This window comes from Streptosporangium sp. NPDC002607 (genome assembly GCF_053592655.1).
The window spans coordinates 1-53,760 of the sequence record NZ_JBSFWD010000029.1 but is presented as its reverse complement, the minus strand read 5'-3'; the positions used below and the strand labels follow the sequence as shown (position 1 = coordinate 53,760).

Annotated in this window: 63 protein-coding genes and 1 pseudogene (2 of these 64 cut by a window edge); 35 read left to right on the top strand and 29 right to left on the bottom strand. The window is 68.4% G+C overall.

The genetic code is table 11. The features are described from left to right. Nucleotides 1-100 carry the start of a hypothetical protein gene (locus ACWD3H_RS28975; protein WP_451957275.1) on the bottom strand. It extends 284 nt beyond the left edge of the window, so only the first 100 of its 384 coding nucleotides appear in the window; it begins with the start codon at nucleotides 98-100; its stop codon lies beyond the left edge, outside the window. Next, a pseudogene (locus ACWD3H_RS28970) lies at nucleotides 1-302 on the bottom strand (ATP-binding cassette domain-containing protein); its annotated part reaches 10 nt to the left of the window's first position; the annotation flags it as partial. The gene ACWD3H_RS28975 and the pseudogene ACWD3H_RS28970, both read right to left, overlap by 110 nt. Nucleotides 303-325: 23 nt before the next feature. Next, entirely contained in the window at nucleotides 326-1,477 is a 1,152-nt protein-coding gene (locus tag ACWD3H_RS28965) for a leucine-rich repeat domain-containing protein (RefSeq protein ID WP_451957233.1), read from the bottom strand. Nucleotides 1,478-1,891: 414 nt separating this feature from the next. Next, nucleotides 1,892-2,131: a hypothetical protein gene (locus ACWD3H_RS28960; protein WP_451957232.1), complete on the bottom strand. Its 240-nt coding sequence runs from the start codon at nucleotides 2,129-2,131 to the stop codon at nucleotides 1,892-1,894. Nucleotides 2,132-2,253: 122 nt separating this feature from the next. Between ACWD3H_RS28960 and ACWD3H_RS28955 the strand changes: the two genes are divergently transcribed. After that, nucleotides 2,254-2,403 carry a hypothetical protein gene (locus ACWD3H_RS28955; protein WP_451957231.1) on the top strand — a complete coding sequence of 50 codons (150 nt, stop codon included), beginning with the start codon at nucleotides 2,254-2,256 and terminating at the stop codon, nucleotides 2,401-2,403. Between the two features lie 280 nt (nucleotides 2,404-2,683). On the opposite strand, the gene ACWD3H_RS28950 is transcribed toward ACWD3H_RS28955, so the two are convergent. From ACWD3H_RS28950 to ACWD3H_RS28940, 3 genes are all read right to left on the bottom strand, one after another. Then, complete coding sequence (locus ACWD3H_RS28950) at nucleotides 2,684-3,280, bottom strand: dihydrofolate reductase family protein (protein WP_451957230.1); 597 nt, start codon at nucleotides 3,278-3,280, stop codon at nucleotides 2,684-2,686. 105 nt (nucleotides 3,281-3,385) lie between these two features. Next, a complete protein-coding gene (locus ACWD3H_RS28945; protein WP_451957229.1) occupies nucleotides 3,386-4,117 on the bottom strand; it encodes an SRPBCC family protein in 732 nt (243 codons plus the stop codon). After that, a complete protein-coding gene (locus ACWD3H_RS28940) occupies nucleotides 4,114-4,701 on the bottom strand; it encodes an ArsR/SmtB family transcription factor (protein ID WP_355547985.1) in 588 nt (195 codons plus the stop codon). The genes ACWD3H_RS28945 and ACWD3H_RS28940 overlap by 4 nt, the downstream gene beginning before the upstream one ends. A gap of 293 nt (nucleotides 4,702-4,994) precedes the next feature. Between ACWD3H_RS28940 and ACWD3H_RS28935 the strand changes: the two genes are divergently transcribed. The 5 genes from ACWD3H_RS28935 to ACWD3H_RS28915 all read left to right on the top strand — a co-directional run bounded on the left by ACWD3H_RS28935 (nucleotide 4,995) and on the right by ACWD3H_RS28915 (nucleotide 10,490). Then, nucleotides 4,995-5,549 (top strand): YceI family protein, encoded by a 555-nt coding sequence (locus ACWD3H_RS28935; protein ID WP_451957228.1) that lies wholly within the window; start codon nucleotides 4,995-4,997, stop codon nucleotides 5,547-5,549. A gap of 413 nt (nucleotides 5,550-5,962) precedes the next feature. Then, nucleotides 5,963-7,078, top strand: a complete 1,116-nt coding sequence (locus tag ACWD3H_RS28930; RefSeq protein WP_451957227.1) for a hypothetical protein — start codon at nucleotides 5,963-5,965, stop codon at nucleotides 7,076-7,078. A 34-nt stretch (nucleotides 7,079-7,112) separates the two neighbouring features. Then, nucleotides 7,113-8,279 carry a toxic anion resistance protein gene (locus ACWD3H_RS28925; protein ID WP_350923240.1) on the top strand — a complete coding sequence of 389 codons (1,167 nt, stop codon included), beginning with the start codon at nucleotides 7,113-7,115 and terminating at the stop codon, nucleotides 8,277-8,279. Further along, nucleotides 8,276-9,874: an extracellular solute-binding protein gene (locus ACWD3H_RS28920; protein ID WP_451957226.1), complete on the top strand. Its 1,599-nt coding sequence runs from the start codon at nucleotides 8,276-8,278 to the stop codon at nucleotides 9,872-9,874. The genes ACWD3H_RS28925 and ACWD3H_RS28920 overlap by 4 nt, the downstream gene beginning before the upstream one ends. Further along, nucleotides 9,861-10,490 (top strand): hypothetical protein, encoded by a 630-nt coding sequence (locus ACWD3H_RS28915; protein ID WP_451957225.1) that lies wholly within the window; start codon nucleotides 9,861-9,863, stop codon nucleotides 10,488-10,490. The genes ACWD3H_RS28920 and ACWD3H_RS28915 overlap by 14 nt, the downstream gene beginning before the upstream one ends. 58 nt (nucleotides 10,491-10,548) lie before the next feature. Here ACWD3H_RS28915 and ACWD3H_RS28910 read toward each other — a convergent pair whose 3' ends face one another. Next, on the bottom strand, nucleotides 10,549-11,136 hold the full coding sequence (locus ACWD3H_RS28910; protein WP_451957224.1) for a TetR/AcrR family transcriptional regulator: 588 nt from the start codon (nucleotides 11,134-11,136) through the stop codon (nucleotides 10,549-10,551). An 81-nt stretch (nucleotides 11,137-11,217) separates the two neighbouring features. On the opposite strand from ACWD3H_RS28910, the gene ACWD3H_RS28905 reads away from it, so the two are divergent. Beyond that, on the top strand, nucleotides 11,218-12,267 hold the full coding sequence (locus ACWD3H_RS28905; protein WP_451957223.1) for an FAD-dependent monooxygenase: 1,050 nt from the start codon (nucleotides 11,218-11,220) through the stop codon (nucleotides 12,265-12,267). A 79-nt stretch (nucleotides 12,268-12,346) separates the two neighbouring features. Then, a complete protein-coding gene (locus tag ACWD3H_RS28900) occupies nucleotides 12,347-12,646 on the top strand; it encodes a winged helix-turn-helix transcriptional regulator (protein ID WP_451957222.1) in 300 nt (99 codons plus the stop codon). 169 nt (nucleotides 12,647-12,815) lie between these two features. On the opposite strand, the gene ACWD3H_RS28895 is transcribed toward ACWD3H_RS28900, so the two are convergent. The 3 genes from ACWD3H_RS28895 to ACWD3H_RS28885 form a co-directional block, all read right to left on the bottom strand. Next, nucleotides 12,816-13,256, bottom strand: coding sequence for a carboxymuconolactone decarboxylase family protein (locus tag ACWD3H_RS28895; protein ID WP_451957221.1), 441 nt, complete (start codon nucleotides 13,254-13,256; stop codon nucleotides 12,816-12,818). Nucleotides 13,257-13,355: 99 nt separating this feature from the next. After that, nucleotides 13,356-14,216, bottom strand: coding sequence for an RNA polymerase sigma factor SigJ (gene sigJ / locus ACWD3H_RS28890; protein ID WP_451957220.1), 861 nt, complete (start codon nucleotides 14,214-14,216; stop codon nucleotides 13,356-13,358). A 74-nt stretch (nucleotides 14,217-14,290) separates the two neighbouring features. Further along, complete coding sequence (locus tag ACWD3H_RS28885) at nucleotides 14,291-14,530, bottom strand: hypothetical protein (protein ID WP_355547952.1); 240 nt, start codon at nucleotides 14,528-14,530, stop codon at nucleotides 14,291-14,293. 285 nt (nucleotides 14,531-14,815) lie between these two features. Here ACWD3H_RS28885 and ACWD3H_RS28880 point away from each other — a divergent pair, with 285 nt between their 5' ends. Beyond that, on the top strand, nucleotides 14,816-15,973 hold the full coding sequence (locus ACWD3H_RS28880) for a methyltransferase (protein ID WP_451957219.1): 1,158 nt from the start codon (nucleotides 14,816-14,818) through the stop codon (nucleotides 15,971-15,973). A gap of 74 nt (nucleotides 15,974-16,047) precedes the next feature. On the opposite strand, the gene ACWD3H_RS28875 is transcribed toward ACWD3H_RS28880, so the two are convergent. From ACWD3H_RS28875 to ACWD3H_RS28865, 3 genes are read right to left on the bottom strand one after another with little or no spacing between them, the layout of a single operon-like run. Further along, nucleotides 16,048-16,914: a haloalkane dehalogenase gene (locus tag ACWD3H_RS28875; protein ID WP_451957218.1), complete on the bottom strand. Its 867-nt coding sequence runs from the start codon at nucleotides 16,912-16,914 to the stop codon at nucleotides 16,048-16,050. Nucleotides 16,915-16,925: 11 nt separating this feature from the next. Then, complete coding sequence (locus ACWD3H_RS28870) at nucleotides 16,926-17,309, bottom strand: pyridoxamine 5'-phosphate oxidase family protein (RefSeq protein ID WP_451957217.1); 384 nt, start codon at nucleotides 17,307-17,309, stop codon at nucleotides 16,926-16,928. After that, nucleotides 17,306-18,127 carry an SDR family oxidoreductase gene (locus ACWD3H_RS28865; RefSeq protein WP_451957216.1) on the bottom strand — a complete coding sequence of 274 codons (822 nt, stop codon included), beginning with the start codon at nucleotides 18,125-18,127 and terminating at the stop codon, nucleotides 17,306-17,308. Before ACWD3H_RS28865 ends, ACWD3H_RS28870 begins: the two co-directional genes overlap by 4 nt. 98 nt (nucleotides 18,128-18,225) lie before the next feature. Here ACWD3H_RS28865 and ACWD3H_RS28860 point away from each other — a divergent pair, with 98 nt between their 5' ends. After that, entirely contained in the window at nucleotides 18,226-18,819 is a 594-nt protein-coding gene (locus tag ACWD3H_RS28860; protein ID WP_451957215.1) for a TetR/AcrR family transcriptional regulator, read from the top strand. Between the two features lie 29 nt (nucleotides 18,820-18,848). Here ACWD3H_RS28860 and ACWD3H_RS28855 read toward each other — a convergent pair whose 3' ends face one another. Next, nucleotides 18,849-19,799 carry a helix-turn-helix transcriptional regulator gene (locus tag ACWD3H_RS28855; RefSeq protein ID WP_451957214.1) on the bottom strand — a complete coding sequence of 317 codons (951 nt, stop codon included), beginning with the start codon at nucleotides 19,797-19,799 and terminating at the stop codon, nucleotides 18,849-18,851. 89 nt (nucleotides 19,800-19,888) lie between these two features. Here ACWD3H_RS28855 and ACWD3H_RS28850 point away from each other — a divergent pair, with 89 nt between their 5' ends. The 4 genes from ACWD3H_RS28850 to ACWD3H_RS28835 all read left to right on the top strand — a co-directional run bounded on the left by ACWD3H_RS28850 (nucleotide 19,889) and on the right by ACWD3H_RS28835 (nucleotide 21,544). After that, on the top strand, nucleotides 19,889-20,305 hold the full coding sequence (locus ACWD3H_RS28850; RefSeq protein ID WP_451957213.1) for a VOC family protein: 417 nt from the start codon (nucleotides 19,889-19,891) through the stop codon (nucleotides 20,303-20,305). Next, a complete protein-coding gene (locus ACWD3H_RS28845; RefSeq protein WP_451957212.1) occupies nucleotides 20,302-20,841 on the top strand; it encodes a YdeI/OmpD-associated family protein in 540 nt (179 codons plus the stop codon). Before ACWD3H_RS28850 ends, ACWD3H_RS28845 begins: the two co-directional genes overlap by 4 nt. 134 nt (nucleotides 20,842-20,975) lie before the next feature. Next, entirely contained in the window at nucleotides 20,976-21,254 is a 279-nt protein-coding gene (locus ACWD3H_RS28840; protein WP_451957211.1) for a GntR family transcriptional regulator, read from the top strand. Between the two features lie 68 nt (nucleotides 21,255-21,322). Then, complete coding sequence (locus tag ACWD3H_RS28835) at nucleotides 21,323-21,544, top strand: DUF397 domain-containing protein (protein ID WP_451957210.1); 222 nt, start codon at nucleotides 21,323-21,325, stop codon at nucleotides 21,542-21,544. A gap of 62 nt (nucleotides 21,545-21,606) precedes the next feature. Here ACWD3H_RS28835 and ACWD3H_RS28830 read toward each other — a convergent pair whose 3' ends face one another. The 4 genes from ACWD3H_RS28830 to ACWD3H_RS28815 all read right to left on the bottom strand — a co-directional run bounded on the left by ACWD3H_RS28830 (nucleotide 21,607) and on the right by ACWD3H_RS28815 (nucleotide 25,484). Continuing rightward, nucleotides 21,607-22,749, bottom strand: a complete 1,143-nt coding sequence (locus tag ACWD3H_RS28830) for a baeRF10 domain-containing protein (protein ID WP_451957209.1) — start codon at nucleotides 22,747-22,749, stop codon at nucleotides 21,607-21,609. 456 nt (nucleotides 22,750-23,205) lie between these two features. Then, complete coding sequence (locus ACWD3H_RS28825) at nucleotides 23,206-24,003, bottom strand: hypothetical protein (RefSeq protein ID WP_451957208.1); 798 nt, start codon at nucleotides 24,001-24,003, stop codon at nucleotides 23,206-23,208. Nucleotides 24,004-24,432: 429 nt separating this feature from the next. Beyond that, on the bottom strand, nucleotides 24,433-24,963 hold the full coding sequence (locus ACWD3H_RS28820) for a hypothetical protein (RefSeq protein ID WP_451957207.1): 531 nt from the start codon (nucleotides 24,961-24,963) through the stop codon (nucleotides 24,433-24,435). 44 nt (nucleotides 24,964-25,007) lie between these two features. After that, on the bottom strand, nucleotides 25,008-25,484 hold the full coding sequence (locus tag ACWD3H_RS28815; RefSeq protein ID WP_451957206.1) for a hypothetical protein: 477 nt from the start codon (nucleotides 25,482-25,484) through the stop codon (nucleotides 25,008-25,010). A gap of 145 nt (nucleotides 25,485-25,629) precedes the next feature. Here ACWD3H_RS28815 and ACWD3H_RS28810 point away from each other — a divergent pair, with 145 nt between their 5' ends. Further along, on the top strand, nucleotides 25,630-27,048 hold the full coding sequence (locus ACWD3H_RS28810) for a hypothetical protein (RefSeq protein ID WP_451957205.1): 1,419 nt from the start codon (nucleotides 25,630-25,632) through the stop codon (nucleotides 27,046-27,048). A gap of 25 nt (nucleotides 27,049-27,073) precedes the next feature. Here the strand turns inward: ACWD3H_RS28810 and ACWD3H_RS28805 are convergent, their stop codons facing one another. Genes ACWD3H_RS28805 through ACWD3H_RS28795 form a run of 3 tightly spaced genes read right to left on the bottom strand, consistent with a single transcriptional unit; the run spans nucleotide 27,074 to nucleotide 29,182 of the window. Continuing rightward, on the bottom strand, nucleotides 27,074-28,363 hold the full coding sequence (locus ACWD3H_RS28805; RefSeq protein WP_451957204.1) for a cytochrome P450: 1,290 nt from the start codon (nucleotides 28,361-28,363) through the stop codon (nucleotides 27,074-27,076). A gap of 1 nt (nucleotide 28,364) precedes the next feature. Continuing rightward, complete coding sequence (locus ACWD3H_RS28800) at nucleotides 28,365-28,553, bottom strand: ferredoxin (RefSeq protein ID WP_355547909.1); 189 nt, start codon at nucleotides 28,551-28,553, stop codon at nucleotides 28,365-28,367. Between the two features lie 11 nt (nucleotides 28,554-28,564). Continuing rightward, the gene (locus tag ACWD3H_RS28795; RefSeq protein WP_355547906.1) at nucleotides 28,565-29,182 is read right to left on the bottom strand and encodes a TetR/AcrR family transcriptional regulator; all 618 of its coding nucleotides are present in this window, start codon (nucleotides 29,180-29,182) and stop codon (nucleotides 28,565-28,567) included. 79 nt (nucleotides 29,183-29,261) lie between these two features. Here ACWD3H_RS28795 and ACWD3H_RS28790 point away from each other — a divergent pair, with 79 nt between their 5' ends. The 10 genes from ACWD3H_RS28790 (at nucleotide 29,262) to ACWD3H_RS28745 (ending at nucleotide 39,282) form a co-directional block, all read left to right on the top strand. After that, nucleotides 29,262-29,657, top strand: a complete 396-nt coding sequence (locus tag ACWD3H_RS28790) for an SseB family protein (protein WP_451957203.1) — start codon at nucleotides 29,262-29,264, stop codon at nucleotides 29,655-29,657. Nucleotides 29,658-29,774: 117 nt separating this feature from the next. Next, nucleotides 29,775-30,161 carry a YciI family protein gene (locus tag ACWD3H_RS28785; RefSeq protein WP_451957202.1) on the top strand — a complete coding sequence of 129 codons (387 nt, stop codon included), beginning with the start codon at nucleotides 29,775-29,777 and terminating at the stop codon, nucleotides 30,159-30,161. Further along, complete coding sequence (locus tag ACWD3H_RS28780; RefSeq protein ID WP_451957201.1) at nucleotides 30,161-31,375, top strand: RNA polymerase sigma factor; 1,215 nt, start codon at nucleotides 30,161-30,163, stop codon at nucleotides 31,373-31,375. The genes ACWD3H_RS28785 and ACWD3H_RS28780 overlap by 1 nt, the downstream gene beginning before the upstream one ends. Before the next feature lie 418 nt (nucleotides 31,376-31,793). Next, entirely contained in the window at nucleotides 31,794-32,579 is a 786-nt protein-coding gene (locus tag ACWD3H_RS28775) for a hypothetical protein (protein ID WP_451957200.1), read from the top strand. Next, nucleotides 32,579-34,300, top strand: a complete 1,722-nt coding sequence (locus ACWD3H_RS28770; protein WP_451957199.1) for a peptidoglycan-binding protein — start codon at nucleotides 32,579-32,581, stop codon at nucleotides 34,298-34,300. The genes ACWD3H_RS28775 and ACWD3H_RS28770 overlap by 1 nt, the downstream gene beginning before the upstream one ends. Continuing rightward, on the top strand, nucleotides 34,293-34,967 hold the full coding sequence (locus ACWD3H_RS28765; RefSeq protein WP_451957198.1) for an ABC transporter ATP-binding protein: 675 nt from the start codon (nucleotides 34,293-34,295) through the stop codon (nucleotides 34,965-34,967). The genes ACWD3H_RS28770 and ACWD3H_RS28765 overlap by 8 nt, the downstream gene beginning before the upstream one ends. Before the next feature lie 2 nt (nucleotides 34,968-34,969). Then, entirely contained in the window at nucleotides 34,970-36,145 is a 1,176-nt protein-coding gene (locus tag ACWD3H_RS28760) for an ABC transporter permease (protein ID WP_451957197.1), read from the top strand. 15 nt (nucleotides 36,146-36,160) lie between these two features. Beyond that, nucleotides 36,161-36,850, top strand: a complete 690-nt coding sequence (gene cseB, locus ACWD3H_RS28755; protein ID WP_355611366.1) for a two-component system response regulator CseB — start codon at nucleotides 36,161-36,163, stop codon at nucleotides 36,848-36,850. Continuing rightward, entirely contained in the window at nucleotides 36,847-38,079 is a 1,233-nt protein-coding gene (locus ACWD3H_RS28750; protein WP_451957196.1) for a sensor histidine kinase, read from the top strand. The genes cseB and ACWD3H_RS28750 overlap by 4 nt, the downstream gene beginning before the upstream one ends. 261 nt (nucleotides 38,080-38,340) lie before the next feature. Beyond that, nucleotides 38,341-39,282, top strand: coding sequence for a D-alanyl-D-alanine carboxypeptidase family protein (locus tag ACWD3H_RS28745; RefSeq protein WP_451957195.1), 942 nt, complete (start codon nucleotides 38,341-38,343; stop codon nucleotides 39,280-39,282). A gap of 325 nt (nucleotides 39,283-39,607) precedes the next feature. Here ACWD3H_RS28745 and ACWD3H_RS28740 read toward each other — a convergent pair whose 3' ends face one another. Then, nucleotides 39,608-40,261: a class I SAM-dependent methyltransferase gene (locus tag ACWD3H_RS28740; RefSeq protein ID WP_451957194.1), complete on the bottom strand. Its 654-nt coding sequence runs from the start codon at nucleotides 40,259-40,261 to the stop codon at nucleotides 39,608-39,610. 174 nt (nucleotides 40,262-40,435) lie between these two features. Between ACWD3H_RS28740 and ACWD3H_RS28735 the strand changes: the two genes are divergently transcribed. Next, nucleotides 40,436-41,260: a DUF6461 domain-containing protein gene (locus tag ACWD3H_RS28735; RefSeq protein ID WP_451957193.1), complete on the top strand. Its 825-nt coding sequence runs from the start codon at nucleotides 40,436-40,438 to the stop codon at nucleotides 41,258-41,260. Nucleotides 41,261-41,498: 238 nt separating this feature from the next. Here the strand turns inward: ACWD3H_RS28735 and map are convergent, their stop codons facing one another. Further along, nucleotides 41,499-42,323 (bottom strand): type I methionyl aminopeptidase, encoded by an 825-nt coding sequence (map, locus tag ACWD3H_RS28730; RefSeq protein ID WP_451957192.1) that lies wholly within the window; start codon nucleotides 42,321-42,323, stop codon nucleotides 41,499-41,501. Between the two features lie 87 nt (nucleotides 42,324-42,410). On the opposite strand from map, the gene ACWD3H_RS28725 reads away from it, so the two are divergent. Further along, the gene (locus tag ACWD3H_RS28725; RefSeq protein ID WP_355547870.1) at nucleotides 42,411-42,680 is read left to right on the top strand and encodes a helix-turn-helix domain-containing protein; all 270 of its coding nucleotides are present in this window, start codon (nucleotides 42,411-42,413) and stop codon (nucleotides 42,678-42,680) included. A 463-nt stretch (nucleotides 42,681-43,143) separates the two neighbouring features. On the opposite strand, the gene ACWD3H_RS28720 is transcribed toward ACWD3H_RS28725, so the two are convergent. Continuing rightward, nucleotides 43,144-44,169 carry an aldo/keto reductase gene (locus tag ACWD3H_RS28720; protein WP_451957191.1) on the bottom strand — a complete coding sequence of 342 codons (1,026 nt, stop codon included), beginning with the start codon at nucleotides 44,167-44,169 and terminating at the stop codon, nucleotides 43,144-43,146. Nucleotides 44,170-44,413: 244 nt separating this feature from the next. Here ACWD3H_RS28720 and ACWD3H_RS28715 point away from each other — a divergent pair, with 244 nt between their 5' ends. The 3 genes from ACWD3H_RS28715 (at nucleotide 44,414) to ACWD3H_RS28705 (ending at nucleotide 46,730) form a co-directional block, all read left to right on the top strand. Further along, nucleotides 44,414-45,007, top strand: coding sequence for an alpha/beta fold hydrolase (locus ACWD3H_RS28715; RefSeq protein WP_451957190.1), 594 nt, complete (start codon nucleotides 44,414-44,416; stop codon nucleotides 45,005-45,007). A gap of 89 nt (nucleotides 45,008-45,096) precedes the next feature. After that, nucleotides 45,097-46,074 (top strand): phosphotriesterase family protein, encoded by a 978-nt coding sequence (locus tag ACWD3H_RS28710; RefSeq protein ID WP_355547861.1) that lies wholly within the window; start codon nucleotides 45,097-45,099, stop codon nucleotides 46,072-46,074. 347 nt (nucleotides 46,075-46,421) lie between these two features. Further along, a complete protein-coding gene (locus ACWD3H_RS28705; RefSeq protein ID WP_343970830.1) occupies nucleotides 46,422-46,730 on the top strand; it encodes a MiAMP1 family antimicrobial peptide in 309 nt (102 codons plus the stop codon). Between the two features lie 115 nt (nucleotides 46,731-46,845). Here ACWD3H_RS28705 and ACWD3H_RS28700 read toward each other — a convergent pair whose 3' ends face one another. The 4 genes from ACWD3H_RS28700 to ACWD3H_RS28685 all read right to left on the bottom strand — a co-directional run bounded on the left by ACWD3H_RS28700 (nucleotide 46,846) and on the right by ACWD3H_RS28685 (nucleotide 51,234). Next, entirely contained in the window at nucleotides 46,846-48,315 is a 1,470-nt protein-coding gene (locus ACWD3H_RS28700) for an MDR family MFS transporter (protein ID WP_451957189.1), read from the bottom strand. A gap of 282 nt (nucleotides 48,316-48,597) precedes the next feature. After that, the gene (locus ACWD3H_RS28695) at nucleotides 48,598-48,894 is read right to left on the bottom strand and encodes a hypothetical protein (protein ID WP_451957188.1); all 297 of its coding nucleotides are present in this window, start codon (nucleotides 48,892-48,894) and stop codon (nucleotides 48,598-48,600) included. Between the two features lie 200 nt (nucleotides 48,895-49,094). After that, nucleotides 49,095-49,946, bottom strand: a complete 852-nt coding sequence (locus tag ACWD3H_RS28690) for a hypothetical protein (RefSeq protein ID WP_451957187.1) — start codon at nucleotides 49,944-49,946, stop codon at nucleotides 49,095-49,097. Between the two features lie 985 nt (nucleotides 49,947-50,931). Further along, nucleotides 50,932-51,234 (bottom strand): hypothetical protein, encoded by a 303-nt coding sequence (locus tag ACWD3H_RS28685; RefSeq protein WP_451957186.1) that lies wholly within the window; start codon nucleotides 51,232-51,234, stop codon nucleotides 50,932-50,934. Nucleotides 51,235-51,248: 14 nt separating this feature from the next. Between ACWD3H_RS28685 and ACWD3H_RS28680 the strand changes: the two genes are divergently transcribed. The 5 genes from ACWD3H_RS28680 to ACWD3H_RS28660 all read left to right on the top strand — a co-directional run bounded on the left by ACWD3H_RS28680 (nucleotide 51,249) and on the right by ACWD3H_RS28660 (nucleotide 53,603). Next, the gene (locus ACWD3H_RS28680) at nucleotides 51,249-51,563 is read left to right on the top strand and encodes a tyrosine-type recombinase/integrase (RefSeq protein WP_451957185.1); all 315 of its coding nucleotides are present in this window, start codon (nucleotides 51,249-51,251) and stop codon (nucleotides 51,561-51,563) included. Continuing rightward, entirely contained in the window at nucleotides 51,560-51,754 is a 195-nt protein-coding gene (locus ACWD3H_RS28675) for a tyrosine-type recombinase/integrase (RefSeq protein WP_451957184.1), read from the top strand. The genes ACWD3H_RS28680 and ACWD3H_RS28675 overlap by 4 nt, the downstream gene beginning before the upstream one ends. Before the next feature lie 279 nt (nucleotides 51,755-52,033). Beyond that, nucleotides 52,034-52,390: a hypothetical protein gene (locus ACWD3H_RS28670; protein ID WP_355547845.1), complete on the top strand. Its 357-nt coding sequence runs from the start codon at nucleotides 52,034-52,036 to the stop codon at nucleotides 52,388-52,390. Nucleotides 52,391-52,675: 285 nt separating this feature from the next. Beyond that, nucleotides 52,676-52,930, top strand: coding sequence for a hypothetical protein (locus ACWD3H_RS28665; RefSeq protein WP_451957183.1), 255 nt, complete (start codon nucleotides 52,676-52,678; stop codon nucleotides 52,928-52,930). A 316-nt stretch (nucleotides 52,931-53,246) separates the two neighbouring features. Further along, nucleotides 53,247-53,603 carry a hypothetical protein gene (locus ACWD3H_RS28660; RefSeq protein WP_451957182.1) on the top strand — a complete coding sequence of 119 codons (357 nt, stop codon included), beginning with the start codon at nucleotides 53,247-53,249 and terminating at the stop codon, nucleotides 53,601-53,603. Nucleotides 53,604-53,760: the final 157 nt, after the last annotated feature.

Genomic DNA, 53,760 nt, shown 5'->3' with positions numbered 1-53,760 from the left:
CGATGCTCCACAGCATCGTCGACACGTACGGGACCTCGGTGAGCGGGACACCGTCCGCTCGCCCCAGAACGAGGACGAGGTAGGCCGCATACCCGCACACCGCGACCACGCCCATGATCCAGGCGCTCTTCTCTTCGGATGACATGCCTCGAATGTAAGGCAAAGCCAACATCATGTCTAGTTTTCTTAACATCACTCCGCGGCGGCCACCCCGAGGACACGAACGCCGTGCCCTCGTCCGGGCGCAGCAGCCCGACGGCCATGGCCGGCGCGGTCGTCTTCCCCGCTCCGTTCGGGCCGACGCTCGACCGGAGGCGGCGAGAGATCAGCGGTTGCGGCTCGCCAGGAAGCGGTGCCACTGCGGCGAGGTCCGGGCGAGCAGGCGCAGGGAGGCCGGGAGCGTGGGCCGCGGGTCGTTACCGCCCAGACGGAGGGTGGTCAGCGCGGTGAGGTCCGGGAGCCATTCGGGGACCTCCACCAGCCGGTTGCCGCGCAGATCGAGCTCGGTCAGCGCGGTGAGGTTCCGCAGCGGCTCGGGAAGCTCGGTCAGCCGGTTGTCGTGCAGGTCGAGCTTGGTCAGGCCGGTGAGGTCGCCCAGCGACCCGGGGAGCTCGGCCAGTTCGTTGCCCCACAGGTAGAGCCAGGCGATGCCGGTGAGGTTACCGATCGACTTCGGCAGGCTCGTCAGCCGGTTGTCCCACAGGCAGATCCTGGTGAGCGCGGTGAGGTCGCCCAGCCACTCGGGAAGCTCGGTCAGCCGGTTGTCCTGCAGTTCGAGCCTGGTAAGCGCGGTGAGGGCGCGCATCGACTCCGGCAGGCTGGTCAGCCGGTTGGTTTGCAGCTCCAACTCGGTGAGCGCGGTGAGGTTGCCGAGCCAGTCGGGAACCTCCTCCATGTGGTTGTAACCGAGGCGGAGCTCGGTGAGCGCGGTGAGATTGCCCAGTGACTCGGGAAGGCCGACGGGCGGCCGGCAGTGCGTCACGCCGAACGAGGTGAGCGCGGTGAGGTCGCCCACCCAGTCGGGAATGTCGAACGGCTCCCAGCCACCGCCCAGGGAGAGCCTGGTGAGAGCGGTGAGCTTTCGCAAGGAGTCGGGAAGCCCGGTCAGCCGGAGGTCGAACAGGGAGAGGCCGGTGAGAGAGGTCAACTCGCCGAGCCACTCGGGAATCCGAGCCAGCTTGTTGTGGCCGAGGTCGAGTTCGGTGAGGGCCGTCAGGTTCACCAGCTGTTCGGGGAGCCCGACGAGGTTGTTGTAGGACAGGCGGAGCCGGGTGAGGCCGGTGAGGTCGCCCAGCCACTCGGGAAGCTCGGTCAGCTCGTTGAAGGTCAGGTCGAGCTCGCGCAGCTGCGTCAGGTCCCTCATCCGCTCGGGCAGCTCCGTCAGCTTCAGCCCGCTCAGGCTGAGCGTGGGCGCCCCTTCCCGCCCGCACCTGTTGATCCGGGTCAGGGCGGCCTTCGGACCGTTCTTGACCGCCATTGAGAGATCCCCTTTCCGAGGCGAACGAAATGATCGGGGTGACCTGGGCGGCTCACCGGCGAGAAGCCTAGGGACCGGCACTTGCGGATGGCTGGTGTCCGTCTTTCCGAGCCGCACCGAACCCTTCGCGCTCCGCGCGGACCAGGCTCGGGCCGCGCCCGACCGGCACGTGCTTGAGGTCCCAGCACTGCGAAGCCCGCAAAAGCCACAGTTCGTCGCGGTGTTGGGGCGCGGGAGGAAAGGCATCCCGGGGTTACTCACTCCGGAGGAGCAATCACATCACCGGCGGTCCACCCCGACCCGGTCATCCGCCGGGATGAGCCGTGCCGTACGGTCCTGGGCTGACCCGGTGTCAACACCCGCGCTTCCGGCTCCACGTTCTTGTAACCGCCGGCTCCGGGTACGCCGGGCCGGTCACACCGCCGCCGTCGAGTGGGAAGGCGCGCCGCCGATCCATCGGGGTGCGCCGGGCTGGGACCATGCCCGTTGGATGGTCCGGTAGTCGATCACGGCGACGCCCTCTCGCTGAAGGAGTTCGCGGGCCTCCGGCGACGTGTCGCAGTTGACGATGAGCACCCGGGCATCGGGCGGGAAACCCGGCAGCTCACTCGACTGAACCGAGAACATGGCGGGCTCGAAGGCAGGTCTGTCCATTGATGACCCCGGGGCCCAGGATCGGTCTCACCGTTATTGGCTGTACCGCCGCTACCTGACCTCGGTAGCATCCCAACCGGCGCTGACCCGGCGCTTCGCAACGTGAGGGAGCGGGAACGGCCATGGGCTTCGGTGAAATCCACGAAGCGAGCTTTCAGTCGACGTCGACAGGCACCCGCGTCGACTACCGCGTTCTCACCCCGCCGTCCTGGCGAGACGCGGACGCGCTGCGCTTCATCGGCCGCGCGTTGAGCGATCCGCCGACGCATTGACCGAATGCCTTGGCCGGATTCACCGCTGGGTGCCGGTCGGCCGGCACCGTTCACCCAGCGAACGCTCGTGGTCAACACACTCGGATCAGCGGTCTGACGGACACCGCCACAAACGAGGCCGATGGCAGCGCGATCGCCTACGAGCACACCGGCAGCGGCCCGGCACTCATCCTCGTCGACGGCGCCATGTGCCACCGCGGCGCCTGACCGTGCGGTCCCTGGCCCAGGGCTCCCCGGCGGCGATCGGGAATCCGCGCTACAGCGGCACCGTCGCCCCGGCCTACCCCTCGGCGACCGGCCGGTAGGTGCACACCTGCACGCCCTTGTCGTTGATGGCCGTGGAGGCCAGTTCGAACGTGCGCGACGCGCCGTCGCCGGGGAAGATCGTCTTTCCGCCGCCGAGAAGCACCGGCATGATCATGAGTCGGAGCTCGTCGACCAGGCCCTCGCTCAGCAGGGTGCGCGCGAGCGTGGGGCTCCCCATCACCACCAGGTCGCCGCCTTCGCTCTCGTGCAGCTTCCTGATGTCGGCGACGGCCTCGTCGCCGGGGATGCGGGTGGTGTTGTTCCAGGTCAGCTCGTCGTCGCCCAGCGTCTTGGACACGACGTACTTCGGGATGGCGTTCATCCGGTCGGCGAACGGGTCGCCGGCCCGCCTGGGCCACGCCGCGGCCATCGTCTGCCAGGTGCGGCGCCCGAACAGCAGTGCCCCGGCCTTGGTCACCGCGTCGTCGAAGGTGCCGCCCACCACGTCATCATCGAAGAACGGGTGCGACCAGCCGCCGTGGGCGAAGCCGCCGTCGGTGTCCTCTTTGGGTCCGCCCGGCGCCTGCACAACGCCGTCCAAGCTCATGAACTCAACAATCACGATGCGCATGGGACTGGCTCCTCTGGGGTTGCGTTGCTGGTTTCCGGCGCCGCTGATCTGGTCGCGGCGCGAGGGATGAAGGTGTTACCTGACGGGCTGATCGGGACCGGCCGGTCAGCCGAAGTGCTCGGCCATCCAGGTGTCCCACGCGGACTGCTCGTCACGGCCCGCGAAGTTCTGGTGACCGAGCACGAGGGCGTCGCCGCGGCCGGTACCGGAGTGGATGAACCGGTACAGGCCCTCGTCCGTCCGAACACCCAGGTTGACGGGCAGGTTCGCGTAGTAGACGACCCCGGCGGAGCCGTCCGGGAGACGGACGTCGTCGCCCTCGGCGACGTCCTGCGTGACGCCCAGTTCCTGGGTGACGGTCTTCCAGACGGCGTCCGGGCCGCCCGCTCCGGGCCGGAAGGCCGTGGTGACCGATGGGGTGCGGCCGGTGAAGTGCGCGAGGTACTGCTTGAGGGTCTCCTGGTAGATGGGCCAGCCGGCCTGCATCGCCTCGAACTCGGTCTCCCAGTCGTCGCCGAGCATGCCACTCTGCACGATCCGCAGCACGGTCGTGCCGCCGCCACGCCCCTCGATGAGGTATTCGAGCGCCATGAACCGGCCGTCGGGGGCCGGCGCGCCGCGGGTCGCCAGGCGGGCGCCCGGCTCGTAGGCGGTGATCGTGGCCTGCTCGGTGTGGCCCAGCATGGTCAGGTTCGCCGGGCCGCCCTCGGCGGTGCCAATCTCGGTGCGTCCCATGAACCAGGAGTCGACGCCCGGCCCGGTCGCGATCGCGTCCCAGACCTGCTCGGGCGTGGCGCTGAGCTCGATCTCCTGGCTCAGCTCGAACGGGTGCGTCATCGGGTTTCCTTCATGCTCGGGTGGACGGCGACGACGATCCGGTGGTCGCGGCCGTGCTCGGCGGACTGGTCGTGGTACTTGGACACCAGGGTCGTGACGGCCCCGGCAAGCTCCTGGGCGAACGCGGCCCGGTCGGCGGCCGAGGCGAAGCGCACCTCGGTGTCGATCGCGAAGGTCGCGACGCGTTTGCGCGCCTTGGCGGCGCCGGCGATGAGCGCCCCGACGTCGCGGACCAGCCGGGCCGCGACGGCCAGCAGCCAGCCGGCCGACAGCTGGTCGGGAGAGCGGGCCGGGTCGGGCTCGACGGACGCCAGCGCGGCCGGGGAGATCACGTAGGAGGCCGCGGTCGCGCGCATGATGCGCTCGTTGACATTGCCCTTGCGCCGCTCCTCGATCATCTCGACGAGCCCGTGCGCCTCAAGCGTCTTGAGGTGGTAGTTGACCTTCTGCCGGGGCAGGCCGACCTTGGCGGCCAGCATGGTCGCTGAGGCGGGCTCGCTCAGCTCGGCCAGCAGCCGGGCCCGGATGGGGTCCAGCGAGACCTCGGCGGCGGCCGGATCCTCGATCACGGCGATGTCCTGCATGACCACAGGCTATGACCGACAAATTAACTTGTCAAGGAAGTCTTATTTATCGGCACACCGGCCCTGCAGGGCTCGGGTCCCGGCGAGCCCCCTACCGAGGTCAGGGCAGGACCACGCCGGGCTCTCTCCCGGAACCTGCCGGCTCCGTACGCGCCGAAGGTTGGCTCGCACCTACGCGATCCCCGCCCGCGAGAAGCGACAGGCGGCCAAAAGTGCGTCGGTTCCGGTCCTGGTATTCGCCATGCCGATGTACGTGCCACGGTGAGCTTTCGGGTGCGAGATAGCCTGACGTGGTGGGCGTCACCTCTGGTAGCTACGCGTTGGGACCTGAGTCCGGCCGGCTCATCGTCAATACGACCCGTACCGGGCTGGGCGCGAAGGCCGGCCATGACCTCACCATCGAGGTCACCCGTTGGCACGGCGATGCCACGATCGACGTCGCCGATCCGGCCGGCTCCTCGGTGACCGTCGAAGTCGACGCAGGGTCGTTCGAGGTCCGGGAGGGAACCGGTGGCATCAAGCCGCTCACGGACTCCGATCGTCGGGAGATCAAGAAGAACCTTCAGGAGAAGGTCCTGCACGTTGAGCGTTACCCGGCGATCACGTTCCGATCGACACGGATCAGCGGAACAGCGGAGTCGTTTCGCGTCGAGGGCGATCTCACCATCGTCGGTGTCACCCAGCCCGTCACGCTCCAGGGCCTGCTGACCGAGGACCGCGTACGCGGCTCGGCGACCATCGTGCAGACCCGGTGGGGCATCCGGCCCTATTCAGCGTTCTTCGGCACACTCAAACTCAGCGACGACGTCGAGGTACGGTTCGACGCCGGTTTCTCCCCGGGGCGGTGACTCCGAGCATGCGAGCCCGATGGCCCGATCTTCAGCTCTTGATCGAGATCGTCCACGAGTGCCGGTGAGGCCTCGCCCCCGTCACTCGGCTCCATCTCCTGAGGCCTCACACCGACGCCGACTTCCCGGTTCGGGTCTGGGCGAGCCGGTGGGAATCGCTGCCGGTCTCGATACCGGGCCGGACGGTCAGGACGTGGCGCTCAAGGTGTGCGGAACCAGGAGACAGTGACAGCCGGGATCAAGCTGCCGCGGTAGGTGACGGCGCACCTATCTTACTTTATGACGAGAAGATGAATGAAAGCTGAATTGTCAGCGCATCATGGATGCCTCACTTCGCCCTGTCGTCATATCTCACATAATTCAATATAGAACGCTGTTTTATCGCTATATGGGGCAAGCTTTCGAGGGATCACATGAAGCGTTGGATCGGCGTCGGGCTGGCACTGCTCCTCGGCGCCGCCGTAGTGGCGGCGATCGTGGTGGGCAACCGTGGCGGCGGCGCGGAGACGCGGGAGCTCACCCTGGTCCGCGGGGTGATCGGATCGGAGAAGAAACCGTTCTTCGACGATCGGCGGGTGCGGGCGGTCTTCGCCGAACACGGCCTCCGGGTGGAGGTCGACACCGCCGGATCACGCCAGATCGCCGCCTCGGTGGATCTCAAGAAGTACGATTTCGCGTTCCCGTCCAGCGCTCCGGCGGCCGAGAAGATCAAGCGTGACCGGGGCGCCACCCGCACGTTCGCGCCGTTCTCCTCCCCCATGGCGATCGCCACCTTCAAGCCGATCGCGGACGTGCTCGCCAAGGCGGGCGTCGTGCGGGACTCCGGCCTGGGCTACTGGGTGTTCGATATCAAGAAATATCTGGATCTGGTGGCCAAGGGCACCCGATGGGACAGACTGCCGGGCAACACCGCCTACCCGGCGCGCAAGCGCGTCCTGCTCACCACCACCGACATCCGCACCTCCAACTCCGCGGCGATGTACCTCTCGATCGCCGGCTACGTGGCCAACGGCGACGACGTGATCATCTCGAACGCGCAGGGCTCCAAGGTCGCCGGAGCCGTCGCCCCCCTCTTCCTCGACCAGGGATACTCCGAGACCTCCACCGAGGCTCCGTTCGAGGACTACCTGGCTCTGGGGATGGGGAAGACACCCATGGTCATGATCTACGAGGCGCAGTACGCCTCGCGCCTCTTCGCGGGGGACGGCCTGATCCGCCCCGACATGCGGCTGCTCTACCCCTCGCCCACGGTCCTCAGCAAGCACACGCTCGTACCGTTCGGCGCGCAGGGCACCGAGGTCGGCCGGCTCCTGCAGGAGGACCCGGAGCTCGGGCGCCTCGCGGCCCTGTACGGCTTCCGCACCGCCGGCGCCAAGGCGTTCGACGACCTGGTGGCGAAGGCAGGGGCTCCGCTGCCGGCCGGCCTGATCGACGTGGTGGAGCCGCCTGACTACGAACGGCTGGAGGGCATGATCACCGCGATCGACAGGCTCTACCGATCCGGCGTGGTTCCCTCCCCCACCCCCTGACCTCGCCTTCCCACCGTTTCGAGGAGAGACCACCGTGAGCGATCTCGTGCTCAGCCCGCCGGAACCCGTGGCCAAGGTGCCCGTGGAGAAGGCGGCCACCATGCTGCCGGTACCGGAGGAGCGAGGCGCCGAACTGGCGGAGAAGGCAGGTGGCTTCGCCGAGGAGCTGAGCGGCCTGGACCCGCGGTCGCCGGAGTTCACCCGCAAGGTGCACGACATCACCTCCATGGGTGACTCGGAGATCCGGGCCTCCTCCCAGGTGGCGAACCGCATGCTGAAGCGTCCGGTGGCCGCGCTGGCGTCCGCCAGGGGCGAGGGCAGGGACGCGCAGGCGGCGGTGGCCGGGCAGCTGACCGCGCTGCGCCGGACGATCGTCGACCTCGACCCCAAGCAGGCGTCCACCCCGGCCAAGAAGCTGCTGGGACTGATCCCGTTCGGCGATAAACTACGCGACTATTTCGCGAAATATCAGTCGGCGCAGCGGCACATCGACGACATCATCCGCGCCCTCAAATCTGGGCAGGACGAGCTGCGCAAGGACAACGCGGCCATCGAGGGCGAGAAGACCAACCTGTGGGAGTCGATGAAGCGCCTGCAGGAGTACGCCCTGCTCGCCGCCGCCCTCGACTCCGCGGTGGAAGACAAGATCATGCATGTCGAGGCGGCCGACCCGGAGAAGGCCACCGCCCTCCGCTCGGACGCGTTGTTCGGCATCCGGCAGAAGCACCAGGACCTGCTGACCCAGCTCGCGGTGTCCGCCCAGGGTTACCTCGCGCTGGACCTGATCCGCAAGAACAACCTTGAACTGATCAAGGGCGTGGACCGGGCGACCACGACGACGATCGCGGCGCTGCGCACGGCCGTGACCGTGGCGCAGGCCCTTGCCAACCAGAAGCTCGTGCTCGACCAGATCACGGCGCTGAACACCACCACCTCCGACCTGATCGTGGCGACCAGCGAGATGCTGCGTACCCAGGCGGCCGACATCCAGACCCAGGCGGCATCCACCACGGTCGACATGGACGCGCTACGCAAGGCGTTCGACAACATTTACACCACCATGGACATGATCGACACGTTCAAGGCCAAGGCCGTGGAGAACATGGCGATCACCGTGGACAGCCTGACCGTCGAACTCGACCACGCGCGCACCTACCTGGAACGCTCTCGGCACGGCGACGAACAGGCGCTCCCGCGATGAGAGCACGAACGGGTTCTCGCCCGATCAGACGGGCGCTCGCCGCGCTGACCCTGCTGGTGGCCTCGGCCGCGTGCGGCGGGACCGACACGCCGGCCACCCCCGTGGACGGTCCCGACGTGCTCCGCGTCCTCGCGGGAAGCGAGATCGGCGACCTGGAACCGCTGCTCAAGCGGGCCCGGGACGCCATCGGCGTGCGGGTCGCGCTGTCGTACGCCGGAACGCTCGACGGAGCCGACCAGGTGGCGCGCGGCGGCGCGGACGGGCAGTACGACGCGACGTGGTTCTCCTCCAACCGCTACCTGTCACTGATCGACGGGGCGACCGCGCGGCTCTCGACCCAGACCAAGGTCATGGTCTCGCCCGTGCTGCTCGGGCTGAAGGCCTCCAAGGCCCGCGAGCTCGGCTGGGACCGCAAACCCGTTACCTGGAACGACATCGCCTCAGCCGCGCGCGCCCGCGAGTTCACCTTCGGCATGACCAGCCCCGCGGCGTCCAACTCCGGGTTCTCCGCGCTGGTCGGTGTGACGGCGGCGCTCTCCGACGCCGGGGAGGCGGTGGACAAGGCCCAGATCGACGCGGTGACGCCCAGGCTGAAGGAGTTCTTCTCGGCGCAGACGCTCACCTCCGGCTCCTCCGGTTGGCTCGCGGACGCGTACGCCAGGCAGGGCGAGGTGGACGGGCTCGTCAACTACGAGTCCGTGCTGCTGGGCCTCAACGCCTCCGGCAGGCTCTCCGAGCCGCTCACGCTGATCTACCCGAGCGACGGGGTGGTGACGGCCGACTACCCGCTCACGCTGCTGAGTTCCGCGACACCGGACAAGAAGGAGCTGTACCGGAAGCTCGCCGCCTGGCTGCGCACCCCGGAGATCCAGCGGGAGGTCATGACCACGACCCACCGTCGGCCGATCGTCCCCGAGGTCGGGCCGGACCGGCGTTTCGGGTCAGCGTCACTGGTGGAGCTGCCCTTCCCCAACCGGCGCGACGCGGCCGACGAGCTGATCGGCGTCTACCTCAACCAGGTGCGCAGGCCGTCGCGGACGCTGTTCGTGCTGGACACCTCCGGTTCGATGGAGGGCGAACGGATCGACGCGCTCAAGCAGGCGCTGACCGCCCTGTCCGGCGCCGACACCTCCGTCAGCGGATCGTTCTCGCGCTTCCGCGACCGCGAGACGGTCACGATGATCCCGTTCAACACGACCCCCGGCACCCCGCAGACCTTCACGCTGCCCGACCGGAACCCCGAACCGGTGCTCCAGCGGATCCGCTCGTACAGCGAGGCGCTGCGGGCGCACGACGGCACGGCGATCTTCGACAGTCTGCGGGCCGCCTACCAGGAGGCCGGGTCGTCGGCATCGGAGGACTTCACCTCGATCGTGCTGATGACGGACGGCGACAACACCGACGGCAGCTCGTACCACGACTTCGCCGGCTACTACGCGTCACTACCCGTGAAGTTCCCGACCTTCGTCGTGCTCTTCGGCGACAGCGACGTCAACGAGATGAAGCAGATCGCCCAGCTCACCGGTGGGGCGACCTTCGACGCCCGGAAGGGGTCGCTGGCCGCGGCTTTCAAGGAGATCCGTGGCTACCAGTAGTCCTGGCGGCCGTATCCTCGCCTACGCCGGGTCGACCAGGAACATCGCCGGATGCGCCCTGGCACTCGTCGGGGTGGCCCTGGTCTTCCTCGACGTCGCCGGGACGTTCTGGCCCGTCGTGGTCGCCGGGTTGTACGGCGTCGGGGCGCTGCTGGCCCCGGCGGACCGGGTACGTCTCACGATCTCGCACGCGGAGGTGGAGTCCCGGCGGCTCTACGCCGACCTGGACACCCTGCTGGCCAAGATCGGCGGGAACCGGTTCCCCGACGACGTGGTGGCGAGAGTCGGCGTGCTCGCCGAGGTGGTGCGCGACATCCTCCGGCGGGCGGACGCGCTCACCTCCGCACCCGACCACCTGCACATCGTGTCGCAGACGATCAGGGACTACCTGCCGTCCAGCCTGGAGGCGTACGCGAACCTGCCCCGCTCGTACGCGCTCACCCGGCGCGGCGAGCGGGAGCGCAGCGCCCACGAGGAGCTGCTCGCCCAGCTCGACCTGCTGGACACCCAGCTGCGCAAGGTGGCCGAGTCGGTCTACCAAGGCGACGAGCAGGCCCTGCGTGACCAGGGCAGGTTCCTCCAGGACCGGTTCGGCGGCTCCGGCCTGGACCTCTGACCGCCTGACGTCTCCGGCGGCACGGAGAGGCCCCGGACGGGCGTCGTACGAGGTCCTGTTAGGCCGGGCGCGGATATGTCGTGTCGATGAGGTCGCGCAGGAAGGCGTCGAGGTCGTCAAGCCCGTAGGCCTTGAGCACCTGCGGCGGTTGGGTGAGCAGGTAGGTCAGCGCGGTGCTGACGCACATGGTCACGATGGCGGCGCCGCGTGGGGTCGCCGCCAGCCCGGCGGCCTGCTGCACTCGCAGATGCAGCGCGAGGTCCGCCTGGTTGAGCTCGGCGAGGGTGGCCTGCACCTGCGGCCTGCGCGCGGCCTCGGCGTGCAGTTCCAGGTAGGCCAGGACCCGTGACCGGTTGACGGTGACCGCACGGTCGAGCAGTTCGCGAAGCAGGCCGACCAGCTGCTCGCGCCCCTGGACGCCCGCCGTACCGGCCTGTTCCAGGTCGGCCCAGTAGCGCTGCACGCAGCGCTCGGCGGCAGCCTGCAGCAGGGCGTCACGGGTGGCGAAGTAGTTCTTGGCCGTGCCCTCGGGCAGGGTGGCCTCGTGATCCACCGCCCGATGGGTCAGGCCCCTGCCGCCTTCGCGGGCCAGTACCTCGATGGCCGCGTCTCGCAGCCGGTCGCGACGCTCGCGGTTCTGCACCATGCCGTTCATTATCCGGGCTTGCCCGTATCACCACACTAGTGGTACCACAGCTGTGGTGAAGAAAGCGGAGGGGAACAGGACATGAAAGCGACCGCCGTCATCGTCGGCGCCGGGATCGGCGGACTGGCGACCGCCATCGGGCTGCGCACGGCCGGATGGGAGGTGACCGTGCTCGAACGCTGGCCGCGAATCGTCTCGGCGGGCACCGCCCTGGGTATCCGCCCCGACGCCCAGGCCGCGCTCGACCGGCTCGGCCTGGGCGAGGAACTGCGCCGCCGTACGGTGCCCTACCGCGACGCCCTCATCCGCGCGCCACACGGACGCCACCTGGCCGACCTGCCGCTGAGGCGCATCGAGCGCCGGGGCGGCTCACCGGTGCTGATGATCTCGCGGGTCTCACTGATGGAGATGCTGCTGCGGGCTGTGGGCGAGACGACGATCAGAACAGGAACGCAGATCACCGATCCGGTGACGCTGCACGAGGAGCACGACCTGGTGGTCGGGGCGGACGGGCTGCGCAGCGCGGTGCGCGCCGCCTACTTCGACGCCGCCCCCCGGCCCCGCTACAGCGGGATCGTGGCCTGGCGCGGCGTGACCGGCTTCGAGCCGTCCGGCTTCGGGGAGACCTGGGGGCCGGGCCAGGTCTTCGGCATCACGCCCCAGGAGCCCGGCTCCACCAACTGGTACGCCGCGGTGGCCACGCCGCAAGGGCGAAGGGAGAGCCTCGACGAGTTGCGCGCCCGCTTCGCCGACTGGCACGACCCGATCCCGCGCGTCCTCGCCGAGGCCGAAGAGGAGACGGTGCTGCGGCACGAGATCCATGATCTGTCCCCGCACCTGAGATCCTTCGTCACCGGCAACGTCGCCCTGGTCGGCGACGCCGCGCACGCGATGACCCCCTCCCTCGGCCAGGGCGCCTGCCAGGCCCTGCTGGACGCCGCCGCCCTCGCCGACCTCCTGGCCACCCCAAGGACCCCGGCGGACGTGGCGATCGCGCTGCGCGCCTACGACGCCCGGCGTCGCCGGCCCGCCCAGCGCCTGGTGACCATGTCGCGCTGGATGACCCGCCTGGCCGGCACCGGCCGCCTGTCCGGCGCTCGCAACGCGCTGCTACAGATTCTGCCCGCCTGAGCGCGGACATCGCCGCGGGGCTCGACCGCATGCGGCCGACGAGCTCGACGCGTGCCCGGTCGGTGATGTGTTCCGGCGCATGGGCGACAAGTGGAGCATGCTGCTGGTGGTCCTGCTCGGGAGGCGCCCGCACCGGTACAACGAGTTGCACCGTGCCATTGAAGGCATCAGCCGGCGCATGCTGACCCGCACGCTGCGCAGCCTGGAAACCGGCGGGCTGGTGCGGCGCGAGGTGCACCCGACCGTGCCGCCCAGCGTCGAGTACAGCCTGACCCCACTGGGGCGCACCCTGCTCCAACCGCTGTCGGCACTGGCGGACTGGGCGGTGCGCCACGAGGCGGAGATCAACGAGGTCCGATCCCGCCACCTCGGCACCTAGGACCTGCCCGAGCTCACGTTCGAGGTCAAAGCCGCCGTCGCGGCCAAACTCCTGAACGGCGGCACAACGCCCCGGGCCCCTCGCCAGGGCCCGGGGCGTTGTGACCGATCCGAACGAGACGGCCCAGGTCACCCGGGAGTCCCGGCACGCGACGACATCGCGCGCCCCGTCAGCCCCGCTTCGGAGGGCGCGTGTGCATGGGCGCCGCGATGCGGTTCCACAGGTTGATCTGCGCCACCTGGGCGACCAGGTACCCTGCCTCCTCCGGCTTGAACGCGGCGGCCACCGCCTCCCAGACCTCGTCCGACACGCCGTCGGGCCGCTCCGTGGCGGCCTCGGCGTAGGCCAGCGCGGCCCGCTCGGCGTCGGTGTACAGCTCCGACTCCCGCCAGGCGGACAGCTGGTAGATCCGATCCTGCTTCTCACCGAGTCGCAGCGCCTCGTGGACGTGCATGTCGATGCAGAACAGGCAACCGTTGATCTGCGAACTACGGATCTTGACGAGCTCGCGGATCGCGGGATCCAACGGCCCCTTCGAGATCACCTGCTCAGCCTGGATAAACACCTTGTACATCTCGGGCGCCACCTCGGCGAGGTTCAAGCGTGACATCGTGCTCCCACCTTTCTCGGTCTCTCTCCCGGTTCTCACCAGGGAGACGAGGTGGCACCCGCCGCTGTGACGGCCTTTGCCAGAAAGATTCGCGAAAGTTCAGCGCGCCGGGTCGATGTGCGAGAGCTTGTCCGGATTGAGCACCCGCCGGATCGCCAGGATCCGGCCGTCTGCCGCGACGTCGAAGGTATCGACCAGGATGACCCGCTCGTCTCGGTACGCCACCAGCGCGAGCTCACCTCCCACCTCGCGGGGAACGAGCGGGAAGAGCCCCAACCGCCCGGCCACCCGGGACAGCACCATGGCGATCCGCTCACCGCCGGAAATGACCTTGCGCGCGGCGGAGACCTTGCCGCCGCCGTCGGTGACGTACACCGCGTCGGGATGCAGGAGCTCGACCAGGGCCTTCAGGTCGCTCGCCTCGTACGCGGCGCGGAACGCCGCGAGCACCCGCTCGCGCTCCGGGCGACTCGCGCGTGGCTGCTGCTTCGTCGCGGCCACCCGGCGCCGCGCCCGTGAGGCGAGTTGGCGGCCGGCCGCGGGAGTGACGCCGAGCACCCGGGCGATGTGATCGAAGGGCACCTCGAAGACGTCGTGCAGCACGAACGCGACTCGCTCGGGCGGCGTGAGCCGATCCATGACGACGAGCATCGCCATGCTCACCGACTCGTCGACGAGCACCGGCTCGGCGGCGTCCGGACCGGTCAGCAACGGCTCGGGCAGCCACGGGCCGACGTACGTCTCACGCCGCACCCGTGCCGACCGGAGGATGTCGTAGGACCTGCGGGCGGCGACCGTCACCAGCCAGGCCCGCAGATCCTCGACCCCGGACAGGTCGGCACCGGTCGCGCGCAGCCAGACGTCCTGCGCCACGTCCTCGGCGTCGCCGGCACTACCGAGCAGTCGATAAGCCGCCCCGAACACCGCCGGCCGGTGCTCGGCCCACTCTTCCTCGGTCACACACAGACGCTACAAGCAGCGCCGCCGACCTGCGTATCCGTTGCCCAGGCCCCGAGACAGTCGCCCGGAGTGGTTCATCTGCGGCCTCGTCGGGCGAGCGCGTTGCCGGCCGCGCCTATCGCGAAGCCGAAGGCGATCATTAAGACGTAGCTGTAGATCTCGTAGCCTTCGGGGGCGAGGAACCGGAGGAAGCCCATGAAATGGATCCAGCCGAACCACTCGTGCAGAAGGCCGCTCCCGCCGCCGGCGACGAGGATGAAGCAGAGCAGACCCGACAGGGTGGCCAGGGGGGACTTCGAGTTGGTGGAGGTCATGGCTTCACGGTAGGCAGGTGATGCCCGGCGCGGAATCAGGCTTAGGACGGTCATGCGGTAACCAAAGTTGGCCGCCGACGATCGAGGGGGTGTACTTAAGTATCCGGTCGCACGGATTCCTGCTCGCGGATGAGGCCCGGCGTGGATCGCGGGGCACGCGCCGTATCCACCCACCCCCGGGACCGGGCCGCCGGCCTGGGACGGTCGAGCGGCGGGCAGGGTTGACCGGCCCGGCGATGAGGGGATGTGACCGGCTCATCGCGTGACTCGCTAGCCTAAGGCGCGATGAACCGTTTCACGACGTCAAGAGGTGAGTTCGAGCTCACTCGCTTCCCCGAGGATCCCCGCGACCCGTTTCGCGCCTGGGACGCCGCCGACGAATACCTGCTGCGGCACCTCGACGGCGAACAGGCGGACCTGTCGGGCACCGTGGTCGTGCTGGGCGACCGGTGGGGCGCCCTGGTCACCGCGCTCGCCGATCACCATCCCGTGCAGATCACCGACTCCTTCCTAGGCAGGCAGGCGACCCTGGCGAACCTGGAGCGCAACAAGGTCACCGGGAATGTCGCCGGGAACACGGTAGGGCTCCGCACGACCAGGGACGCGCCTCCGGACCGGATCGACGTGCTGCTCATCCGAGTGCCCAAGAGCCTCGCACTCCTTGAGGACCAGTTGCACCGCCTCGCACCGCACTTACACTCCGGCACGGTGGTCGTCGGCGCCGGGATGGTCACCGAGATCCACACCTCGACGCTGCACCTGTTCGAACGGATCCTCGGGCCGACCAGGACGTCGCTGGCGGCGAAGAAGGCACGGCTCATCTTCTGCGCACCGGACCCCGGGCTTCCCCGAAGCGACAACCCATGGCCGCGAAGCTACCCGCTGCCCGCCGGTGTCGGAGCCGTCTCGGGTCTGACCGTCACCAACCACGCGGGCATCTTCTGCGCCGACCGCCTGGACGTCGGCACCCGCTTCTTCCTGAAGAATCTGCCGCAGCGCCGTGGGCGCGAACATGTCGTGGACCTGGGCTGCGGCAACGGGGTGGTCGGGCTCGCCGCCGCACTGGGCAACAGCGAAGCCCAGGTGACGTTCATCGACGAGTCCTATCAGGCGCTGGCCTCGGCGGAGGCCACCTTCCGGGCGAACATGGCGGCGGGCACCACCGCGGAGTTCCTGGCGGCCGACGGCCTGTCAGGCGTACCCACCGGGACGGTGGACCTGGTGCTGAACAACCCGCCGTTCCACACGCACCGCGCGACGACCGACGCGACGGCCTGGCGCATGTTCAACGGCTCCCGCGCCGCGCTGCGCCGCGGCGGCGAGCTGTGGGTGGTCGGCAACCGGCACCTCGGCTACCACGCGAAGCTCCGCCGGCTCTTCGGCAACTGCGAGGTCGCCGCGAGCGACCCCAGGTTCGTCGTGCTGCGAGCCGTCAAGCGCTGACCGCGCACCCCCTGTCCCAGGGGAATCGAGTGCGCCGTCAAGGCCGCGCAGGAACGGTTGAAAAGGATCGCGTTTCACAAGAGGCGAAGGCCGTGTCTGTCCGCCCAGGCCGATATGGCCTCGGCGATCAACACGGGCTGGTCCTCCGGCGTGTGATGCCCGGCGACGGCCTCGGAGTGTTCGATCTCCAGGCCGGCGATGTTCGCCGCGCACCACGCGACGATGCCCTCGTGCATCATCGCCCCCGGCCCAGGCGCGAACGTGAGCAGTAGCTTGGGCACGTCCGCGCCGGCCTTCAGCCACCGGTCGTACGCCTCGATCCTGGCCACGACGTCAGCGGGCTCACCGCCCAGCGGCATAGAGCGCGGCCACTGCAGGAGCGGCAGCCTGCTCTCCCGGGTCGGATACGGCTTGCGGTAGACGTCGAGGTCGCCCTGGGTGAGCGCCGTGGCGACGGTGCCGGGCAGGGCTTGCTCGATGAAGGCGTTGTCGTCGAGGATCATTGTTTCGCCGATACCGGCTGTCTTGATCGCCTGGAACAGCCGCCGGCCGCCTTCGGGGAACTCCTCCCAGGCCATCGGCTTGACGATGGTCTCGGTGAACGCGATGCCGCGTACCCGGTGCGGGTGACGCGCGGCCCAGTCGAAGGCCAGGGCGCCACCCCAGTCATGCCCGACCAGTACCACGTCCTGAAGGTCGAGCGCGTCGAACCAGGCGTCCAGGTAGCGGGCATGGTCGGCGAAGGTGTAGTCGATATCGGGTTTGCCCGACTCGCCCATACCGATGAGGTCGGGGGCCAGCAGCCGTCCGGATCCTACGGCCGGTATGACGTCCCGCCACAGGTACGACGAGGTCGGGTTGCCGTGCAGGAAGACGACCGGCACCCCGGTGCCGGACTCCCGGTAGTACATGGTCGAGCCGAGGATGTGCTGAACAGGCATGATCCAGTCCTTTATCGGAGGTTGAGCCGGGTGATGCGATCGACCGCGATCTCGATGACCACGCGGCCTGGCGGAGCGGGCGGCGGCGCTCCATAGCGCGCGGTGTAACGGCGTGCGCCTTCGGCCACCCGCCCGGGTGCGTCGTGCACGGTGGCGAGTCCTTCGAGCGTCACCCACCGGAATCCCACCGCCTGGCAGAGCGCCGCGCGCCCGCCCGGTCCGGCGATGAGGTTCCTGGCCTTACGAGTGGTGCCGACGGTCAGGACACGGGCCAGCCTCGCCTGACCGTCCCAGGTGAAGCGCACCGCGACCACGTGCGGCGAGCCGTCGAAACGCGAGGTGGTCAGGGTGGCCACGTGCGGCTCAGCGAGGAAATCCTCGACCGACCTGCTCACCGGAAGGCTGCGGCGCTGCGCTCGGCCCAGGCGGCGAAGGTGCCCGGCGCCCGGCCCAGGACACGTTCGACGTCGGGGCTCACCCGCTGCTCGCCCTCGGTCGGTTCGCCCAGGATGGCCAGAGTGCCCTCGACCACGGGCAGCGGCATGAACCGCGCCATCAGCTTGTGGGCCTCCTCACGGGTCTGTTCGGTGAAGTGGACCGGTTCGCCCAGTGCGGCCGCGATCGCCGCCGCCCGCTCGCGCGGGGTGGTCGATGCGGGACCGGTCAGGGTGTAGACGGTGCCCAGGTGAGCGTCCTGGCCCAGGGCGGCGGCGGCGACCGCGGCCACATCGTCGGGATCGATGAAGGGCAGGCCGACATCACCGAACGGCGCTGCGACCTCCCGCCGGGTGCGGATCGACTCGGCCCAGGCGAAGGCGTTGGTGGCCATCCCGCCCGACCGCAGGACCGTCCAGCCGAGCCCGGACTCCCGCACGGCCGCCTCGAACAGGCCTGGGTGCCGGTACGCCTCCGGGCGGGTCCCCGCGCCCTGCGAGGACAGCAGCACCACCTTGCGGATCCCCGCGGTCTTCGCCACCTCCAGGATGCCGTGCGGGTTCTCGCCCGCCACCAGAAGGAACAGCGCCTCCGCCCCGTCGAACGCGACTCGCAGACCGGCCGGCTCGGCCAGGTCGGCGGCCACCGCCCGCACCCCCGGCGGCACGTCGGCGCCGGTGATGTGCCGGGCTACGGCCGTCACCGGCACCTGAGCCTCGGTGAGCATCCGCACCAGCGCCCGCCCGACGTTCCCGGTCGCACCCGTTACCACGATCATGTCGATCTCCCTGGCTCAGAAGTCAGTTAGTTGACTGACTAACTTTGTCGAGTGAGACGTTAGCACAGCCCGGCCATCGGCTGCCTATAGTTAGTCGGGTGACTAACTCAATGAATTCTCAGCACCCTCGGACGAAGGCCGCCGGTAAGCGGCAGCGACTGATGGCGGCCACCGCCCGGGTGCTGCACGAGCAGGGCGTGGAACGCACGACCATCGCCGACATCGCCCGCGCCGCCGATGTCCCGGCGGGCAACGTGTACTACTACTTCAAGACCAAGGACGAGCTGGTCGAGGCCGCCCTCTCCGAGCACGCCAGACATCTGGAGGTCCTCACCGGCCGGCTAGACCAGCTCCCCGACCCGCGCGAACGCCTCAAGGGTCTCGTGGACGCGTGGGTCGGTCAGCGCGACACCGCGGCCCGCTACGGCTGCCCCACCGGCACCCTTGCCGTCGAACTCGACAAGCGAACCGAGAGTGGCCTCGACGTCGCGGCGGGCCATGTCATCCGCCGGCTGCTGGACTGGGTGGAACAGCAGTACCGCCAGCTGGGCGTGGCCGATCCCGAGGGCCTCGCGCTGACGCTCGTCGGTGCCTACCAGGGCATGTCCCTGCTCTCCAATGCTCTGCGCGACCCGGAGATCATGACCCGGGAGGGAGCCCGCCTCGTTCGCGAGCTCGACAGCCTGGCGTGACGCACGCCGCCCCAAGGCCGAACTCCACGTCAGTGTCCGCTGGTGTAGCGGCCGGCGAGCTCGGCGCCGATCCGGGCCAGCTCGGCCTGGACGGAGTGCGGTTCGACCACCTCGATCATCGCGCCCCAGCCGGCCAGGTTCCGGGCGATGTCCAGCGGGGTCGGCGCGGCGAGGCGGACCCGGACACGCCCGTGGTCGAGCTCGGCGTCGATGTGGCAGTGCCGGCCGAAGTGCGTTCGCAGTACCGGCACGAACCTGGCCTCGATGAGCACGGTCGCCCAGGTGCGTGACCGCCGCCGCTCCACCTCGCCGACGACCTGTTGCCACGCGGTGGCGAGCGTGAAGTCGTCCGGGCGCTCGGCGGGCTGGTCGGTCGGCTCGGCCCCGGTGATCCGGTCGACCCGGAAGGTTCGCCGTCCTCGTTCGGTCCCGGCGAGCAGGTACCAGATGTCGTCCTTGTCGACCAGGCCCCACGGGTCGACCAGCCGTTCGGTCCGCTCCCGGGCACTGTCGGTGTAGGTCAGACGGATTTTTCGCCTGCGGATCACGGCGGTCTGCAGCAGCTCGACCAGCTCGGGCCGGTGGCGATCACGCTCACCCCACCGGGTGGGGTCGATCATCGTGGCGTCGGCGGCGGCCTCGGCGTCGGCCCGGAAGGTCTGCGGCAGCGCCCGCACGAGTTTGCGCAGCGCCGCCTTGGCCTCGCCCGAGACGGCCGCGGCCGGGCCGACGAGCAGGAACAGTGCCTGCGCCTCGGTTGCCGACAGGCCACTGAGATCGGTGCGGGCGCCGCCGACGAGCGACCAGCCGCCGCCGCGTCCTGGCTGCGGGTACACCGGGATGCCGGCCGCGGACAGCGCCTCCAGATCGCGGCGAGCGGTGGCGACGGACACCTCCAGCTCGGCGGCCAGCTCGGCGGCGGTCACCCGGCCACGGGCCTGCATGAGCAGGAGGGTGGCGACGAGACGATCAGCACGCATGCCCCCAGTTTCTCCAACAAAGTGCTCAATTGGTGAGCACTTTGGGGTGGAGCATGGTGACTGTCACCGATCGAAAGAGGGAACCGCCGATGTTGCGAGGACTGGCCACTGTCAGCTTCTGGGCCGACGACCTGGAGGCGGCCAAGAAGTGGTACGTCGACCTGCTGGACGTCGAGCCGTACTTCGAGCGCCCGGGAAACGGGCAGCCGGCCGCCTACTACGAGTTCAGGATCGGCGACTACCAGGCCGAACTCGGCCTCATCGACCGGCGTTACGCCCCACCGGGCCCGCCGGGCCCGCCCGCCGCCCCAGGAGGCGCGATCGTCCACTGGCACGTCGACGACGTGCGGGCCACCCTGGACCGGCTGCTGTCCCTGGGGGCCACGCCGCACACACCGCTCACCGAGTACGGCCCCGGTTTCGTCACCGCGTCCGTGGTCGACCCGTTCGGCAACGTGCTGGGCATCATGTACAACCGGCACTACCTGGAGGTCCTGGGCCGATGATGCACTTCGCGGACGCCGACCGGTGGGAGTCGTGGCTGGCCGAGCATCACGGGTCCGAGGGCGGTGTCTGGCTGAAGATCGCCAAGAAGGGATCGACCGAAGCGTTGATCACGATCGAGCAGGCGCTGGAGGTCGCGCTGTGCTACGGCTGGATCGACAGCCACCGCAGGTCCTATGACGAGCACTGCTTCCTGCAACGGTACTCGCGCCGCCGCAAGGGCAGCCCCTGGTCGCGGGTGAACGTCGAGCACGTGGAGGCGTTGGCCGCCGCCGGGCGGATGCGGCCGCCCGGCCTGGCGGAGGTCGCCGCCGCCCAGGCGGACGGCCGGTGGGCGGCGGCCTACACCGCCCAGCGCAACGCCACCGTCCCACCCGACCTGGCCGAGGCACTGGCGGCCGACCCGCGGGCCGCCGCCCGCTTCGAGGCACTCGACAAAACCGGCCGCTACCTGATGATCCTGCCGCTGCTGAAGACCAGAACCCCGGCCGGACGCGCGGCCCGCCTGCGAAAGGCGATCTCCAGCCTGCTGGAGTGAACCGTCATCCGTTCCGACCTCTACCGGATGCACTCCAGGGGTCTTACGTTGACCCCGGTGTCGTCGAGTTCGTAGACCAGGGCGTGCTCTCGTGGGCCGCGATCCTCCCAACCAGGTGTGCAGCCGCCGGCGGCGTGGATCGCGGCGCGAAGCCGGCTCCCGCCCACCTCGACGGTCTCGTCGACGCTGCCGGGATCATCACCGCGAAGATCAAAGCGGGCGAGTACAAGCCGCGGCAGGTACTGCCCTCGGAAACACAGCTACAGCAGGAACACGGTGTGAGCCGGGGCACCGTCCGCCGGGCGATGCGGCACCTCGGCGAGCAGGGATGGACGGTGACCGTGCAAGGTCGCGGCACGTTCGTCAACGAGCGGGAGAGCTGGCCGACCGACGGGACGCAGCAGGCCGACTGATCAGCACGGCGGCGGTCACCTTGTCCCCCGGGAATCCGCAACACGCATGGCTGCGATGAGGACAAGGCATGATCTCCCCTGACCTGTCCGCCGGCGAGTTCCGTAAGTCCAGCTACAGCAACAGCGGGGACACGTGCGTGGAGGTGTCCACGAACCTGCCGGGCATCGTCGCCGTACGCGACAGCAAGGACCCATCAGGCCCCATGCCGACCTTCTCCCCGGCAACCTGGAACAACTTCCTGACGAGGATCCGCAACGCGGCCCCGGTACGGCGAGCGTGCCGACCATAGCCGCCGTTCGGAACCGGCGCGTCCGGACGGCGAGTTGTCGGGTGGAGGGCGGAAGTCCCCCGTCAGGGGCGCGGAGGGAGGGGAAAGCGGAGGGCCGCGGCTGTGACGTGGTCTTTCAGTTGGGTGTCGACGGCGACGTGTTCGACGGAGCCGCCTTCGTTGATGACCGTTTCGGTCAGCTCGTCGAGGACGTCGGGGACCTGACGCGTGGCGCCGCCGCAGAGCGGACAGGTCTGGCCGGAGCGGGCCAGCCAGCCGGATTCGTCGCAGAGCACGCCGGGGACCTCGGCACCGTCCTGAATGAGCAGGGTGTCGATCGCGGCGATGGTGCCGCCCCACAGGCATTCGTCGATCCCTAGCGTGGCGTTGCCACCGACGGCGGCCTTCTCGAAGACCTCCTCAACCAGGCGGCGTTCCTCCTCACGTTCGTAGTCGGCGACGAGACGTTCGGCGCTCTCGCGGATGTCCTCGGACGTCGCCACCTTGCCCGTGTCGACGTTGAAGACGCCCGCGACCTTCGTGCGCAGCTGCTGCGGCAGGAAGTCCAGGAAGACGGCGACCTCATTGCGCTGGCCGCCGATGATCAGCAGGTCGTAGTTCTCGGCGCGGAAGAGCCTGTCCAGCAGGCTCACGGTCTGGCGATAGTGACGTTTGACGAGGTCATCGGCCTTGTTGCGGACCGTGTACTCGGCGAGACCGGCCCAGCCGGCGTAGTCGGGCTTACGGAGGACGCTCCCTCGCACCTCGCCGATCTCGCGTATCTCCTTCTGGTACAGCTCCCATGCGCGGGCCGCCCCCTTGTCGACGACCAGGACGCAGCAGCGGTGATACTCATCGAGCACCGCGAGCATGGGACGGACGTACGGAGTCTGGTCCACCACGACCTGGTCGCGCACCTTGCGCGGGAGCGACACGACCTCGAACAGGTCACCCTCGCTGCACGCGAACACCGCGACGGCACCGACCGTGCCCCGCCCGAGCTCCGGTATGCCCTCGATGCGTTTGATGTCCTGCCGCAACGAGAGCCGTGCCCGCCGGTCGAGCGACGGGTCCTCGGTGAGCGGGCGGATCTGGGTGATGAGGCTGTTCACCCGGGTACGGACGGCCTCGAACTCGTCAAAGCCCACAGCGACGTACATGGAGAGAACCGGCAGGCCGCCGCTATCGAAGCGGATGAGGCGGTCGACAGTGCCCTTGGTGATCATGCGATGTCCTCGTCATGGCGGTCGGATGCTTGAGCTTCGGGGAGTGGTCGTGGATGACCGCCGCGGATCAGGTCGGTCTCCGCCGGGTGCGGGCCATGCCGTACGTCCGCGAGGGGGTGACATGCCGCGCTCGACGGCCTCGGCGAGGTCAGGCACGGCGCTGCGGTCAAGCCGCCATCGGCACATGCGGCGGGCGCGTGAAACTCCGCCGCCCGCCGCCCCGTACCGGCCAGGCCGACACTTATCGTCATGGAAGTCAATCTAGGATCCGCTAAGTAACGCGAAAGGCGAAGCCGGACAACGTGCCCGACAAGATGTCAGCGCAGCTCAGTACGTGTGGCGGCCTCGGTCTCCAGCGGGGAGGCGCCCACCCGGCTCACCGCCGCGCCGGATCGCGCGACATCCGGATCACCTTGCCGCTCAGCCGCGCCGGCAGGGCCGCCTGGGCCAGGCGGATCATGGAAGCTGCCCGATGCCGGTGAGCACCACGCAGAGCACCGCGACCGCCCCGGCCCCCAGCCAGAGCCCGCGCCGCGAGGTGTCCCTGAGCATCGCCAGCGCCCCCGCCCCGAGGGCGAGCGACAGCAGGTAGAGAGCGTGCGGACCCGTGTGCCCGAGGATGAACCCCGCCGAGGCGAGGTACGGTGCGGGCCCCCAGATCGTGAAGTCCAGGTAGAAGCCGAGCATGTACTGGCCCTCGTGGTCAACCATGATCTTGTTGAAGGCCGTCAGCGCCAGCATGACGAGTACCGACGCCCCCGGCCACGGCAGCCACCGGGCGACGGCCACCCCGAGCAGGCAGGCCCCCAGCACGTTCAGCGGCCCGGTGCCCAGCTCCGCCGGGGACGGGAAACGCTCCAGTTCGTTGCCGGTGATCACGTAGAGCCCGGCGAGCAGGGCCTGCGCCGTACAGGTCAGTGCGAGCGGGCCGAGAGCGGCGAGACAGAGCGCGGCGGTGCGCCGCTCTCGGTCACAGGGGACGACCGACAGCGTCTCCTCGGCCCGCCGCGCGGCATCGGCGACCAGGTTCGCGGCGAAGAAGACCGGAACCCCCCAGAAGATGGTCATCTCCGAGGTCAGCGCGGCGAACGCGGGTCGCGGCCCCGCCCAGCCGTCCTGGACGACCCGCAGTATCCACAGCGCCAGGCCCAGCAGGGTGAGCGGATGCCGCAGGAGCCGCCAGGCCTCGTTCAGGGCGAGCGACGGCACGACCCGCGGTCCGGAACCGGACACGTCCAGCACCTCGGCGGTCACACCGTCACCTCCGTCGTAGCATCTCCGAACAGCGGCGGGAAGCCATGCACCTCGAACGCCTCACGGTCGCCTTCGGCGGCGACCTTCGAACTCTCGCGGCCGCTCATCCGAGCCGACCTCTCATTGATCTCACATCTGCCTGTCGCACCTCAGCGCCCGAAGGGTTCACGAACACGCCGGTCTGCCTGATCGATCCCTCAGGCCCGTGTTCCGGATTCGGCCATCGGCAGCGGCAGTCGCCTACCGAGACGGACCCTGGTCGATGCGAAGCCGAAGCGCTCGTGGCCCGCGGACCTGGCCGGTGGACCAGGTCACGGCCGCCGGGTCGGGGAGGCTGAAGTTCGGGACCCGCTCAGGCCAGACCTCCAGGGCGACCCGCGGCTCCATCCGCGCGAGGTGAAAGCCCACGCAGCGGTGGATGCCGAGCGTCTAGGAGAGGTACGGCAGGTGGGCCGAGCGATAGAGCACGACGATCAAGGCCACGATCGCCGCGAACCAGGCGACCAACGCGAAAATCCCCAGGTCGGCATAGCCGTGCTGGACTAACGCGCCGAGCACTCCCAGGCCGACCACGGCCCAGCGCAGTACGTCGAGCAGAGCGGCAGGGGAGATGGCCCCCTGAGGACGGATCTGTCTGATGATGGCGTCGGTGATCAGCCAGACGGTGATCAAAGTGCCTGCCGTGTTGGCGAGGCCGATCACCTCTCCCAGGGAGGAGGTCGACAAGGTACGGCTCGAATCCGCGACGGACACGATCGTGGCGACAAGCGAGGTGCAGGCCATGGCGACAGCGGCCAGCCTGGCCCGGCCGAAGGGATCGTCGGCGGATCGCTCCAACCGGAACAGCCCGGACGCGCACAGGCCCCAGCCGAAGGGATCGAACAGCAGGTCGAAACCGTTGAAGCGGAAGGCACCGAAGACGAAGACGAACCCGGTGGCGATCTTGGCGACCGGGCGCATCTGCCCTGACCTTTCAGGCTTGTCGTCCGCGGATGAGCCGGCTCTCAGAACCACTTTGAACTCAACACCTCATTGCAGACCTTGCCTGCGACACCTCGCTGCCAGGCGAGTTGGAGACGCTCCGTGGGTCCTGTCAGTTGCCATGACTCCAACGTCGCCTCCGCCGACCCTGACCCCATCCAGGTTCTGTACGTGAACCTGACCGGCTGGGGCTCGTGTGGCACCGCCGCGCAGTCGGTGATGACAATGCGCCTCGTCAGAGTTTCGAAGCCACCACCCTTCACGGTGACCACGGAGCGTTCCTTTTTCGTCTCGTCAGCGGGTAGCAGGCGGAGGCCCGGCATTTCTGCCGAGATACCAGTGAGGGTGAAGGCCACCCCTTCGTTTTCAAGCTCGATATGCAGGCTGGCGTACAGGACGCCGTTCTTGTCCACCTCGGGGGAGAGGAGGAAATCGTCGATGCTCCACCGGATATGCGGAGTCGGCACCCCCGACCACCATATGCCCGTCACAATGAGCACAAGTGACAGGAAACCGAACACCGTTGCCGAGACCAACGACCGCACACGCTGAGAGCGCCATGTAGCAACGCCAAATTGCTGCCATATGTCACCTGAATCCACGGTTCAAAACCATATATGGTGGCATCTCGTGACGATACCCCCAATGATCTCCTGGGTAGCCGCCGTAATCGTCGTGCTGGTGGCGGCCATGCCAGTCACACAGGAGCGACTCACCAGGTTTACCGCGCTCCTTGACCTTTCCGTCACAGCGGCCAACGCCCGTCAGGTCATCGACCACTTCGCCGGTCTGCGCCGGTGGCGTCTGATCGCACTCGTCTTCGCCGCTCCCCTGGCGTGTTTCACCGACGATCCGTTCTACCTGGTCCTGGGCTGGTGTGCCGTCTCCATCTTCCTTCACGTACGACCACCGACCCCAACGCTCCGCGATCACGGTGACGCGGAGGGCCACGACATGGAGATCTACCGAAAGGCGTGGCTGCTCGGTGTCGGCGGTGCCGTGGTGGCAGGCGGTTATCTGCTGACGAACCACGGCGCCACTCCGGCACGTCTGACCCACGCCGCCATCATGATCATCGTGACGGCGGCGGTACCGTTTGCCGCCCGGAATCTGCGAACCGGGCCGACAACCGAAGCGCCCGACGACACGACCCAGGCCGGTCTGGCGATTCGCCAATGGTCAACGCGGAACCTCTACCTCGCGGGAACCGCGGTCGTACTGGCAGGCGCGATGCTCACTCCCGGGCAGCCGGCACAGCGCGAACTACCCGAATACTCGATGCCCAGGTCGTTCCCGAAGAACATGGCCGTGTTCACGAAGGTGGACGAATATAAGGCGCCTACCTGTCCATGGATCGATCAGATGGACGATCCCTGCCGGTATTGGCTGGTGAACGAACAACCGTTCCCACAGGCCGCGCCTTACACCATCAGAAAAGGCAAAGCACCCCAGCAGGCGCCGTTCATCCGAAGTCCCGATAAAAAGGCCGTCGTCTATTTGGGCAGAGACGACCGCCGCATGGCGTACCAGGACTCCAAGGGCATTCACCATCTCACCGGCAACCTGGCCGACGCCGAAGTGCCCACACCCGCATTCCTCGGTCAGAGCAGGTATGTAGCCCTGACCAAGGGTGGCACCCGGATCACCGACACCAGGACCTGGACCACGGTGTCGATCCCCGACGCTCAACGCGTCCACGCCCTCAACGGGAGCGGGATCGTGGTCACGACGGCCTCTCAAGTGCTCGTGCTCGACCACCGGGGAAAGACGCGGATGAGCCTTCCCCTCAGGAAGACCAAGAAGAACACCCCCAAGGACGCATACCACCTCCGGCCGGACGGAAAACGCCTTGTGGCCATCCGGGGCTTCGAGAGTCGCGTCGAAACCTTCGACTCAGAAACCGGCAGGCGTTTGTCCAGCGTCACTCCCAAGTTCCCCGGCGACGATTTCCTTGACGTTGGCCTCGGCTGGTCCGAACAAGGCCTTTTCCTGGTCCGCAGCGCCCTGAGCGAACGCGTCTACTACCTCAATCTGGCGACAGGAAGGCTCTGGAGACGCGACTGAACCGCTCCGATCCCGCACGGACGGTTCACCCCGGAGGCCGGACCCGGTCGATGTCGAGCGGGAGGGTTCGAGGTCCGCGGACCTGGCCGGTGGACCAGGTCACGGCCGCCGGGTCGTGCAGGCTGAAGTTCGGGATCCGCTCAAGCCAGACCTCCAGGGCGACCCGCAGCTCCATCCGCGCGAGGTGGGAGCCCACGCAGCGGTGGATACCGAGGCCGAACGCGGCGTGCCGGTTGACCTCGCGATCGATGACGACCTCGTCCGCCCGCTCGAACTGGGCCGGGTCCCGGTTGGCCGCCGGGAACGACAGCAGGATCCAGTCGTCCGCCTTCATGTCGACGCCGTTCCAGTGCGTGTCCTCCTTGACCAGCCGGGCCATCGTGACCGGCGCGTAGACCCGAAGGAACTCCTCCATCGCCGTCGGCAGCAGCGCGGGCTCGTCGACCAGGCGCTCACGGTCGGCCGGGGTCTTCGCGAGATGCCACAGCGACGCGCCGATCGCGCTCCAGGTCGTGTCGATGCCCGCGATGAGCAGCAGGGCCATCGTGCCGGCCACGTGCGACGGGTCGAGTTTGCGGCCGTACAGCTCGGCGTTGACGAGGTAGGTCGTCAGGTCGTCACGCGGGTCGTCGACGTGGTCGCGGACCTGCGCGAGCAGGTAGTCGAACAGACTCCCCATCCGCGCCATGCGCTCCTCCGGCGGCAGGTTGACGCCTTCGAGCGTGTTCTCCACGAATTCGCGGAACCGCGGCCCGTCCTCGGGTGGGAAGCCGAGCATGTCGGCGATGACCCGCATCGGGATGTACTGGGCGTAGTCACGGGCGGCGTCGACGGTGGGCTGCCCCTCGAACGCGTCGATGAGCGAGTGGCACAGCGCTCTCGTCGCCTGCTCCCGCTTGGCGACCGCGCTCTTGGTGAACGCCGGGAGCAGCAGTCTGCGCGCGTCGTGGTGGAACGGCGGATCGGAGGAGATCGGCGGCGTGCCACCCACCGGCGCCACCTCCCGGGGCGGCCGGAAATTGCTCATGATGATCGACCGTGAGGAGAAGTGCTCGGTGTCGTAGGCGATCGCGGCGACGTCCTCGTAGCGGGTGGGCAGCCAGCCGCCACCGAACCGGTCGGTGTGCGCGATCGGGCAGCGCTGCCGCAGGTCGTCCTGGATGGGGTACGGGTCGGCGGCCCACTCGGGCTCCAGGTGGGAGAAGTCGGTCGCCCAATCCGAGACCGGACCGGTGATGATCTCGTTGCGGGTGCCGAGGGGCTGGTCTGCCCGCGATTCCCGGAAGTCTCGGGTGAAGCGGTCGTCTCCGGTCATGTCACGCCTCCTGCACGATGTCGATCGCTCGTTCGGGGCAGTTGGACACGGCCAGGTGGGCCACGTGCTCATCTCCCGGCGGCACGACGCCGTCCGCGATGACCTGCCCGTAGCCCTCCTCGTCCTCGGTGAACAGGGTGGGGGCGAGGTCGTAGCAGCGGCCATGTCCCTGGCATTTTTCAGAATTCATCTGGACTATCACTACGGTGCTCCGCTCTGTGCGGGGGTGTCGTCAGCAGGGGCGAGGCCTGCCACGACTCGGGCGAGCAGCGTGCTCCACTCCGCGTCGTCGACCCCGTGCAGACCGGGTGGGACGAGCGCGCTGCCCATCGCGAGCAGCAGGCAGAAGTGGGCGAGCGCGTTCGGCGACAGCGTGGGGTCGAGCTCGCCGTCGTTCTGGGCGACGCGCACCAGCCCGGCGAGCCAGTCGGCGCGTTCACCGACGTAGTCACGCATCGGCCGGGCGACGTCCTCGTCACGACGGGCGGCGACCAACGCCTCGACGATGAGGGCGCCGCGGACGTCGCGCCGGCGAGGCAGCCAGCGGCCGATGACGAGCAGCAGATCCGTGATCGACCGGTCGGGGTCGGCGGCGAACAGGTCGGCGAGCAACTGTGGCCCGTGCGCGCGCAGCGCGGTCACGAGCAACTCGGCCTTCGAGCCGAAGTGCGCGTACAACGCGCCGTTGCTCACTCCCGCGGCCGCGGCGATGTCGGCCACCCGCGTGCCGTCGTAGCCACGCTTGGCGAAGACCTCCGCCGCCGCGTCCAGCAACCGCTCCCGGGTCTCGGCGGCGGTGACACCCGCGATGCGCCCCATACAGGAAGTAAAAGAGCATTCATTTAATTCGTCAAGAGCCTTGTTTTCTACAGCCCTGGCCCCTCTACCGTTCCTGCCCGTGACCGACACCCCTCTGTCCGATGTCATGGACGCGCACGTGCAAGCCAACACCGCGGAGACCTACGCGGCGTTCGTCGAGATGTTCCGGAATTCGGTGATCGGGATCATCGGGGTCGGCTTGCTGGAGCCCGACGGCCGGGCCGGCGAGGGCTTCTCGGCCAGCCAGACCACCCACGGCGACGGCCGGCCGCGCATCCTCACCTTCGCCGACCCGGAGGTGGCGTCGCAGGCGCCCGGGTCGCAGTGCAACGTCGGCATCCCCGGCGCGGTCCTGCTGCGCATGGCCGCCGAAGACCCGTCGTGCGAGGGCATCCTGGTCAACAGCGCTACTAAGCTGATCAGCATCATCATCAGCAGGGCGTCCGCGTCAGCCATCGCTCAGGGGCCGGTCTGACGGGATCGGCCGCGTCGCGGCGAAAGATTTCTCCGGGGCCGTGTCGATCAGCGGGCCGCTCGTTCGACGTATGGGGGCGAGGGCCGAGGGGCGGCCCCGCCGGACGAGGAGAACGCGATGCCGAAATACCTGCTGATCATGCGAGGCACCGATGAGACGAACGCGGCCATGATGGCTAATCTCGACGAGATGATGGCCACGACCCGCCGGTTCATCGAGGACATGATGAAGGCCGAGGTTCTCGTCGCGGCCGAAGGGCTGGACGATCCGGGCCAGGGCGTCGTGGTCGACTTCAGCGGCGAGGCGCCGGTGGTCACGGACGGGCCGTACGGCGAGACCAGGGAACTGTTCGGTGGCTACTTCCTGCTCGATGTCGCCACGAAACAGGAGGCGGTCGAGTGGGCCAAGCGGGTCCCGGCGGTCCGCGGGTCCAAGATCGAGGTCCGGCGGGTGGCCGAGGCCGACGAGGTCCCGCAGGGCAGCGAGAACAACGGCCAGATCTGATGGGTAGGGCCGACGTCGAGGCCGTCTGGCGGATCGAGTCGGCCCGGATCGTCGCCGCGCTGACCCGGTTCACCGGCGATTTCGGGTTGGCCGAGGACGCGGCCCAGGAGGCGGTGGCTGAGGCGCTGGTGTCGTGGCCGCGTGCCTCTCCGGCCAATCCGGCCGGCTGGCTGATGGCCACGGCCCGGCGGCGGGCGATCGACGCGATCCGCCGCCGGACCGCCCTCCAGGACCGATATGCCCTGCTGGCGGCCGACCCCGCGGTCGACCAGGAAATCGACCCCGACAAGATCGACGACGACGTCCTGGCGCTGATGTTCGTCAGCTGCCACCCGGTGCTCTCCCGCGAGGCCCGGGTGGCGCTGACCCTGCGCGTGGTCGGCGGCCTGTCCAGCGAGGAGATCGCCCGCGCGTTCCTGGTACCCGTGCCGACCGTGCAGGCCCGCATCACCCGGGGCAAGAAGACGATCGCGGCGGCCGGGGTGCCGTTCGAGCTGCCGCCGGCCGGCGAGCGCCGGGAACGGCTGGGCGGCGTGCTCAGAGTCCTCTACGTGATCTTCACCGAGGGGTCGACGGCCACGTCGGGCGACCGGCTGCTGCGCCCCGACGTTGCGTACGAGGCGATCCGGCTGGCCCGCACGCTGGCCGCGCTGCAGCCCGACGAGCCGGAGGTGCACGGCCTGCTCGCGTTGTGCGAGCTGACGGCCGCGCGCTTCCCGGCCCGGACCGGCCCGGACGGCACGCCGGTCCTGCTCGAGGACCAGGACCGGCGGCTGTGGGACTTCTCGGCGATCCGCCGGGGGCTGGCCGCGCTGGCCAGGGCATCGACCCGCGGCCTCGGCCCCTACGGCCTGCAGGCCGCGATCGCCGCCGCCCACGCGTCGGCGCCCTCGGTCGAGGCGACCGACTGGGACCGGATCGTGCTGCTCTACGAGGCGCTCGGCCGGGTCGCGCCCTCGCCGGTGGTCGAGCTCAACCGGGCCGTTGCCGTGGCCATGGCCTCGGGTCCGGCGCAGGCCCTGGCCATCGTGGACGAGCTGATCGCCTCGGACCGGCTCCCCGGTTCGCATCTGGTTCCGACCGTACGCGGGGAGCTGCTGGCCCGCCTCGGCCGGCGACCGGAGGCGCGCGCCGAGCTGGAGCTGGCCGCCCGGCTGTGCGCCAACCAGCGCGAACGCTCAGTGCTGCTGCGCAAGGCGGCCGCGCTGGACTGAGTTCCCCAGCGCGGCCGGCCCGGATTCGAGCGCGGCCCGGATGCCGTCGATCGCGAGGGAGTATTTCACCGCCCGCCGAGATGGCGAGTTCGACTGCACTCTTCCGCCGCGAGTCACGCGCTACCCGCTGTTGTGGCGGCCGGTGTCGGCCGGTCCATCGCACCATCGAGCTCACCCACGCGATGTTGCGCGCATACAAGTTGGTCGAGCCGGACCTGACCGACGCGGACCACTGCGCGGCGGTGCCGAGTCGCCGTTCAAGGATGCAGGCCGCGAGGCGGCCCGCGGCGTTGATACACGGCGGATACATGGCCGAGCACCCGCGGATACCCGGTCGATACAGAGCGGACGGAAAAGGGCTCCAAAGTGGCCACGGCGTCGTGAAGGACGGCGTGATCCCACCGAGAAGGAGTCCTTGATGCGTGTGTTGATGTGCGGTCTGCTCGGTCTAACGGTGCTGACCGGCTGCGGGGGAGCCGCAACCCCCGCGACAGACAGCGGCGGTGCCACGATGGACAAGGTCCGCGAGCGGGAGACTGTCATCGCCACCTGCATGAAGCAGAAGGGTTTCTCCTACACCCCCTCGGTCAGCCGGCCCAAGCAGCCCGATGCGAACCCCGCTGACTACGCGGCGATGAAGGCGGCCCGCAGCAAGGACGGCTTCGGCGTCTTCTCCGCCGTCGTCTATCCGAAGCCGCCGGAAACGCAGGCGCCGGACCCCAACAAGGCGACGATCGACGGCCTCTCCGGCGCCAAGCGGGACGCCTACCTCAAGACCATGAACGAGTGTCGGGTCAACGCCCTCCAGCAGGTGGACGGCCTGAAAGTCACCTCGGTCGCCGACTATCAGGACCAGATGAGCACGGAGATCGAGAACATCGACAAGGTTCTCGACGGCGACCCCAAGCTCCTGGAGCTCGCCGCGCCGTTCGCCGAGTGCCTGAAGTCCAAAGGCGAGCGGGTGACCTCCGCGAAGCCGCTCGCGCTGAGTGTTCGCGGCTGGGAGGTGTGGAGCGAGCAGGCCGACCAACTCGGCAAGGCGGGCAAGGTCACGGCGGAGGCGGCCAGGCCGTATCTCGCCAAGGAGATCAAGTCGGCGCTGGTCGACCTGGAGTGCGGCAAGGACTTCTACGCCGCCTTCGTCCCCCTGCAAAAGCGGCTCACCAACGAGGCCAGGGCGAAGTACGGGTTCCAAGAGCGGTGATGCGTACCCCTCGTGGCAAGCTGCTGCTCGTGCTGGCCGTGGTCTTGGTGGTCGCGGGGACCGGCTGGGGAGTGGGCACTCTGCTGCGTTCCCCGGCCGACGAGGCGGCGGCACGCAAGCCGCCCAAACCGTCGCTGGTCACCGCTGCGGTCGAGCGGCGCAAGCTGGTCGCCACCGTAGTGGTCAGCGGCGCGCTGGAGTACGGCTCGCCGTATCCGGTGTCGCTGGCCGGAGTGGTGGGCGGCAGCGAAACCGCTCAGCGCGCTACCCGCGCTCCCCGGCGGGGCACCCTCGCGGAGGGCGCGGTGCTGATGGAGGTGAACGGGCGCCCGGTGTTCGTCTTCTCCGGCACGGTGCCGATGCACCGCAGCATCGTCTCCGGCGCCAAGGGGACCGATGTCAAGCAGTTGCAGAAGGCGCTGCGCAGGCTCGGCTACCGCGCGCCCGCGACCGGCGTGTTCGACCAGGCGACCATCGCCGCGGTGTCGCGCTTCTACGCCAAGCGGGGCTATGAGGCGCAGCAACCCACCTTGGAACTGCGGCAGAGGCGCGACGACCTGCACCGGGCCGTACGGGCCGCGCGGGAAGTGTTCGCGACCGAGCGTAAGGCCCTTGACCAGGGCAAGGATGTGCTCCCGCTGAAAGTCAGGCTCGCCAACGCCCGGCAGGATCTGAAGGAGGCCGAACAGGCGCTGAAGAGCGCGTGGGCACAGGAGCACACCACCGAGGACGAGGCCAAGGTCGAGGCCGCCGAGAGCGCCGTACGGGCGGCCGGTGAGAAGCTGCTGGCGGCCCAGCAGGAGCTCGCCCAGGCCACTACGACGCCCACCCCCGCGCCCAGCCTCAGCTCCAGCCCCACCGCAGGCCCCACTGCCGATGCCACGGCCGGGCCGCCTGCCGACACCCGCCTGCTCGAACTCCGGGTCGCCAACGCCAGGGCGGATCTGACCGCCGCCAGGTCGGCGCTGGAGCGCGTACTGCAGGAGGCCGGGACCGCGCGGGCCAAGCGGCTGACCGAGCTGACGAAGAACGTCCGGGTAGCGCGCGAGGCCGTCGTCACCGCCGAGCAGGCGCTCAGGCAGGCCAGGCAGCTCTCGCCCGCCAAGCTGAAGGTGGCCAACGCCCAGAGTGACCTGGCCGCGGCACGAGCGCTGCTGGCCGAGTTCTCCCGGACCTACGGCACCACCGTCCCGCCGGGAGAGGTCGTCTTCCTGCCCAAGCTGCCCGCCCGCCTGCACAAGTCGACCGTCAAGGCGGGAGAGCTGGTGGACAAGTCGATCGCCACGGTGACCAGCTCCACCTTCGTGGTCTCAGGCTCGGTGGACGTGGCTGAGGCCGAGCGGCTGAAGACAGGTCTGAACGCGAGTATCGAAACCGAGGCCGGCAAGACCGTCCCCGGCACGGTGACCTCCCTCGGCGGACGTGACGCGAAGGGCGCCGTGTCGGTGATGATCACTCCTGCCTCGATGAGGAGCCTCAAGAAGCTCGCCGGCGCGCCCGTCACGGTTCGCGTCACCATCGGAGCCACCGACCAGGAGGTGCTCGTGGTCCCCGCCGCGGCAGTCGTCACCGCCGCGGATGGCAAGGCCCGGGTGCAGGTGGAGATCGCGCCCGACCAGACCAAGGAGGTCGAGGTACGCGCCGGCCTGTCCGCCGACGGAGCCGTGGAGGTGGCCGGCGACCTCAAGCCGGGCGACATGGTGGTGATCAACAGTGCCTGAGCCGGTCATCCTGCTCCACGACCTGACCAAGGAGTTCCCCACCGATCCTCCCGTCCGGGCACTCTCCGCCGTCAACCTAAGAGTTGAAAAATCGGACTACGTGGCCGTCGTCGGCCCTTCCGGATCCGGGAAGTCCACCTTGCTCAACACACTCGGCCTGCTCGACCGGCCGACCAGCGGCAGCTACCGGCTCGACGGCATCGAGACCATCTCACTGAAGGACAGCGTGCGGACCACCATCCGCGGCAGCCGTATCGGCTTCGTCTTCCAGTCCTTCCACCTGTTGCCGCACCGCAGCGTGCTGGAGAACGTCATGCTCGCCGAGGTCTACGGCGCAGCACGGCGCGGGGGGCGGCGGGAACGCGCGATGCGCGCTCTGGAGCGGGTACGGCTGTCGCACCGGGTGGCCTTCCTGCCCGGCAGGCTGTCCGGCGGCGAGCGGCAGCGCGCCGCCATCGCCCGCGCCCTCATGGGCGAACCGTCACTGCTGCTGTGCGACGAACCCACCGGCAACCTCGACAGCAAGAACACCGACGCCGTGCTCGACCTGTTCGACGAACTGCGCGCCCAGGGGATGACCATCGTGGTCATCACTCACGAGAACGACGTGAGCGACCGGGCCGGGCGCCGGGTGCGCATCACCGACGGCGTCCTCACGGAGGAGTAGATGTGCACCCTCGCGACCTGCTGAACGAGGCCATGGCGGGCCTGCTTGCCCGCCCGATGCGCTCGGCGCTGACCACCCTGGGCACCGTGCTGGGCATCACCACGCTCGTGGTCACTCTGGGCGTCGCCGCGACGGCGGGCAACCAGATCGTCGGCCGCTTCGACGAGCTGACCGCCACCTCCGTCACGATCGAAGTCCCGGAGCACTCATTCCCCCTGGTCGATTGGGCCGATGTCAGCCGGGTGACCCGGCTGCGCGGGGTGGTCTCCGCCGCCGCGCTCGCCGAGTCGGAACAGAGCGCCAATCTCAGCGTCCGCTCCAACGACATCGTGGACCCGACCCGGGTCACCGACCAGACTCTGACCGTGCTCTCCAGCAGCCCCGGCCTGCCCGCCGCGGTCAAAGGCAGAATGATCGAGGGCCGCTACTTCGACGCCGGGCACATCGCCCGCGGGGACAAGGTCGTCGTGCTGGGCCGGCACGCGGCCAAGCTGCTGGGCATCACCCGGCTGACACGGGCCCCGGCCGTCTTCATCGGCACCCAGGCGTACACCGTCATCGGCGTGCTCGGCGACCTGAAACGCGAAAAGAGCCTTGCGAGCGCAGTCCTGTTGCCACCGGCCGTCGGCAAGCGCTACGGCCTGAGCACCGTGACCCGGGTCCTGGTCAACACCGGCCTCGGCGCCGCGGAACTGATCGCCAAGCAGGCGCCGACCGCGCTCAGCCCGGGCAACGAGGCCCTCCTCCAGGTCATCTCGCCGCCCAGCCTCACCAGAGCCCGCGATGCGGTGGAAGGCGACGTCAACGCCCTCTTCCTGATCCTCGGGCTGGTCTCCCTGGTCGTCGGCGCGGTCGGCATCGCCAACGTCACCCTGGTGACCGTGATGGAGCGCATCGCCGAGATCGGCCTGCGCCGCGCCCTCGGCGCCGCCCGCCGCCACATCGCCGCGCAGTTCCTGCTGGAGTCCACCCTTACCGGGCTGACCGGCGGCATCATCGGCGCTTCCGGAGGGATCGTCGTGATCGTCGCCGTCTGCGCTGCCAAGCAGTGGACTCCGGTCATGGATGTACGGCTGGCCGTCATGGCGCCTGCCGCCGGTGCCGTCGTCGGGCTGCTCGCGGGTCTGTACCCGGCCCTGCGTGCCGCTCGCATGGAACCAATCAACGCACTTCGGTAGATATGGTGCATTTTCATGACATCCCTGCTGCTCGTCGAAGACGACGCGGTGATCCGCGCGTCGGTCAGCCTGGCCCTGGAGCGCTACGGCTATCGAATGACCACCGCCGCTGACGGGCTGAGCGGCCTGGAGGCGGCCCAGACAGGTGGCCACGACCTCCTGCTGCTGGATGTGATGCTGCCCAGCCTGGACGGCATCAGCTTGTGCCGCAGGATCCGGGAAACCAGTCAGGTGCCGATCCTCATGATGTCGGCCCGCGGCGACGGCCTGGACATCGTCGCCGGGCTGGAGGGCGGCGCCGACGACTATGTGGTCAAACCGGTCGACCTGCCGGTGCTGGTGGCCAGGATCCGCTCGCTGCTGCGCCGGGCCACCATCGCTCAGCCCCAGCCCACGACCGGGCAGGCCGCCGCGAGCGCGGTGCTCACCTTCGGCGAGCTGAGCATCGACACCGGTTCGCTGGAGGTACGGCGGGCTGGGCGACGCGTCGAGCTGAGCCCGACCGAGTTGCGGCTGCTGCTGGAGTTCGCCGCCCATCCCGGCATCGTGCTGGAACGGGCGACGCTGCTGCGCACCGTGTGGGACTACGGATGGGACGGCGACAGCCGCGTGGTCGACCTGTGCGTACAGCGCCTGCGCAAGAAGGTCGGCGCCGAGCGCATCGAGACGGTCCGCGGGTTCGGCTACAAATTGAGCGCCACATGAATCCGGCTTCGCTGCGATGGAAGATCGCCGCCCTCGTCACGCTCGCCTCCACCGTCGTCGCCGCCATGATAGGACTGCTGGTTCACCGGGCGACCTGGCAGCGTGCCCTGGACATCGGCGAGGCCCGAGCCCAGGTGGCCCTCGACAAGTCACTGGCCTCCGCTGACCGGCCCGGCGGCACGCCCGACGACGTGGTGACCGTCGAGGAGCTCCCTGACGCTCTGGCTGCCCAGCTGCGTCCCGGCCGGCCGGTGATCTGGTATGGGCTCGATCACCGGGACGAGCCGTGGATGTGGGCCGCCCAACCGTATGGCAGCGACGGCCGCCAGGCGGTGAGCGTACAGATCTCGATGGGCTCGGAACTGCGCAGCCTGTACGCGCTGGACCGCAGCATGGTCAAAGCCGGACTGCTCGCCCTGGCCGGGGTGGTACCGCTGTCGGTGCTGGCGGCCGAGCTCCCCAACCGGCGGCTTCGGCGCATGGCCCGCACCGCCCGCCAGATCGCCGACGGCAACCTGGCCGCTCGCACCGATACGGGCGGCCGGGACGAGATCGCCGAGATCGGCGCCGGGCTCAACTCCATGGCCGCCAGCCTGCAGCGGCGGCTGCTGGCCGAGCAGCGCTTCACAGCCGACGTCGCGCACGATCTGCGTACCCCACTGATGGGGCTGCTGACCGCCAGCCAGTTGCTGCCCGACGGGCAGGCCACCGACATGGTCCGCGACCGAATCGGCGTGCTGCGCGGCCTGGTCGACGATCTGCTGGAAATCTCCCACCTGGACGCCACCGGCGAACAACCGGATCGGCAGTCGGTGCCGCTGGCCGACCTGGTACGCGAGTCGCTGCACCGTGTCGACGTGCCCGCCGACCTGCATATCGTCGGCGACCAGGGCGACACGACAGCCGTCACCGATGCGCGCCGCCTGGAGCGCGTCGTCGCCAACCTGCTCCTCAACGCCCGCACACACGGCGCCGCCCCGGTAATGATCACCGTGCGCTCCCGCCAGATCGTCATCCGCGATCATGGGCCAGGTTTCCCACCTGACCTGCTTGCGAACCTGAACAAGGGACAGGCGCAGCGCTTCCACACCGGACGGACCGAGCGCGGCCGCGGGCACGGGCTCGGCCTGACCATCGTGCTCGGCCACGCCCGCATCATCGGGGCAAGCCTCCAGTTCGCCAACCCGGTCAACGGTGGTGCGAGCGTCGCCATCACCCTGCCCAACTGAGGTGCCCAGCGGATCGCAGCGACCCACTCAAGGTGGCCGATCCTGATTATGTCGGCACGCGGCGACTCGCTGGATGTGGTGGCCGGTGGCGACGACTAAGTGGTCAAACCGGTCGACACCCCAGTGCTGGTGGGGTGGCGACGACGGCGCCGTCGACACCCCACCAGATGGCCGGCCCGATACACGGTTGATACACGGTCAAGCCCGTACGGAGACACGGCCACGGCCGGACGGACACGTGGGTGGCCCACCGTGTTCGGCATGCGACGTTCCTTCGTTCTCCTCCTGCTGGCGAGCGCCCTGTCCGGCTGCGGAACCGTACCGTCCGTCTCCGGGGCCACCGTGTCCGACGTGCCCCTGCCGTGGCCAGCCGAGGGCCAGGCGGCGGTCGAGGTGGAGGGCGTGGGCAGCCTGGGCGCCAGCGGCGACCCTGACCCGCTGCCCATCGCCAGCGTGACCAAGGTCATGACCGCCTACGTGATCCTGCGCCGCCATCCGCTCCGGCTCGGCGACGACGGCCCGCCTATCCCCGTGGACCGTACGGCCGCCGACGAGTCCTACGCACCGCAGGAGTCCACCGCCCCGGTCAGGGAGGGCGAGCGGCTACGGCTGCGCCGTCTGCTGGAGCTGATGATGGTGCCCTCGGGCAACAACGTGGCCCGCCTCCTGGCCCGCTGGGACTCCGGTTCCCAGGAGCGCTTCGTCGAGCGGATGAACGCCACCGCCCACCGCCTGGGCATGGCCGCCACCACGTACACGGGCGCCAGCGGCAACGAGGACAGCACCGTCAGCACCGCGGCCGACCAGCTCAAGCTGGCCAAGGAGGCCATGCGCGACCCGGTCTTCCGTGAGGTGGTGGCACAGGCTGACACGGCCGTGCCCGGCGACGCGAGAAGGCTGCCCAACACCAACACGCTGCTGAACAAGCACGGCGTCATCGGCATCAAGACCGGCTCCGGCACCGTCGCGGGCGGCAACCTGATGTGGGCCTCCCGCGTACGAGGCCGCCTGGTGCTCGGGGTGATCCTCGGCCAGGTGGCGAACACCAACCCGGTCGCCGCCAAGGCGGCGGCGCTAGAGGCGGGCGGGAAGATGAGCGCGGCGGTCGAACGGTGGCTGCTCAAGCGGCCGGCGGCACTCCTGCCAGAGCCCCGTCCCACCACTGCTCGCCCTGCCGAAGCGATCGGCCCCGCTCACCGGTGACCCGTCCCGGCAGTTATCTGGGGTAGTCAAGCGAACCAGCCGGTCAGCCGCTTGAAGGTCGTTAGGTCACGTAAGACAAGTAGGCAAACCGCGGCCGCCGCGCCAGTGGGCCGTCGAGAGGTCCGTCAGCCGCGATCGATCCAGCGAACTCAACTCAAGAACTGTTGCTTAGCCTAATTTCTGCACTCATCCTCCCCGGAGGCCGCTTCGCGGCGAGGGCCTCCATCACGCCGTCCAAGCCGTCGCCCGGATGCACGACCTATAGCCAACCCGCTAACAACTCAGCTCAGTACGCCTTCCGGCGGTCTTCTGCAAAACGCTTCAGCTAAAGCCGACGGCGAGCAAGCAGCGTGGAGTCGTGAGCGTTGATAGACGTTCCGTCGCGGGTCATCTTTCGTGGCCGCTGCTCGACCACGAGGGCCTCGAAGTCTTCCGGTAGGCCGGGCAGCAACTCTTCGGCAAGAAACATGGCCCTGCGCTGGCTCGCGGTCAAATGTGTGAGCTCCACGGAGGGTGCGTGGCCGACGACGAGGAGATATCCGCCGGGCGCGACGGCGTCGGCCAGCCGGCGGGTCACGTCCATCATCCCGCCGTCCGGCGCGTGCAGATAGTGGCTGGTCACCAGATCGTATGACCGCCCGGCCACCGCGATGGTCCGTGCGTCGACCCGCCACCAGTCAACCTGATCGGCGATTCCGGCTTGCTCGGCGTGCCGGGCGGCGCGTGCCAGGCCGTTGACGGAGAAATCCGCGCCGGTGACTGTCCAGCCCTGGCGAGCCAGCCAGATCACATCGCCGCCCTCACCGCAGCCGACGTCGAGCGCGGTACCGGGGGTCAGTCCGGCCGCCTCGGCGACGAGCTGCGGATTAGGATTTCCGCTCCAGAACTTCTCTTGGCCTGCGTACCTCTCGTCCCAGCCCGACGGCTCGAACATAGTGGCCGCCTCGTCTTCGGTGAGCTGATGGTGATGCTCAGTCATCGGGGTGCTTTCCTTCCCGTGCGTCGGATCGCATCGTGGGGCTCGTTGAGATTTGCGTTCACGATCCTCTTAAGGCGTCAGGCCGTGCCTGCGTGCGCCGAGCACGCACTCGGTGACTTGCCGCTCCAGTTCGGGAGTGAACGGGTATACGGCGACCGCGTTGCGCACATCCTCATGGACCAGGTCGAACCTATCGGTAAGTTTCTGATCATGTCCGACCCCGACTTCACCCCGCTTCGTGTTCCCCATCTCGTCCATAGGGTTAGGTCATTTGCCATCAGGGAGTGGGCGAAGGCACAGGGGTACCCGGTCAGCCATCGAGGCCGCATCTCACCCAACATCATTGAAGCCTTCTTCGCCGCCAATCCCGAGGCATACGAGCAGGCAGACAGGGTCGAGTGGGTCTACGCCACCGCGAGGACCCCTGGTGCGTCGCCGGAGGACTACGAATGGGAAAGGAGCAGCGGCCTCGATGACATCTACACGATCGCTTTCGTCCGCGGGCTCAACGAGCACGAGGTGCTGCGCCGACTCGGCGCCGCGGACGAGGACATTCGGCTGATCACAGACGAGGACCACTCTCTGCCGGAAGGACCGGAGGTCATCACTGTGAGGCGAATCGGGGATTGGACCATCTCGATCGAGGACTGCGGCTGGCGCGCGCAGTGGCAGGCTCTGTCCAACCTGTCTCGCGACGGCGGTGAGGTGGTGACAGTGCAGCGGCATGACTACGCCCAGCACCATGTCACCTATGCCGCCGACGGCCGGCTCATCACCGACATCAACCCGGCGTTTCCCATTGACAGGCAGGGCGCGGATCCCGACCGGCTCAATCGTCACCTCCGTGAGCTGGGCATCGATCCGGCCGCCGACGACCACATCGACAACTCCATCCCGGCGGCCCTGGCACTCGCCAGCCGAATCACCGGCGTCATGATCAGCCCACAACACCTCCGCCGCCCCATTCTCGGCGCCGCCATACCTGGTGCCCATTTCTGACCCACCCCAGCGTCGAAACGGGCCAGAAGCGGTGGTGATGCGGCGATGCCCTCACCTCGCCACAGAGCCCCTCCGAACTGTGACGGCAGACGATAGTCGTCATCTACCAGCGCCAGTTGTCACCAGATGTAGTCGGGACGCGTGCTCAGCCAGTCTTTTCGTCCTAGTGGATCTGTTCGGCGCTGAGCCCGGTTGGTACCTGTGATCCGCTACGGACCAAGCATCTGCCGTTGGCGTGCTAGGCGTCTTTTGTGGATAGACGACTGGCGGAATCACCCCTCGTTACGGGGTTCTCCGGTTCACGCCGAGTGAGCACCAAGGGGGCGTCCTCGGTGATGGCGACCGTGTGCTCGGAGTGGGCCGTACGTGAGCCGTCGGCCGACCGGATGGTCCAGCCGTCGGCGTCGTAGACGATCCGGTCGGTCGTGCGGGCGAACCAGGGTTCGAGCGCGAGGGTCAGGCCCGGCCGGAGCGTAAGGCCGCGCCCTGCCCGGCCCTTGTTCGAAACGTGGGGCCCCTCGTGCATGGTGCGGCCAATGCCGTGGCCACCGAACTCGTTGTTGACCGGATAGCCGTAGTCGTGGGCTACCGCCCAGATGGCCGCCGAGATGTCACCCAGGCGATTGCCCGGACGCGCCACCTCGATCGCCGCCTCCAACGCTTCCTCGGTGGCACGGATGATCCGCAGGTCCTCCTCGGCAGCAGTGCCAACGACGACCGTGCGCGCCGAGTCGGCCACCCAGCCGTCGACGCTGACCGCGAGGTCCGCGCTGAGTACGTCGCCGTCACGCAGCGTGTAGTCGTGGGGTAGGCCATGCAGGACGGCGTCGTTGACCGACAGGCAGATGACGTTGCGGAACGGGCCGCGTCCGAAGGACGGCGCATAGTCCCAGTAGCACGACTCCGCCCCGCGCCGTTTGATCATGCCGCGCACGTGGTGCTCCAGGTCCAGGAGGTTGACGCCCACGTCGGCGAGCCGGCCGACCTCGGAGAGCACCTCGGCGACGAAACGTCCGGCCACGTGCATGCGTTGGATCTCCGCAGGCGTCTTCAGTTCAATCACGATTACCTCGCGTCACAGGGTGTTGGTATAGTTATACCGGAACCTTAACACTTGCCGGTATAGTAATACCAACCCTATTCTGGGAGCATGGTCCGCCAACCGCTCACGCCTGAGCAGATCGAAGCCGGCAGGCGTCTCGGCGCCCTGCTGCGCCACGCGCGAGCGGGACGCGACCTAGCGGAAGTCGCGCACGCGGCCGGCATCTCGCCGGAAACCCTGCGCAAGATCGAGACCGGACGACTACCCTCTCCCGGATTCGGCACGATCGTCTGCCTCGGTGAGGCACTCAACCTGCCGGTGCAGGAGTTGGCAGCCACCTGGCGCGGCAGCTACCTACCGCTGGAAGCCGTCTTGTAGCCGCTGCTCCACCCGTCCACGGAACTGGCCGGCACCATCGCAAAGTGACAAGTAGTACCTGTACCTGGCGCCGACCATCGCTGGAAACGATGAGCGGAATCCCATGTCGCAGTGACCTTCTGATGACAGATATCGCTTGTAGTCACACGAACCATGCTCGGATCGCACTGTCACTTTGAATGTCGTTCGGGCGTCCTGATTAGATGCTGACCAAAACGACAGTGCCCAGGCCGGACTCAAGCCTCGCTGTCATGTTCGGCGACGCCAGACACCATCGGAGAGCCCGGTGCGGAGTCGTCCCCACGCCGGTTCCCGGGATCCGCGCCAGACCATACAAGGGGAACCTCGACCTGACCGCCCAGTGAGCGAGCCACGAACGACCAGGCTTCCGGCGGCATGGGACGCCAAGGAAATGACGTCGATCTGGGGCCTTGTCGCGACTCGGGGAAGGGCCGCGTGGAGGTCACCCGCGAGAGGCGGACGACCAATCCTTCCACGATGGCTGGCGAGCCGGGTCCGCCGCTCCGTAGCGGTCGCCCTGCGGCGCGGGCAGGGCGTCGAACTCGGCCAGATCCGCCGGGCTCAGCTCGACATCCACCGCTCCGGCGTTCTCCGCGAGGTACTTCGAGGTCTTGGTCCCCGGGATGGGAACGACGTACCGCCCCTGGGCCATCACCCAGGCGAGCGCCACCTGGGCCGGGGTGGCGCCGATGCGCTCGGCGATCTGACGCACCCGGCCCGCGATGGCCAGGTTGGCGCGCAGCGCCTCCTGCTGGAAGCGCGGTAGTCGCCGCCGGAAATCCTCCTCGGGCAGGTCGTCGAACGAGGAGAACCGCCCGGTGAGGAAGCCCTTCCCCAGGGGCGAGTACGGCAGGAAGGCGATGTCCTGCTCCTGGCAGTAGGGCAGTACCTCGGTCGTCCAGTCCCGGGTCCACAGCGACAGCTCGGACTGCACCGAGGTCACCGGGTGCACCGACTGCGCCCGCTTGATCTGCTCCACCGTCACCTCGGACAGGCCGATGTAGCGCGCCTTGCCCGCCGCCACGGTCTCCGCCAGCGCTCCCCAGGTCTCCTCGATCGGCACCTCGGGATCCACCCGGTGCAGCTGATAGAGGTCCACGTAATCGGTGCCGAGCCGGCTCAGGCTCTCGTCGATCGACCTCCGGACGTGCTCCGGGCGGCCGTCCAGGCCCTGAACGGGGTTGCCCTCGGAGTCCCGGGTGAGGGTGCCGACCTTGGTGGCCAGCACCGCACGCTCCCGATGACCGCCGGCCAGCGCCCGACCGATCAACTCCTCGTTGGTGAACGGCCCGTACACGTCCGCGGTGTCGAGCAGCGTCATGCCCTCATCGAGCGCCTGGTGGATCACCGAGACCAGCGTGGCTTCGTCCCGCGGGGTCGCCAGGTCGTAGCTGAAGCTCATGCCCATGCAGCCCAGCCCCAGAACGCCGACCACGGGGCCCTCGGGCCCGAGCGTCGTGGTACGCATTGCCCGCCCTCCTCATAGACGATGCCTCAACGATACGGGGGAATCCCGAACCGGGCCCGGGCGGTCGCGTCGGGGTCGCCGCGGCGCGCCGCCACGCGGGCGTCGAGCGCCCGAGACACCGCCTTTCGTTGGGGCACAAGAACCATGCGTTGGCCCGAAAGACAGCGCCGGCGTCGCGCCCGAGAGTGGATCGCAGCGGGCGGCGGCGATCGTCCACGCGTCCATCGCAGTGAGGAGATGTTCCATGAGCAGTGGAGCAGTGAGAAACGCCGTGCTCGTCCACGGAGGATTCGTCGATGGATCCGGCTGGCAGCCGGTCTACGACCTCCTGGTCGCCGACGGCTTCCGCGTCACCGTCGTGCAGAACCCGACCCTGTCGTTGGAGGACGACGTGCGGGTCACCCACCGCGCGCTCGACGCGCAGGACGGCCCTGCGGTACTGGCCGGCCACTCCTACGGCGGCGTCGTCATCACCGAGGCCGGCACGCATGACAAGGTCGCCGCGCTGGCCTACATCGCCGCGTTCGCCCCGGACAAGGGCGAGTCGGTCAACAGCCTCATCGCCGATCCCCCGCCGGGTGCCCCGGTCCCGCCCATCCTGCCGCCCCGAGACGGCTTCCTCTTCCTGGACCGGGAGCGCTTCGCGGCGTCCTTCGCCGCGGATCTGCCTTCCGGGCAGGCGGCGTTCATGGCCGACTCCCAGGTGCCGTGGGGCGTTGACGCGCTCGGCGGGGCCGTCACCGAGCCCGCCTGGCCCGCCAAGCCCTCGTGGTACCTGGTCGCCACTCAGGACAGGGCCGTTCCACCCGCTGACCGGCGTGCTCCCCGGCTGAATTAGGCCGCCGGCGCGGGCACCCTGTCCTACGCTGGCGGCCTTGCCATCCGCGGCGGCGCGGCCAGACCCACCTACCACTCCTTGGAGACCTCATGACCTTGACCCCGCAGGTGCCTACCGTCCGCGGCACGGTGGCCGTGGATGATCTGGGCACTGTACTGATGCACGAGCACGTCTTCGTCCTGAGCGAGGAACTACGGCAGAGCATGCCGGAAAGCTGGGACGAGCAGCGGCGCGTCGACGACGCCGTGGCCCGGTTGACGGCTCTGGCGGCGACGGGCGTGTCCACGATCGTCGATCCGACCGTCATCGGCCTCGGTCGGGATGTCCGGCGCGTCGCGTCGGTCAACCGGCACGTGGACCTCAACATTGTGGTCGCGACCGGCCTTTACACACTGGGGGACGTGCCGTACTACTTCCGCTACCACGGGCCGGGCACCCTGCTCGGCGGCCCCGAGCGCATGACCGAGTTGTTCGTCCGAGAGCTCACCGAGGGCATCGCGGGCACCGGCATCAGAGCCGCGTTCCTCAAGTGCGCGATCGAGGACGAGCTCACGCCCGGCGTGGAGCGGGTGATGCGGGCCGTGGCGCAGGCGCACCTCAGCACCGGCGCGCCGATCACCGTCCACACCAGTGCGCACGCCCGCACCGGCTTGATCGCGCAGGAGATCCTGCGCAGCGAGGGCGTGAACCTCGGCGCGGTGGTCATCGGGCACAGCGGCGACACAGCCGACCTGGACTACCTGCACCAGCTCATCGACAACGGCTCCTACATCGGCATGGACCGCTTCGGTCTGGACGTCCTGCTGCCCACCGACCAGCGGGTGGCGACCGTTGCGGCTCTTGCTCGGCAAGGACTGGCCGACCGAATGGTCCTGTCACACGACGCGTCGTGCCACATCGACTGGTTCCCTCCGGGCGTGCGCGAGCAGGTCGCGCCGAACTGGCACTACACCCACCTGCACGAGCAGGTGCTTCCGGCGCTGCTCAGCGCCGGGGTCACCCAGACGCAACTGACCACGATGCTGGTGGACAACCCGCGCCGGTACTTCAGTCCGGCCGAACACTAGCGGCACCGCGGTGTGTCTCGACGGCCCCCACGGAGGGAATCGGGGCGACCGCGTTCCAGGAGTACATATGTCTAATCGTAATCAGGGCGATCGGCGGCGCGACCGTCGTCGATGACGCCATGCTGTCGATGGACCTACACCTGCGCGAGCAGGGGATGAGCCTGCGCGCCACCCGTCGGCGGCGACCGTCCTGCACATGCTGCGCGACCACGACACCGCGACCCTCAGTCGAAACGGTCTTCTCCGCTTTCAGCGAGCGGTCCAGACCATGTGCGACATGTTTTGTTCACTCAGAGTAGCTGTATGTATACTCTCGGTAGATCATTGAGGTCATCGGGAGGATCATCGTGAAGCGAATCGCCCTCGTCCCCGTCATCTCCGCCGCCATGGTCGCGGTCATGGGAAGCGCCGCCTACGCCTCACAGTACGTGGCCTACGAAGGGCCGGGCTTCACCGGCCGGTCGGTGGTCATCGACCGGTGCGGCCCGTCCAACATCCCCTTCCACGGGTCGTACAAGTGGTACGGCGACGGCCAGAGCGGCCGGATGTACAACCAGCCCGACACGCAGGGTGTGATGCACTTCGAGCTGCCGTCCAACCGCAACGCGGAGCAGAGGACGCCCGTCGGCTGGAAGAGCATCTTCATCGTGTGCTGACGCCCGGAAGGCGGACGGGCCGGGCGCTCACCGAGGCCGACAGGTCCTGCACCGGCCCCTCTCCGTCAGACTTCAGCGAGATATTGGGAGGTTGCAGCTTCCCATTCCACCGTCGTCATGCCGGGTGCATCGGCCGGGTCCCCTCGATCTCGCCGGCACTGTCCGCTCGGGCGGGTAGTAGCAGGGCGGTGACGACCACGGCTACGGACAGCACCGCGCCGATGATGAAGGCCAGCCGCATGCCGTCGAGGTTGGCGAGCGCCTCCGTGGCTCCCGCGGATCTCAGGGCATCGGCTCGCGCGCTCATCACGGTGATCACGAGCGCGGTGCCGATGGCCGCGGAGACCTGCTGCAGCGTGCTCAGGATCGAGCTGGCGTGGGAGTAGAGCGGCGGCGGAACCGCTCCGAGCCCGAGGGTGAATACCGGGGTGAAGGTCGCGGCCAGACCCACCATCAGCAGCGCGTGCAGACCGAGGAGCTGCCAGAACGGCATGGTCATCGTGACCTGGGTGAAGCCGGTGAGCGCGAGCGCGATCCCGATCGCGCCGGGGATGACCAGAACCCGGCCGCCGAACCGGTCGAACAGGCGGCCGACGGTCGGACCGAGCAGCCCCATCGCGAGGCTGCCCGGCATCACGAGGAGTCCGGTCTGCAGGGGGCTGAGCTCACGGACGTTCTGCAGGTACAGCGGCAGCAAGATCATCGATCCGAGCATCGCCATGAAGGCCACCGACATCAGGATCAGCGCGATCGTGTAGGTGCGGTGGCGCAGGGTACGCAGGTCCAGCAGCGGCACGCCGCGCTTCTGCAACGACAGCTGGCGGGCGACGAAGACGGCGATGGCCACCAGGCCGGCCGCCACGATCGCGGCGGCGACGCCGACGTCACCACCCTCGAACCAGCTGAGCCCGTAGACCAGGCCGCCGAAGCCGGCAGCGGCGGTCACCACGCTCAACCAGTCGATGGTGCTGAACTGGGGCTCTCCGACGTTCTTGAGCTGCTTCAGGCCGCGCCAGGTGATCACGGCGGCGATGGGGAGCACCACGGCGAACAGCAGCCGCCAGGACCCGAATTGGAGGATCACCCCCGAGACCGTCGGGCCCATGGCGGGCGCGACCGAGATGGCCAGGGAGACGTTGCCCATCACCCGGCCCCGGTCCGTCTCGGGCACCACCTGCATCAGCGTGGTCATCAGCAGCGGCATCATCACAGCCGTCCCGGACGCCTGGATGATGCGGGCGCCCAGCAGCACCTCGAACGACGGCGCGACGGCGGCCAACGCCGTGCCGAGCAGGAACAGGCCCATCGCGGTGGTGTACGCGCTGCGGGTGGACACCCGCTGCAGGAACCATCCGGTGATCGGGATGACAGCGGCCATGGTCAGCATGAAGGCGGTCGAGAGCCACTGCGCGGTCTGCTCGGTGATGTGCAGCGCGCTCATCAGCCGCGGGATCGCGTTGATCATGATCGTCTCGTTGAGGATGACCACGAATGTGGCGAGCACCAGCAGCCGGATCACGGCCGGGGTGCGACCGGAAACAGCGGTCGCGGGCTTGGCGGGTGAATCGAGCTGTGGGCTGGGCACGGCACCTCAATCGGGGTTGTCGGACATGACGTGGTCATGGCTGGTGTCTCAGCCTTGGGTCTCACAAGAAGTTGTGGCCATGCAAAGACTGACCGGCACCACCGACAAAACTCATCGCCCGCCCCCAGCATTCCGGCAAGTGATGTGAAATGTCACCCAGTTTTCACCGGCGGACGACGATCTTCAGATCACGCGAAGGAGCACCCGAATCGCTGTCGATCGACACCGACGAAGGCCTTCCAGGATCCTCCTGGGAGACCTTTCGCGGTGAGTCTCGCGGATTCACCACTCGGGAAGCTCGTGCGCGTCGGGACAGAGCATGATGATCTTTTCCAACAACTCAAGGCCGTCCGTCTGCACGTCCCAGCGGCCGCTGTCGAACGCTCGGATCCTCACCTCCGGCGCCGACGGACTGTCGCCGTAGCCCACCAGCTCTCCGTCGATGAGCTGACAGTCCCCGCTGAACAGGTCGATGAGACGACTCGTGGTCACCAGTGAGTTCGCCGTGGCCTCGACGATCGCTTCAGTCTCCGGAGAGACGAGCCAGTCGAGGAAACCGAGGTCCACGTCCTGAAGCAAGGTCCTGCCCCTTGGTCCGGGTAACCCGCTAATCCGCAGGGAAGGGCGGATGCCTCGTCAGCGGCGTCTCGCCCTGCTCAGATCGCGTAAGACGGTGTTGCTGTATGGGCCGCTGCGCACCCCTTCCGTGAACGCAACCGGGACGGGGTTCACTTCATCGGTTCCATGCCTTCCGGTAGAGCCAGGATGCCTACGTCGGGTCAGTCCGCGGGGGCCGGTTCGACATGGTGATCGTTGTAGGGGTACTGGTCATCGCCGTGATCGACGATGGTGCTGCATCGGTACCGGACAAGCTCGATCATCGACGCCGAGTCGAGGTCCTCCTCGTCGTCTCCCCCCTCGTAGTCACTCGGATCCAGGACCTCGTCCACGTTGTAGTGCAACCGGCCGTCGATCAGGTAGTCGCGGCGGAAGCCGGTCGCCCACTGCGAGTTGTGTCCCCACCCGTGCGAGGGGTCGTTGGTGGATCGTGACCGGCGCCAGAAGGTCCAGTACAGGGTGGATCGGTCGGCGACCCCCGCGACCAGATGTCTCGCCCCGGCGGTGACGACCACCCCGGCCCGCGTCAGCAGCATCGAGCCCATCATGTAGCCGGGCCAGCGCTCCTCAACGATCGAGGGCGGCTCGCCGGGGTCACCGGCCTGCCGTACCTCGACGATCTCGTGGAAGAACGGGTGGAACCCCCGCCGGCCGATCCGGTCCGCGCCCAGTGCCTCGCAGAAGGCGGGATAGACGCCGACCGGCGGGTACCACGCGTCCGGGGCCGCTGCCGGATCGTCCGCGGGATCCTGGTAGTTCAGGATGAGCAGGTCGAGGATGCGGCTCACCGCGTACAGCCGTACCAGCGGGCTGTAGCCCCACTCGGGAGGTGCCCCCAGGGGGATCAGGTGACTTTCCGGCCGGCCCGCCCCCTGTACTTCCGCCACGTGCGCCGGATGCTCGTCCAGCCACCGTCGCAGCTCATCGACCAGCCCGGTGTTCTCACCTCCGTGACGGAGGGTGTTCTCGTACAGGGCACGCCAGTCGTTATCCAAGTAGACATCGTCGTTCATGCGCCCCAGAGTCCTGTGAGACGACGCTTTCCGGCATCCGCTGCGAGGATGACCGAGACGGAGGATTCGAGGACTCTCTTCCGTTGCCCGGACCATGCGCCCCGGTGCTCCGGGAACATCGGCGGATCCAGGACAAACCCGTGAGAACGCCAGGAAGAAACGGCAGGCGAGGTGAGCAGGCCCCACCTCAGCGCCACCGGCGGCATGACCCTCCGATTTTCAGATGGGCCGATCGCGCAGCTCAGATGTCGAGAACCGTGGTCAGAGGGGTGTGGACGGCGACATGAGTGTGCTCGCGAGTGGGGGCGTTACTGTCGGTGCCGCTGTCACCGCCCTTTCGGGATCATGACGTCTGTCCGCTACCGTCGCCCGAGTCGATCTACTGGCGAGAGTCGGGAACGGAAAGGGAACCGTGGCTGAGGCATCGCATGCGCAGATGCGCCTCCCAGCAGGGGCGCTCCGCGTCGGGGCGGTCCTGGCCGCCTCCGGGCCGGTCATCCTGAGAGTCTTCCGGCTCGGCCCGGCGGACATGAACGGAATGATCTGCTGGGGAAAGATGGACGTCAGCCCTTTCCTCCCGCCAAGAAGCATCGGGTGGGAACTGCTGTCGTGGGTCGAACTGCTGCTCCCGGTGGTCTTGGCCGGGCTTCTGTTGCACGCCTCGCGCCGGACCACGAGCCTGGGAGTCACAGTGGTCTGTGCCGTCCTCGCATTCCGGCTGCTCGCGATGTCCTTCTCGGCTGACATTCATCCTCTCACCGGCCAGCCTCTCCCCGTCGGGGGACCCTGGCCACCGGTCATCTGCTACTCCGCAACCATTACCGCGCTGCTCCTGGCGGCACGCTCCCCCCTGCCCCCGGCACGAAAGGGGACCCTGCTCTGGGCAGCGGCCGCCGTGGCGGCCGCCTGGACGATCGGCCGGCTCTCCCTCCGAGACGGGGACTCTCTCCCCTCCTTCGGCTGGGTCGCCTACATACCCTCGGAGTCACTGCTGTGGGGGCAGCCCGGAATGTGGTCCTGCAAGGCCGACGCGGACGGCCTGTTGATCGTGCTCCTCGCCTTGGCCGCGGCAACCGGCAGCGTCCTGCCGGACCGGCCGCGACGCCGCGTCGCCCTGGGAATCGGAGCGCTCCTCGCCCTCGCCGCCTTCGAAGGATTCGTGGCGGTTCTCATCCTCCTGGACGGCGCAACCCTCGGAGACGAACTCCACCTGGACGCGACCATGATGATCCGGTGGCATCTGCTCGTCGCAGCGATGTTCGTCGTCGCGACCACTTTCCGGAAGCAAGCACCCTCCGCCAAGTGGCCGCTTACCCGGGCGCCCGGCGCGGGGAGTTGCTCAACCTACGTTGGTCAGACGTCGACCTCGACGGCAAGCAGATCACCATCACCGGATCGGCCGCCTTCATCGACGCCGAACGCATCGAGGGAACCACCAAGAGCGGCCGGAAGCGCATCGTCAGCCTCGACGACGGAACGATCAGGGTCCTGAAGGCGCAGCGGAGCAAGCAGGCGGCCGGGCAGGAGTGGCGAGGAACGGATGACCACGTGTTCACGACCGGCTGGGGTGAACCGATCTCCATCCCGACACGGTCAGCTCGCTCACCGCAACCATGATCCGGCGCTACAACAACCCGGCGAAGGAGCCCAAGCCCAAGGAACCACTCCCGCACGCCCGTTTGCACGATCTCCGGCACATCCACGCGACGACGCCCCTCTTGGCCGGCGTCCCCGTCCATGTCGTCGCGGCCCGACTCGGTCACGCCGCCCCGTCCATCACGCTCCGCGTCTACGCCCACGTGATCTGAGCGGCGGAAGCCTCCGCGGCCGACATCTTCGCCGAGACCATCGGGGAGTAGGAAGGATCGAACCCCAAGCGCGACCCAGTAGGCCCGTTACGGCATTTCGCCTAGCGGGTCTGCTGGTGTGTCGTCGCCTGTTGGCATCTGGCGGAGCCAGGCCGAATGGGATAAGAATTCCAAGATCAGATCTTGGAGGTTGTTCCTGTGGTGTCCACGGATTTGCCGTCTCAGCCACCGGTGGTGGCTGAACGCCCCCGGCCGTGGCGGCTTCAGTCGCAGGGATACGTGGCCATCCTCGGCGGGGTTGCCGCCGTCACCGTCATCGCGCTGATGAACGCCGCTCGCCTCGATGTGCCGAAGAGGGGCAGAGTACTCATTGCCGGCGCCGGTCTTCTCGGACTGATCGTGAATGTAGTCATGATCTGGGATACCAGGGTGAGCCTCGACGCCTACACCGTGTTGTCAGTGTTGCTCGCACTGGTCGTTCATATCGTTCAAGTGGACGTGCAGAGACCACACGATCGGGGAGCCCTGCTGCTGTCCAGAGGGAAAGATCATGCGCCGATGTGGCTAGCCGGTGCAGTCGCCATCCTGGCCGGTGGCATACTCCAACACCTCATAGTGACGACGCTCGAAGGGTGATGGGAGCCAACCTGTCAGCAAGGGTGTTGGCAAGAAGCTCGAACGATCAAGAAATCAAGAAGGCCCCCGATGGCGTAATGCCTGTTCAGGAGCCTTCTTGCATGTGTGCGGCCGGAGGTACTCGAAACCCCAACCTTCTGATCCATAGGGGAAGATCCAACATCCTCACGTCATGCTGTTGACCAGGCGTTGGCCCGAAGACCAGAAGCGTATCGGGTTGGCGTGGGGTCACATTGAAGAGCGATCATGCTATCGAGCTGCCCCGCGCCCCTAGCCCCAGGGTTATTGACCGAGGCCGCCGAGGCCACCAAGTTTGCCGAGAAGGTCTTGAGGGTTCAGACCGAGCTTGGACAGCTGTTCCGCGTGCTGGTCGGTATCGATCTGCGGGGGCAGGCTCTTGTCGGCTTGCTGCGCCAGGGCGTTGTCGCCGCGGGACCGGAGGAGCTCAACGATTTTGGCCTTTTCGATTTGCATGAGCGATGCCTTTCTGAAGATCACGGACGTCTGAGGATCGCTGACAGCGGACGCCGGGCCATCTGACGGAAGGTGGCCACGTTGCCCCGGCCGACAGCGTTGTTTCCCCTGTGCTGACCTGCCCCGGTTTGTACGGTGCCACTCCGTGAGGTGTTTCCAGACTCCTTGAAAACCTGATCATCCTGCTTTGTGAATTCTTGGTTCGTGCCACTAGCGCCCTTCGCACCGCTCCAAAAAATACGGACCGCTTCTCGTCTGCCTGAGCACGGTGGAGCCGTACCGGGGCACGGTAGAGCCGTTACCGGGTTCGCCGAAAGCATGTATTGCCATCGCGTGGGGCGCCGGCCTTGGAGGACGCCTGTTCTACGGAACACGCGGGGACGTGCTCGCAAAGAGCACAGTCCTCCGTATCTGGCAGAAGGCCCGAGAGCTGGTCCTGAGCGCCGAGGATTACTCCTCGCCACTGGCCCGGCGCCCGTACGACCTTCGGCACGCCTGCCTGTCCACCTGGCTCAACGCTGGCGTCTCGCCGAAGCAGGTAGCCGAGTGGGCAGGCAACAGCGTGGAGGTCCTGCACCGCACCTACGAGAAGTGCCTCGTAGGGCACGACGAGATCGCCATGCGCCGGATCAGTGACGTTCTGCGCCCCGGAGCACGGGAATCCAATGGGAAATATCAGCCGGACACGACCGGGCACCCGCACCTGATCCAGAACACGAAAAAGCCCAGGTCACCGTGATGATGACCTGGGCCTTCGCACTGTGCGGCCGGAGGTACTCGAAACCCCAACCTTCTGATCCATAGTAGGGCTTGGTTAGGTGGGGATGGGCTGGGCGTGTCTGGGTAATGTGCGGCGGCAGGTGGGGCAGATCCCGGCCCAGCAGGCCAGCAGCAAC

Bases quoted from the DNA above. Each gene is read 5' to 3' on its own strand.
- ACWD3H_RS28965 (WP_451957233.1), bottom strand. From the start codon at position 1,477: ATGGCGGTCAAGAACGGTCCGAAGGCCGCCCTGACCCGGATCAACAGG.
- ACWD3H_RS28960 (WP_451957232.1), bottom strand. From the start codon at position 2,131: ATGGACAGACCTGCCTTCGAGCCCGCCATGTTCTCGGTTCAGTCGAGT.
- ACWD3H_RS28955 (WP_451957231.1), top strand. From the start codon at position 2,254: ATGGGCTTCGGTGAAATCCACGAAGCGAGCTTTCAGTCGACGTCGACA.
- ACWD3H_RS28950 (WP_451957230.1), bottom strand. From the start codon at position 3,280: ATGCGCATCGTGATTGTTGAGTTCATGAGCTTGGACGGCGTTGTGCAG.
- ACWD3H_RS28945 (WP_451957229.1), bottom strand. From the start codon at position 4,117: ATGACGCACCCGTTCGAGCTGAGCCAGGAGATCGAGCTCAGCGCCACG.
- ACWD3H_RS28940 (WP_355547985.1), bottom strand. From the start codon at position 4,701: ATGCAGGACATCGCCGTGATCGAGGATCCGGCCGCCGCCGAGGTCTCG.
- ACWD3H_RS28930 (WP_451957227.1), top strand. From the start codon at position 5,963: ATGAAGCGTTGGATCGGCGTCGGGCTGGCACTGCTCCTCGGCGCCGCC.
- ACWD3H_RS28920 (WP_451957226.1), top strand. From the start codon at position 8,276: ATGAGAGCACGAACGGGTTCTCGCCCGATCAGACGGGCGCTCGCCGCG.
- ACWD3H_RS28910 (WP_451957224.1), bottom strand. From the start codon at position 11,136: ATGGTGCAGAACCGCGAGCGTCGCGACCGGCTGCGAGACGCGGCCATC.
- ACWD3H_RS28905 (WP_451957223.1), top strand. From the start codon at position 11,218: ATGAAAGCGACCGCCGTCATCGTCGGCGCCGGGATCGGCGGACTGGCG.
- ACWD3H_RS28900 (WP_451957222.1), top strand. From the start codon at position 12,347: ATGGGCGACAAGTGGAGCATGCTGCTGGTGGTCCTGCTCGGGAGGCGC.
- ACWD3H_RS28895 (WP_451957221.1), bottom strand. From the start codon at position 13,256: ATGTCACGCTTGAACCTCGCCGAGGTGGCGCCCGAGATGTACAAGGTG.
- ACWD3H_RS28885 (WP_355547952.1), bottom strand. From the start codon at position 14,530: ATGACCTCCACCAACTCGAAGTCCCCCCTGGCCACCCTGTCGGGTCTG.
- ACWD3H_RS28880 (WP_451957219.1), top strand. From the start codon at position 14,816: ATGAACCGTTTCACGACGTCAAGAGGTGAGTTCGAGCTCACTCGCTTC.
- ACWD3H_RS28875 (WP_451957218.1), bottom strand. From the start codon at position 16,914: ATGCCTGTTCAGCACATCCTCGGCTCGACCATGTACTACCGGGAGTCC.
- ACWD3H_RS28865 (WP_451957216.1), bottom strand. From the start codon at position 18,127: ATGATCGTGGTAACGGGTGCGACCGGGAACGTCGGGCGGGCGCTGGTG.
- ACWD3H_RS28855 (WP_451957214.1), bottom strand. From the start codon at position 19,799: ATGCGTGCTGATCGTCTCGTCGCCACCCTCCTGCTCATGCAGGCCCGT.
- ACWD3H_RS28850 (WP_451957213.1), top strand. From the start codon at position 19,889: ATGTTGCGAGGACTGGCCACTGTCAGCTTCTGGGCCGACGACCTGGAG.
- ACWD3H_RS28845 (WP_451957212.1), top strand. From the start codon at position 20,302: ATGATGCACTTCGCGGACGCCGACCGGTGGGAGTCGTGGCTGGCCGAG.
- ACWD3H_RS28835 (WP_451957210.1), top strand. From the start codon at position 21,323: ATGATCTCCCCTGACCTGTCCGCCGGCGAGTTCCGTAAGTCCAGCTAC.
- ACWD3H_RS28830 (WP_451957209.1), bottom strand. From the start codon at position 22,749: ATGATCACCAAGGGCACTGTCGACCGCCTCATCCGCTTCGATAGCGGC.
- ACWD3H_RS28820 (WP_451957207.1), bottom strand. From the start codon at position 24,963: ATGCGCCCGGTCGCCAAGATCGCCACCGGGTTCGTCTTCGTCTTCGGT.
- ACWD3H_RS28810 (WP_451957205.1), top strand. From the start codon at position 25,630: ATGATCTCCTGGGTAGCCGCCGTAATCGTCGTGCTGGTGGCGGCCATG.
- ACWD3H_RS28805 (WP_451957204.1), bottom strand. From the start codon at position 28,363: ATGACCGGAGACGACCGCTTCACCCGAGACTTCCGGGAATCGCGGGCA.
- ACWD3H_RS28800 (WP_355547909.1), bottom strand. From the start codon at position 28,553: ATGAATTCTGAAAAATGCCAGGGACATGGCCGCTGCTACGACCTCGCC.
- ACWD3H_RS28795 (WP_355547906.1), bottom strand. From the start codon at position 29,182: ATGGGGCGCATCGCGGGTGTCACCGCCGCCGAGACCCGGGAGCGGTTG.
- ACWD3H_RS28785 (WP_451957202.1), top strand. From the start codon at position 29,775: ATGCCGAAATACCTGCTGATCATGCGAGGCACCGATGAGACGAACGCG.
- ACWD3H_RS28780 (WP_451957201.1), top strand. From the start codon at position 30,161: ATGGGTAGGGCCGACGTCGAGGCCGTCTGGCGGATCGAGTCGGCCCGG.
- ACWD3H_RS28775 (WP_451957200.1), top strand. From the start codon at position 31,794: ATGCGTGTGTTGATGTGCGGTCTGCTCGGTCTAACGGTGCTGACCGGC.
- ACWD3H_RS28770 (WP_451957199.1), top strand. From the start codon at position 32,579: ATGCGTACCCCTCGTGGCAAGCTGCTGCTCGTGCTGGCCGTGGTCTTG.
- cseB (WP_355611366.1), top strand. From the start codon at position 36,161: ATGACATCCCTGCTGCTCGTCGAAGACGACGCGGTGATCCGCGCGTCG.
- ACWD3H_RS28750 (WP_451957196.1), top strand. From the start codon at position 36,847: ATGAATCCGGCTTCGCTGCGATGGAAGATCGCCGCCCTCGTCACGCTC.
- ACWD3H_RS28745 (WP_451957195.1), top strand. From the start codon at position 38,341: ATGCGACGTTCCTTCGTTCTCCTCCTGCTGGCGAGCGCCCTGTCCGGC.
- ACWD3H_RS28740 (WP_451957194.1), bottom strand. From the start codon at position 40,261: ATGACTGAGCATCACCATCAGCTCACCGAAGACGAGGCGGCCACTATG.
- ACWD3H_RS28735 (WP_451957193.1), top strand. From the start codon at position 40,436: ATGGACCAGGTCGAACCTATCGGTAAGTTTCTGATCATGTCCGACCCC.
- ACWD3H_RS28725 (WP_355547870.1), top strand. From the start codon at position 42,411: ATGGTCCGCCAACCGCTCACGCCTGAGCAGATCGAAGCCGGCAGGCGT.
- ACWD3H_RS28720 (WP_451957191.1), bottom strand. From the start codon at position 44,169: ATGCGTACCACGACGCTCGGGCCCGAGGGCCCCGTGGTCGGCGTTCTG.
- ACWD3H_RS28715 (WP_451957190.1), top strand. From the start codon at position 44,414: ATGAGCAGTGGAGCAGTGAGAAACGCCGTGCTCGTCCACGGAGGATTC.
- ACWD3H_RS28710 (WP_355547861.1), top strand. From the start codon at position 45,097: ATGACCTTGACCCCGCAGGTGCCTACCGTCCGCGGCACGGTGGCCGTG.
- ACWD3H_RS28690 (WP_451957187.1), bottom strand. From the start codon at position 49,946: ATGAACGACGATGTCTACTTGGATAACGACTGGCGTGCCCTGTACGAG.
- ACWD3H_RS28675 (WP_451957184.1), top strand. From the start codon at position 51,560: ATGATCCGGCGCTACAACAACCCGGCGAAGGAGCCCAAGCCCAAGGAA.